General features: G+C 59.9%; 57 protein-coding genes (2 of these 57 cut by a window edge). 24 read left to right on the top strand and 33 right to left on the bottom strand.

Annotation, left to right across the window (positions count from 1 at the left end):
• The 3 genes from BMZ57_RS18205 to BMZ57_RS18195 all read left to right on the top strand — a co-directional run.
• On the top strand, positions 1-469 hold the 3' portion of the coding sequence (locus tag BMZ57_RS18205) for an AzlC family ABC transporter permease (protein ID WP_021493102.1). 227 nt of this gene lie to the left of the window's left edge; only the last 469 of its 696 coding nucleotides appear in the window; the start codon falls outside the window, past its left edge; it ends in the stop codon at positions 467-469.
• On the top strand, positions 466-777 hold the full coding sequence (locus BMZ57_RS18200; protein WP_010210330.1) for an AzlD domain-containing protein: 312 nt from the start codon (positions 466-468) through the stop codon (positions 775-777). Before BMZ57_RS18205 ends, BMZ57_RS18200 begins: the two co-directional genes overlap by 4 nt.
• Before the next feature lie 170 nt (positions 778-947).
• Positions 948-1301, top strand: coding sequence for a hypothetical protein (locus tag BMZ57_RS18195; RefSeq protein ID WP_010210332.1), 354 nt, complete (start codon positions 948-950; stop codon positions 1299-1301).
• A 147-nt stretch (positions 1302-1448) separates the two neighbouring features.
• Here BMZ57_RS18195 and BMZ57_RS18190 read toward each other — a convergent pair whose 3' ends face one another.
• The 11 genes from BMZ57_RS18190 to BMZ57_RS18145 form a co-directional block, all read right to left on the bottom strand.
• Positions 1449-2153 (bottom strand): YoaK family protein, encoded by a 705-nt coding sequence (locus tag BMZ57_RS18190; protein WP_010210333.1) that lies wholly within the window; start codon positions 2151-2153, stop codon positions 1449-1451.
• Between the two features lie 69 nt (positions 2154-2222).
• On the bottom strand, positions 2223-3845 hold the full coding sequence (locus BMZ57_RS18185; protein ID WP_010210334.1) for an ABC-F family ATP-binding cassette domain-containing protein: 1623 nt from the start codon (positions 3843-3845) through the stop codon (positions 2223-2225).
• 124 nt (positions 3846-3969) lie between these two features.
• A complete protein-coding gene (locus BMZ57_RS18180) occupies positions 3970-5007 on the bottom strand; it encodes a DNA topoisomerase IB (RefSeq protein WP_069673030.1) in 1038 nt (345 codons plus the stop codon).
• Between the two features lie 77 nt (positions 5008-5084).
• The gene (gene modC, locus BMZ57_RS18175; RefSeq protein WP_069673107.1) at positions 5085-6164 is read right to left on the bottom strand and encodes a molybdenum ABC transporter ATP-binding protein; all 1080 of its coding nucleotides are present in this window, start codon (positions 6162-6164) and stop codon (positions 5085-5087) included.
• A 5-nt stretch (positions 6165-6169) separates the two neighbouring features.
• Positions 6170-6850 (bottom strand): molybdate ABC transporter permease subunit, encoded by a 681-nt coding sequence (modB, locus tag BMZ57_RS18170; protein WP_021493106.1) that lies wholly within the window; start codon positions 6848-6850, stop codon positions 6170-6172.
• Positions 6851-7609: a molybdate ABC transporter substrate-binding protein gene (modA, locus tag BMZ57_RS18165; protein ID WP_044287228.1), complete on the bottom strand. Its 759-nt coding sequence runs from the start codon at positions 7607-7609 to the stop codon at positions 6851-6853. It lies immediately after the preceding gene.
• A 119-nt stretch (positions 7610-7728) separates the two neighbouring features.
• Complete coding sequence (locus BMZ57_RS18160) at positions 7729-8790, bottom strand: NAD(P)H-dependent flavin oxidoreductase (RefSeq protein ID WP_069673031.1); 1062 nt, start codon at positions 8788-8790, stop codon at positions 7729-7731.
• Between the two features lie 189 nt (positions 8791-8979).
• Entirely contained in the window at positions 8980-10032 is a 1053-nt protein-coding gene (ada, locus tag BMZ57_RS18155; protein WP_010210342.1) for a bifunctional DNA-binding transcriptional regulator/O6-methylguanine-DNA methyltransferase Ada, read from the bottom strand.
• Positions 10033-10109: 77 nt separating this feature from the next.
• A complete protein-coding gene (gene alkB, locus BMZ57_RS18150; protein WP_069673032.1) occupies positions 10110-10775 on the bottom strand; it encodes a DNA oxidative demethylase AlkB in 666 nt (221 codons plus the stop codon).
• A 4-nt stretch (positions 10776-10779) separates the two neighbouring features.
• Positions 10780-10944, bottom strand: coding sequence for a hypothetical protein (locus BMZ57_RS29560; RefSeq protein ID WP_010210344.1), 165 nt, complete (start codon positions 10942-10944; stop codon positions 10780-10782).
• A 25-nt stretch (positions 10945-10969) separates the two neighbouring features.
• Positions 10970-11272 carry a DUF1883 domain-containing protein gene (locus tag BMZ57_RS18145; protein WP_003191319.1) on the bottom strand — a complete coding sequence of 101 codons (303 nt, stop codon included), beginning with the start codon at positions 11270-11272 and terminating at the stop codon, positions 10970-10972.
• 214 nt (positions 11273-11486) lie between these two features.
• Between BMZ57_RS18145 and BMZ57_RS18140 the strand changes: the two genes are divergently transcribed.
• Both BMZ57_RS18140 and BMZ57_RS18135 read left to right on the top strand, forming a co-directional pair.
• On the top strand, positions 11487-11840 hold the full coding sequence (locus BMZ57_RS18140) for a hypothetical protein (RefSeq protein ID WP_010210349.1): 354 nt from the start codon (positions 11487-11489) through the stop codon (positions 11838-11840).
• A 172-nt stretch (positions 11841-12012) separates the two neighbouring features.
• Positions 12013-12294, top strand: coding sequence for a hypothetical protein (locus tag BMZ57_RS18135; RefSeq protein ID WP_044287226.1), 282 nt, complete (start codon positions 12013-12015; stop codon positions 12292-12294).
• 9 nt (positions 12295-12303) lie between these two features.
• On the opposite strand, the gene BMZ57_RS18130 is transcribed toward BMZ57_RS18135, so the two are convergent.
• Positions 12304-12534, bottom strand: coding sequence for a hypothetical protein (locus BMZ57_RS18130; RefSeq protein WP_010210351.1), 231 nt, complete (start codon positions 12532-12534; stop codon positions 12304-12306).
• 1001 nt (positions 12535-13535) lie between these two features.
• A complete protein-coding gene (locus BMZ57_RS18125; RefSeq protein ID WP_010210353.1) occupies positions 13536-13721 on the bottom strand; it encodes a hypothetical protein in 186 nt (61 codons plus the stop codon).
• Between the two features lie 310 nt (positions 13722-14031).
• Here BMZ57_RS18125 and galU point away from each other — a divergent pair, with 310 nt between their 5' ends.
• Positions 14032-14871, top strand: coding sequence for a UTP--glucose-1-phosphate uridylyltransferase GalU (galU, locus tag BMZ57_RS18120; protein WP_003173830.1), 840 nt, complete (start codon positions 14032-14034; stop codon positions 14869-14871).
• Between the two features lie 105 nt (positions 14872-14976).
• Positions 14977-16335, top strand: a complete 1359-nt coding sequence (gene gorA / locus BMZ57_RS18115; protein ID WP_010210355.1) for a glutathione-disulfide reductase — start codon at positions 14977-14979, stop codon at positions 16333-16335.
• Here the strand turns inward: gorA and BMZ57_RS18110 are convergent, their stop codons facing one another.
• Positions 16336-17343 (bottom strand): DNA-binding protein, encoded by a 1008-nt coding sequence (locus BMZ57_RS18110; RefSeq protein ID WP_044287224.1) that lies wholly within the window; start codon positions 17341-17343, stop codon positions 16336-16338.
• A 170-nt stretch (positions 17344-17513) separates the two neighbouring features.
• On the opposite strand from BMZ57_RS18110, the gene BMZ57_RS18105 reads away from it, so the two are divergent.
• From BMZ57_RS18105 to ahpF, 3 genes are all read left to right on the top strand, one after another.
• Positions 17514-18440: a site-specific integrase gene (locus tag BMZ57_RS18105; protein ID WP_021493111.1), complete on the top strand. Its 927-nt coding sequence runs from the start codon at positions 17514-17516 to the stop codon at positions 18438-18440.
• A gap of 143 nt (positions 18441-18583) precedes the next feature.
• The gene (ahpC, locus tag BMZ57_RS18100; RefSeq protein WP_010210361.1) at positions 18584-19147 is read left to right on the top strand and encodes an alkyl hydroperoxide reductase subunit C; all 564 of its coding nucleotides are present in this window, start codon (positions 18584-18586) and stop codon (positions 19145-19147) included.
• Positions 19148-19274: 127 nt separating this feature from the next.
• On the top strand, positions 19275-20840 hold the full coding sequence (gene ahpF / locus BMZ57_RS18095; protein ID WP_069673033.1) for an alkyl hydroperoxide reductase subunit F: 1566 nt from the start codon (positions 19275-19277) through the stop codon (positions 20838-20840).
• 49 nt (positions 20841-20889) lie between these two features.
• On the opposite strand, the gene gloA is transcribed toward ahpF, so the two are convergent.
• The gene (gloA, locus tag BMZ57_RS18090) at positions 20890-21411 is read right to left on the bottom strand and encodes a lactoylglutathione lyase (protein ID WP_010210364.1); all 522 of its coding nucleotides are present in this window, start codon (positions 21409-21411) and stop codon (positions 20890-20892) included.
• Between the two features lie 196 nt (positions 21412-21607).
• On the opposite strand from gloA, the gene BMZ57_RS18085 reads away from it, so the two are divergent.
• Entirely contained in the window at positions 21608-22144 is a 537-nt protein-coding gene (locus BMZ57_RS18085) for a DUF4946 domain-containing protein (RefSeq protein ID WP_029529140.1), read from the top strand.
• 112 nt (positions 22145-22256) lie between these two features.
• Here the strand turns inward: BMZ57_RS18085 and BMZ57_RS18080 are convergent, their stop codons facing one another.
• The 3 genes from BMZ57_RS18080 to BMZ57_RS18070 form a co-directional block, all read right to left on the bottom strand.
• Positions 22257-22622 (bottom strand): histone-like nucleoid-structuring protein, MvaT/MvaU family, encoded by a 366-nt coding sequence (locus BMZ57_RS18080; RefSeq protein ID WP_021493114.1) that lies wholly within the window; start codon positions 22620-22622, stop codon positions 22257-22259.
• Positions 22623-22820: 198 nt separating this feature from the next.
• Entirely contained in the window at positions 22821-24362 is a 1542-nt protein-coding gene (locus BMZ57_RS18075) for an EAL domain-containing protein (protein ID WP_044287222.1), read from the bottom strand.
• Between the two features lie 98 nt (positions 24363-24460).
• Positions 24461-25330 carry a LysR family transcriptional regulator gene (locus BMZ57_RS18070; RefSeq protein WP_010210369.1) on the bottom strand — a complete coding sequence of 290 codons (870 nt, stop codon included), beginning with the start codon at positions 25328-25330 and terminating at the stop codon, positions 24461-24463.
• Positions 25331-25407: 77 nt separating this feature from the next.
• On the opposite strand from BMZ57_RS18070, the gene BMZ57_RS18065 reads away from it, so the two are divergent.
• On the top strand, positions 25408-26331 hold the full coding sequence (locus BMZ57_RS18065) for a DMT family transporter (protein ID WP_031291342.1): 924 nt from the start codon (positions 25408-25410) through the stop codon (positions 26329-26331).
• Between the two features lie 245 nt (positions 26332-26576).
• Positions 26577-27653: a 4-hydroxyphenylpyruvate dioxygenase gene (gene hppD, locus BMZ57_RS18060; protein WP_021493116.1), complete on the top strand. Its 1077-nt coding sequence runs from the start codon at positions 26577-26579 to the stop codon at positions 27651-27653.
• Between the two features lie 55 nt (positions 27654-27708).
• Here the strand turns inward: hppD and rarD are convergent, their stop codons facing one another.
• From rarD to BMZ57_RS18045, 3 genes are all read right to left on the bottom strand, one after another.
• Positions 27709-28590 carry an EamA family transporter RarD gene (rarD, locus tag BMZ57_RS18055; protein WP_010210372.1) on the bottom strand — a complete coding sequence of 294 codons (882 nt, stop codon included), beginning with the start codon at positions 28588-28590 and terminating at the stop codon, positions 27709-27711.
• 223 nt (positions 28591-28813) lie between these two features.
• Positions 28814-29824 (bottom strand): aldo/keto reductase, encoded by a 1011-nt coding sequence (locus BMZ57_RS18050; protein WP_010210373.1) that lies wholly within the window; start codon positions 29822-29824, stop codon positions 28814-28816.
• A gap of 79 nt (positions 29825-29903) precedes the next feature.
• Positions 29904-30806, bottom strand: coding sequence for a LysR family transcriptional regulator (locus BMZ57_RS18045; RefSeq protein WP_021493118.1), 903 nt, complete (start codon positions 30804-30806; stop codon positions 29904-29906).
• Positions 30807-30906: 100 nt separating this feature from the next.
• Here BMZ57_RS18045 and BMZ57_RS18040 point away from each other — a divergent pair, with 100 nt between their 5' ends.
• Complete coding sequence (locus BMZ57_RS18040) at positions 30907-31611, top strand: SDR family oxidoreductase (RefSeq protein WP_044287219.1); 705 nt, start codon at positions 30907-30909, stop codon at positions 31609-31611.
• A 35-nt stretch (positions 31612-31646) separates the two neighbouring features.
• On the opposite strand, the gene BMZ57_RS18035 is transcribed toward BMZ57_RS18040, so the two are convergent.
• A complete protein-coding gene (locus BMZ57_RS18035; RefSeq protein ID WP_010210380.1) occupies positions 31647-32957 on the bottom strand; it encodes an MFS transporter in 1311 nt (436 codons plus the stop codon).
• Positions 32958-33116: 159 nt separating this feature from the next.
• On the opposite strand from BMZ57_RS18035, the gene BMZ57_RS18030 reads away from it, so the two are divergent.
• Positions 33117-34223, top strand: a complete 1107-nt coding sequence (locus BMZ57_RS18030; RefSeq protein WP_010210381.1) for a sugar diacid recognition domain-containing protein — start codon at positions 33117-33119, stop codon at positions 34221-34223.
• A 91-nt stretch (positions 34224-34314) separates the two neighbouring features.
• Positions 34315-35457, top strand: coding sequence for a glycerate kinase (locus BMZ57_RS18025; RefSeq protein WP_010210382.1), 1143 nt, complete (start codon positions 34315-34317; stop codon positions 35455-35457).
• Here BMZ57_RS18025 and BMZ57_RS18020 read toward each other — a convergent pair.
• From BMZ57_RS18020 to BMZ57_RS18005, 4 genes are all read right to left on the bottom strand, one after another.
• A complete protein-coding gene (locus BMZ57_RS18020) occupies positions 35454-36566 on the bottom strand; it encodes a class II histone deacetylase (protein WP_010210383.1) in 1113 nt (370 codons plus the stop codon). The genes BMZ57_RS18025 and BMZ57_RS18020 overlap by 4 nt on opposite strands.
• Positions 36563-37714, bottom strand: coding sequence for an MFS transporter (locus tag BMZ57_RS18015; RefSeq protein ID WP_010210384.1), 1152 nt, complete (start codon positions 37712-37714; stop codon positions 36563-36565). The genes BMZ57_RS18020 and BMZ57_RS18015 overlap by 4 nt, the downstream gene beginning before the upstream one ends.
• 21 nt (positions 37715-37735) lie before the next feature.
• The gene (locus BMZ57_RS18010; protein ID WP_010210385.1) at positions 37736-38611 is read right to left on the bottom strand and encodes a transporter; all 876 of its coding nucleotides are present in this window, start codon (positions 38609-38611) and stop codon (positions 37736-37738) included.
• 111 nt (positions 38612-38722) lie between these two features.
• Positions 38723-39694: a helix-turn-helix transcriptional regulator gene (locus BMZ57_RS18005; protein WP_047541984.1), complete on the bottom strand. Its 972-nt coding sequence runs from the start codon at positions 39692-39694 to the stop codon at positions 38723-38725.
• A 213-nt stretch (positions 39695-39907) separates the two neighbouring features.
• Between BMZ57_RS18005 and BMZ57_RS18000 the strand changes: the two genes are divergently transcribed.
• Entirely contained in the window at positions 39908-40420 is a 513-nt protein-coding gene (locus BMZ57_RS18000) for a GNAT family N-acetyltransferase (RefSeq protein WP_010210387.1), read from the top strand.
• Here the strand turns inward: BMZ57_RS18000 and BMZ57_RS17995 are convergent.
• The 3 genes from BMZ57_RS17995 to ccoN form a co-directional block, all read right to left on the bottom strand.
• Positions 40417-41106 carry an aspartate/glutamate racemase family protein gene (locus BMZ57_RS17995; protein WP_010210388.1) on the bottom strand — a complete coding sequence of 230 codons (690 nt, stop codon included), beginning with the start codon at positions 41104-41106 and terminating at the stop codon, positions 40417-40419. The genes BMZ57_RS18000 and BMZ57_RS17995 overlap by 4 nt on opposite strands.
• A 90-nt stretch (positions 41107-41196) precedes the next feature.
• Positions 41197-41406: a cbb3-type cytochrome c oxidase subunit 3 gene (locus BMZ57_RS17990; protein ID WP_069673034.1), complete on the bottom strand. Its 210-nt coding sequence runs from the start codon at positions 41404-41406 to the stop codon at positions 41197-41199.
• 1 nt (position 41407) lies between these two features.
• Positions 41408-42835 carry a cytochrome-c oxidase, cbb3-type subunit I gene (gene ccoN / locus BMZ57_RS17985; protein ID WP_044287216.1) on the bottom strand — a complete coding sequence of 476 codons (1428 nt, stop codon included), beginning with the start codon at positions 42833-42835 and terminating at the stop codon, positions 41408-41410.
• Positions 42836-43001: 166 nt separating this feature from the next.
• On the opposite strand from ccoN, the gene BMZ57_RS17980 reads away from it, so the two are divergent.
• Positions 43002-43496, top strand: coding sequence for a hypothetical protein (locus BMZ57_RS17980; RefSeq protein ID WP_044287215.1), 495 nt, complete (start codon positions 43002-43004; stop codon positions 43494-43496).
• An 89-nt stretch (positions 43497-43585) separates the two neighbouring features.
• Positions 43586-44257, top strand: coding sequence for a DUF3313 domain-containing protein (locus BMZ57_RS17975; protein WP_010210394.1), 672 nt, complete (start codon positions 43586-43588; stop codon positions 44255-44257).
• A gap of 49 nt (positions 44258-44306) precedes the next feature.
• Here BMZ57_RS17975 and BMZ57_RS17970 read toward each other — a convergent pair whose 3' ends face one another.
• Together BMZ57_RS17970 and BMZ57_RS17965 are read right to left on the bottom strand one after the other, a co-directional pair.
• Positions 44307-45707: a DUF1254 domain-containing protein gene (locus BMZ57_RS17970; RefSeq protein ID WP_069673035.1), complete on the bottom strand. Its 1401-nt coding sequence runs from the start codon at positions 45705-45707 to the stop codon at positions 44307-44309.
• A 162-nt stretch (positions 45708-45869) separates the two neighbouring features.
• Positions 45870-46226, bottom strand: coding sequence for a response regulator (locus tag BMZ57_RS17965; RefSeq protein WP_010210396.1), 357 nt, complete (start codon positions 46224-46226; stop codon positions 45870-45872).
• A 240-nt stretch (positions 46227-46466) separates the two neighbouring features.
• On the opposite strand from BMZ57_RS17965, the gene BMZ57_RS17960 reads away from it, so the two are divergent.
• From BMZ57_RS17960 to BMZ57_RS17940, 5 genes are all read left to right on the top strand, one after another.
• A complete protein-coding gene (locus tag BMZ57_RS17960) occupies positions 46467-49970 on the top strand; it encodes a response regulator (RefSeq protein ID WP_021493129.1) in 3504 nt (1167 codons plus the stop codon).
• A complete protein-coding gene (locus BMZ57_RS17955; protein ID WP_010210399.1) occupies positions 49971-50801 on the top strand; it encodes a CheR family methyltransferase in 831 nt (276 codons plus the stop codon).
• Complete coding sequence (locus BMZ57_RS17950) at positions 50798-51403, top strand: chemotaxis protein CheB (RefSeq protein WP_010210400.1); 606 nt, start codon at positions 50798-50800, stop codon at positions 51401-51403. The genes BMZ57_RS17955 and BMZ57_RS17950 overlap by 4 nt, the downstream gene beginning before the upstream one ends.
• Positions 51397-52590 (top strand): hybrid sensor histidine kinase/response regulator, encoded by a 1194-nt coding sequence (locus tag BMZ57_RS17945; protein WP_069673036.1) that lies wholly within the window; start codon positions 51397-51399, stop codon positions 52588-52590. The genes BMZ57_RS17950 and BMZ57_RS17945 overlap by 7 nt, the downstream gene beginning before the upstream one ends.
• A gap of 78 nt (positions 52591-52668) precedes the next feature.
• Positions 52669-53046 (top strand): response regulator, encoded by a 378-nt coding sequence (locus tag BMZ57_RS17940; protein WP_003217591.1) that lies wholly within the window; start codon positions 52669-52671, stop codon positions 53044-53046.
• A 206-nt stretch (positions 53047-53252) separates the two neighbouring features.
• Here the strand turns inward: BMZ57_RS17940 and BMZ57_RS17935 are convergent, their stop codons facing one another.
• Both BMZ57_RS17935 and BMZ57_RS17930 read right to left on the bottom strand, forming a co-directional pair.
• Complete coding sequence (locus BMZ57_RS17935) at positions 53253-54923, bottom strand: ATP-binding protein (protein ID WP_038453256.1); 1671 nt, start codon at positions 54921-54923, stop codon at positions 53253-53255.
• Positions 54923-55094 carry the final stretch of an ATPase domain-containing protein gene (locus BMZ57_RS17930; RefSeq protein ID WP_021493131.1) on the bottom strand. It continues 1328 nt past the right edge of the window, so 172 of the gene's 1500 nt are visible here — the last part of the coding sequence; its start codon lies beyond the right edge, outside the window; the stop codon is at positions 54923-54925. The genes BMZ57_RS17935 and BMZ57_RS17930 overlap by 1 nt, the downstream gene beginning before the upstream one ends.

Below are 55094 nucleotides of genomic sequence, written 5' to 3'. Positions count from 1 at the left end.
GACGACCTTGCTGCTGACCTCTCAGCATTTGCTCTACGGCATGCACCTGCGCCCGGTCCTGTCACCCCTCAAGACGCGCTGGCGCATGAGCCTGGGCTTTTTGTTGACCGACGAATTCTTTGCACTGGTCAGTCACTATGACCGCGAGACGTTCAACCGCTGGTATGCCCTGGGCGTTGGGCTGACGTTCTATATCATCTGGAACCTGTTCACCCTGGCCGGCATCGTGCTCGGCAAAAGCATTCCCGGCCTTGATCAACTGGGCCTGGAATTTTCCATCGCCGCCACGTTTATCGCGCTGATCACGCCGGTGGTGCGCGACATACCCACGGTGGTCTGCGTGGCCGTGTCGCTGCTGTTTTCGGTGTGGTTGAGTTTCCTGCACTGGGAGTCGGCGGTGGTGGTGTCCGGCTTGCTGGGCATGAGCGCGGGTTATGCCTGCAAGCGACTGGGAGTAGGGCAGCAATGATCTACATCATGATTGTGGCCATGGGCCTGGTGGTATTTTTCAACCGTTACCTGTTTATCGAACCGCGCCTGCCGGTGCGCCTCAACCGTGGCGCGCGGGAGTTTCTCGGGTTTGCAGTGCCGGGCATGCTCACGGCGATTTGCGGGCCGATCATTTTCCTGGCGGACCATCACCTGAACCTGAGCCCGGCCAACCCCTACCTGCTGGCGGGTATCAGCGCCGTGGGGCTGATGTTCTGGACGCGCAATGTGCTGGTCACCGTGCTGCTGAGCATGGCGCTGTTTTACCTGTTCCGCTGGTTGCTCTGAGCCCAGGCGAAAAAAAGCCCGCGGGAGAGCGGGCCGAAGGGAGACTACTAAAAATGAGCGTGGTCAATATAGACCGCGCCTTCTCCCTTTACAGTGAAACAAAGTTCATGCGGCCGTCAGTCCAGCCCGCGGCAATGGTACAGTCGCGTTTTTTCCAACGGAGCAATGGCATGCACAAGGTGGTAATTGGCGCACTGGTACTGGCGGCCCTGGCCGGTTGCGCAGGTTCGAAGATGAAAGAGGCGCGCGCAGGCACGCCCTACAAGACGCTGGCTTCGGACAAGGCCACCCTGGTCGTTGCCGAATGCGTGCAATTCGGCTGGCAGGACGAAGGCGTGTTCGGCGTTGATGCCGGCGGCTTCAAGGAGCCAATCGAGGCGGGCGGTTACACCGTCTACACCACCGCTGGCGATTACTTCGTCGACGTGCAAAGCGCGGGTGCCGGCTCCACGATCAAGTACTATGCCGCAGAAGACAATATGCCGGCCAAGCGCCGTTTGGCCGCACTCGCGACCTGCCTGTAATCCATTGCCTTAGTCGAATTAGGAAATGCCTGGCACGACAGCCGTCGGGCATTCGCTTATGATTCACCCGCTCGCCCGACATGATGGCTCTTTACCAGTACACGGACGTCGAGGCCTAAACGTCGGGCGAGCACCTCTTCCTAGTCTTCAGCGCGGCATGTAACCCAAGTGCCAGCGACGGGGAATCTTCAGCGACACCAACCCCAGCAACCCTGCCAGCACGCCGCTGACCAGCAGCGCTTTCAAGCCCATCTGGTGTTCCAGCAGCGCGCCAATCACCGCCCCAACGAACATGCCAGCCCACGGGATCAACTGCACGCGCCAACCCATGCGGCGCTCCCCGAGCAGCCAGCGTCCCAGCCCGCGGCCAAAGCGTGAGAGCGCTCCGGTGACGTAAGTCAGCCCGACCGGCAATCCGTTGACCTCTTCCACTGCAGCATTGAGCATGCCCATGGCGATGATCGCCGCCAGCAGCGCGGGCAACGTATCGCCGGAAGGCAGCCATGCCGCACCGCACAACAAGGTCGCAATGCACAACAGCAAAGGCAAGGCATGACGGCGGCTCATTCGGCTGACCACCACACCCAGCGCGTTACCGACCACGAATGTTGCGACCAGCAACAGCAGGCGCCCGGTCAGCCCAAGATCCCCCTCGCTGATCGCTACCGCCAGGCGAGTGGTGTTGCCGCTCATGAACGAAACGAAGTCGCCGCTCGCCATGAAACCGATGGCATCGGTCATGCCTGCCAACACTGAAAGGCTGGCCACCAGCATCAGCCCGACCCGACCACGCCAGCGCTGTCGATGGGCGAGTGCAGCATTGACGTAAGGTTTGCGGGGCGAAGGCAGCATAGGGCCGGGTTCCTCGATGAGATTATCCGGCCACTACCGTAGGACGCTTTACGCGCGCATGCAATGACCTCAGGCAGGCGTCAATGACCAACCCGTGTGATGCCAATCCAGGAAATGGGTTGGCTTGATCGATTGGATGAACGCGGCGTCATGGGATACCACCAGCATCGCCCCGTTGAAACCCTGCAGCGCCTGTTCAAAAGCCATCACCGACTCGAGGTCCAAATGGTTGGTCGGTTCGTCCAGCAACAGCAGTTGCGCCGGTTTGTCACCCCATAAGGCAATCGCCATCGCGGCCTTCAAGCGCTCACCGCCGCTGAGTTGCCCGGTGGGTTGGGTGACGCGCGAGGCATCCAGGTGCAGCAACGCCAGGCGGGTGCGCAACTCGGCTTCGGCCAGTGGGGTGTCGAGCAGGTTGAGGTGTTCGACGATGGAGCGTCGATCGTCCAGCAGCGCAAGGTGTTGGTCGATGTAGGCGCAGGGCAGAGGCACACTGCATTCACCCGCGACAGCCTGCCACTCACCGGCCAGTACCTTGAGTAACGTGGACTTGCCGCATCCGTTGGGCCCACGCACGGCGACGCGCACCGGACCTGCGAGATGCACAGTGAGGCCGCTTGACGGTAACCACGGCAATTGTACGTCGATCAAGGACAGCACCTGCCGTCCATTGGGCACCGCTGATGCAGGCAATGCCAACAGCGTCGGCGTTTCCTCTTCGACCCGTTCATAAGCCTGGCGCACCTGGGCATCCAATTCGTGCTTGTGCTGCCAATGCGCACTGCGCACGCTGCTGACGATCTGCGTGGCGGCGCCTTTCCAGCGCGCCTTGGTGAAACGGTCGACGTTGGCGGTTTCCGCATGTTTGCGTGATCGCGCGGCGTTGCGTTGCAGGTTGTCGTGGTCTTTTTGCAGGCGCCGCCGCTCGCGGCTGCGCTCCAGGCGCGCATGGTCCAGTGCGGCGATGGCGGCTTGTTGTTCCGCATCACGCTGCCGACGGTAGGCATCATAGTTGCCGCCATACACGCTGACACCAAGGGGCGACAGTTCAACGATGCGCGCCATGGCGTTGAGCAATGACCGATCATGACTGACCACCACCAGGCCGCCACGCCAATCGCCAAGTGCACGCAGCAGCCAGGCGCGGCCATCGTTGTCGAGGTGGTTGGTGGGTTCATCGAGGACCAGCAACGGCGGCGCGGCGAGCAGCGCGCCGATGATCGCGACCCTGGCCAACTGGCCGCCACTGAGTTGATCGGCTGGGGTATCAAAAGCCAGCTGCGATAACCCCGCAGCATCCAAGGCATTGCGCAAACGTTCGGCCAAGCCCCAGCGGTCGTCGATCAATTCCAGGTCATCGGGCTGTGCGGCGCCTCGGGCCATGCGGTCAAGGGCGGCCAGTATCGCAGCGGTGCCGGTGAGGTCGGCGACGGTTTCCCCCGGCGCAACCACGACATTCTGCGCAACGTAGATAGTACCGGGCGGGCCACTCAGCGTGCCGGAGGAGGGCGACAGCAGCCCGGCGATCAGCTTGGCGAGGACGCTTTTGCCCCGTCCGTTACGGCCGACTATACCGGTAGGGGTGTGATCGATGGACAGGCACAGGTCATCCAGCAGGGTTTCGCCATTGGCGAACTGGACACTCAGGTGTTGCAGGGAAACAAGCGTGGGCAGCCGGTTGACGTCAGTCATCAGCACCTCCAAAAAAATGTCGGACAGGCCAACAAGCGCGCCAGGCGGCTCGTTGCAGATACATTTTGGAAGGCTTAGTTGTTCACGTCGGCGGTCGTCCTGCGGATCAGAAGGGAGGCCAAGCCTAACCCGTCTTGGCTTTTTTCGGCAAGTCCGCCGCCAGTTGCTCAAGGAACATCGCCAAGGCCACTTCTTCAGCCTTGAGCCCTTTGCGCAACCGCGGCTTGGGCAGTTTGGAGAGTTCGCCGAGGCTGAAATGCTCCAGCACCGCAGGGTGGATGTAACACTTGCGGCACACCGCCGGGGTGTTGCCCAGCTGCTTGGCGACATCCTTGACCATCGCCACCACGTGCCTTTTGGCATCGGACTCGGGCTGCCACTCCAATTCCCGCAACACGGCCAGCGCCATGGCGGTGCCGGCCCAGGTGCGGTAGTCCTTGGCGGTAAAGTCGGCGCCAGTGAGGCTGTGCAGGTAGTCATTCACGTCGTGGGAGCTGACGGTGTGGCGCTCGCCATCCTCGTCCAGGTACTGGAACAGGTTCTGCCCTGGCAATTCCAGGCAGCGCTTGACCACCGTGGCCAAGCGGCGGTCCTTGACGCTGATCTGGTGCTCCACGCCACTCTTGCCGCGAAACTGGAACTGGATTTCGCTGCCTTTCACATCCACATGGCGGGTGCGCAGGGTGGTCAGCCCGTAGGATTTGTTGTCCCGCGCATACTGGGTATTGCCGACGCGGATCAGTGTGGCGTCGAGCAGCATCACCACCGTGGCCAAGACTTTTCCACGGGTGAAGCCGGGTTCGGCGATTTTTGCCTCCAACTGCTTGCGCAATTTCGGCAGGGCGTTGCCGAACTCCTGCAACCGGGAGTACTTGTCACTGTCGCGCACCTCGCGCCAGCGTGGGTGATAACGGTATTGCTTACGGCCACGGGCGTCGCGGCCGGTGGCTTGCAGATGCCCGCGCGGGTCGGCGCAGATCCATACGTCGGTGTACGCAGGCGGGACCGCCAGGGCGTTCAGGCGCTTGATCTCCTCGGCATCGGTAATGCGCACGCCCTGGGGGTCGAAGTATTGGAACCTGCCCCGTACTGTCTTACGGCGGATGCCGGGCTGGGTGTCGTCAACGTAATGCAGGTCGCGGGGCAGTGCAGAGTCAGACATGGGGCAGGTTCCTTGGCAAAAATCAGGCCGGTATGTCTGATGGACCGCAGCGGTGTGCGGTCGTGCCAAAAGGTTGCTTACGCCAAGACTGCGACGGCCTTGATCTGTGCCCACAGCCTCTGGCCAGGGTGCAGTTGCAGCTGGTCGCGGGAGAAGCGCGTGATGCGCGCCAGCAACGGCGTGCCACAGGCGTCCAGGCGCACCAGCACGTGCGCGCTGTTGTCCGCGGAGATCTCCTGGGTGACCGTTACCGGCAGGCGGTTGAGGATGCTGCTGTGTTCCTCGGCTTGCAGGCTGAGGCTGACATCACGCGCCTGCACCTTGATACGCAGCGCTTTGCCCACCGCCAACGGCGCATGGGCCACGCGCATGTGCAAGGCGCTGGCGGGCAGTTGCAGGGTGAGCAACTGATAGTGAGGGTCATAGGCACTGACCGCGCCGTCGATCACTACACCCGCGTCGTCGCCCCGCGCCAGGGGCAGGTCAAGCCGCGCCAGGGTTTCGCCGATGGGCCCGCTGGCCAGGGCCTTGCCGTCGCTGAGCAAGACGATGTGATCGGCCAGGCGTGCCACCTCATCCTGGGCATGGCTGACGTACAGCACCGGGATGTCCAGCTCATCGTGCAGGCGTTCGAGGTACGGCAGGATTTCGCCTTTGCGCTGGCTGTCGAGGGCGGCCAGGGGTTCGTCCATCAATAACAAGCTGGGGCTGGTGAGCAACGCGCGGGCGATGCCAATGCGTTGGCGCTCACCGCCGGAAAGGTGCTGGGGATGCCGATCAAGCAGGTGGCCGATGCCGAGTAACTCGGTGGCCTGGGCCATATCGACACGGCGCTGCTGGCGGGGAATACGTTTGAGGCCGAATTCCAGGTTGGCCCGCACCGACAGATGCACAAACAGGCTGGCTTCCTGAAAGACGTAACCCAGCGCGCGTTTATGGGGAGGCACGAACAGCCCGTTACGGCTGTCTTGCCAGACTTCATCATTGATCTGGATAAACCCGTCTTCGGCACGCTCCAGCCCGGCGATGCAACGCAGGCAGGTGGTCTTGCCGGAACCGGAATGCCCGTACAGTGCAGTCACACCGCGACCAGGCAAATGCAGATCCACATCCAGGGCAAAGGCCGAATACTTGAGGTACAGGCGTACATCGATCATCGACATCAACTCCAGCCCATCTTGGTTTTACGGCTGGAATAGAGCGCCAGCAACACCAGGAACGCGAACACCACCATGGAACCGGCCAACCAGTGAGCCTGGGCATATTCCATGGCTTCAACATGGTCATAGATCTGCACGGACACCACCCGGGTCTTGTCCGGAATATTGCCGCCGATCATCAGCACCACGCCGAATTCACCGACGGTGTGCGCGAAACCCAGGATGGAGGCGGTGATAAACCCTGGTCGCGCCAAGGGCAAAATCACCGTGAAAAACGTGTCCCACGGATTGGCGCGCAAGGTCGCGGCCACTTCCAGCGGGCGTGTGCCGATGGCGGAGAACGCGTTCTGCAAGGGTTGCACCACGAACGGCATGGAATAGATCACCGAGCCGACGACCAGCCCGGCGAAGCTGAAGGTGAGGGTGCCCAGGCCCAGCCATTGGGTGAGCTGGCCGACGTAGCCATTCGGGCCCATGGTCAGCAGCAGGTAGAAGCCGATCACCGTCGGTGGCAACACCAACGGCAGGGCAACGACAGCGCCGATGGGACCGCGCCACCAGGAGCGGGTGCGCGACAGCCACAGGGCGATCGGAGTGCCGATGACCAGCAGGATCAGCGTGGTCAGGGAGGCCAGTTGGACAGTCAACCAGATGGCGGAAAAATCGGCACTCGATAACGGCATTTACTTGGCCAGCTCGTAACCATAGGACTGGATGACAGCAGCGGCTTTAGGCCCCTTCAGGTAGTCGACCAACGCCTTGGCAGCGGCGCTGTCCTTGCCCTTGTTGAGGATCACCGCGTCTTGTTTGATCGGGTCGTGCAGGGCGGCGGGAACGATCCACGCCGAACCGCTGCTGACTTTGCCGTCTTTATAGATCTGCGACAAGGCGACAAAGCCCAGCTCGGCGTTGCCGGTGGACACGAATTGGTAGGCCTGGGTGATGTTCTGGCCTTCGACGATCTTGTCTTTGACCTTCTCGGTCAGACCTTCCTTGGCCAGCACTTGGGTGGCAGCGAGGCCGTAGGGCGCGGCTTTGGGGTTGGCAATCGACAGGTGCTTGAACTCGTTTTTCTTCAGCACGTCGCCTTTGGCGTCGACGTAACCTTCCTTGGCCGACCACAGCGCCAGGGTGCCGACGGCGTAGGTAAAGCGTGAGCCTTTGACGGCGTCACCTTCGGCTTCAAGCTTTTGAGGCGTAGTGTCGTCAGCGCTCAGGAATACTTCGAACGGCGCGCCATTCTTGATTTGGGTGTAGAACTGGCCGGTGGCACCGTAGGCGGCGACCAGTGTGTGACCGGTGTCTTTTTCGAAGTCGGCGGCAATCGCTTGGATCGGTGCGGTGAAGTTGGCGGCCACGGCCACCTGCACTTCATCGGCATGCGCCGAACCGAAGGCGAGGGCAGCGACCAGGACCGCCAGGCGTGAGGCGTGAATCTTCATGAAGCAGCTCCTCTGAGGGTGTACGGCGCGTTATGGGTCGAAGGTGTAACCGCTATGTATGGGAATATATAGCGGTTGGCCATTGCCGGTACAGTGCAAAGTTGCCGCGGGAGCAGGTTCTATGAGGTGATTTTGGCCAGCGCCTGCTCCGCCAGTTCGCGCGTCAGCGCGTAGGTGGTGGTGTCTCTGCCCAGGCGCAGCGCCTGGCCGGACCAGAGGTTGCTGAAGCCTGCTTCGTCCTTGGCTTTGAGCGGAATCAGTGCACCACCGGCGGTAGGGAATGCGGGAGCCGCGGGGTTGATTGGACCCAGCTCACGCATGACCCGGTTGACGATGCCTCGTGCCGGGCGACCGGTGAACAGGTTGGTCAGTGCGGTCTCGCTGGCCTGGGCATGGCGCAATGCGTGGTGGTGCGAAGGGGTGACATTGGCTTCAGGGGTAAACAGGTAAGCCGTGCCGATTTGCACCGCCGAAGCACCCAGGGCAAAGGCCGCCACAATCCCGCGCGCATCACCGATACCCCCGGCGGCAATCACCGGCACGCTTACGGCGTCAACGACTTGTGGCAGCAAGGCGAACAGGCCGATCTGGGTGTTGAGATCATCGCTGAGAAACAAGCCACGATGCCCGCCCGCTTCACTGCCCATGGCGATAATTGCATCGCAGCCGTGCTGCTCCAGCCAGATCGCTTCTTCCACGGTGGTGGCCGAGGACAGCACTTTCGCGCCCGTGGCTTTTACCCGGTCGAGCAAAGCTTTTTCCGGTAGGCCGAAGTGAAAACTGACGACCTCGGGTCGCAATTCTTCGATGAACTGGCAAGCCGCTTCGTTGAACGGCTCGCGGTTGGACACGGGTGTTGGCGCCTCAAAATCGGCACCCAGTTCGCGGTAGTAGGGTTCCAGCAGGTCCTTCCAGTGGCGGTCACGCGCGGCGTCGGGTGCTGGCGGTTGGTGGCAGAAGAAATTCACATTGATCGGACGTGGGCTGGCCTCACGGACCGTGACCAACGCTTCGCGCAGTTGCGCGAGACTCAGTGCTGCAGCCGGTAATGAGCCCAGCGCCCCGGCTTTACTGGCCTCGATGACCATGGCGGTGGTAGTGCCCACGGCCATGGGCGCCTGGATGATGGGCAGTTCGATCCCCAGCAGGTCGATAATGCGGGTGTCGGGCCAGGTGCTCATGGGATGTCTCTCCAGCGTTAATGAGGCTTTTGGCTGTTTTAACAGGGCTCACAACACCCGGCCACTCTGTTTTATTCACTGGACGAACGGAACGTTTCGTGGTGTGCCACCCGTTGAGAGCGTCACCCCGCACCGCATGAATCCGCTTATCAATGTGGGTTGCGTGGGTTTCCAAAGAGAAAGCACTCGCTAGGCCTTCGGCAACTGCTCCCGAGCGAGCAACTGCTGCTTGCGTTCCACACCCCAGCGGTATCCCGACAGATCGCCATTACTGCGTACCACGCGGTGGCAAGGAATGGCGACCGCAAGGCTGTTCGCGCCGCATGCCTGAGCGACTGCGCGGAAAGACTTCGGCGCGCCGATTCGTGCGGCGACTTGCGCGTAGCTGGCCGTGCTTCCCGGTGGAATGTCGCGCAAGGCTTGCCACACCCGTTCCTGAAAGGCCGTGCCGCGCAGATCCAGGGGCAGGTCCAGGCCGAGCGCAGGTGCTTCGATAAACCCCACGACCTGTGCCACACACTGTTCGAAGCGCTGGTCGGCGCCTACCAGTTCGGCCTTGGGAAACTGGTCCTGCAGATCGCGTACCAATTGGTCGGGATCGTCCCCCAGCAGAATTGCGCACACACCACGGGCACTTTGCGCCACCAGGATCGCCCCCAGCGTGCATTGACCGACCGCAAACAGAATCGCAGTGTTGGTACCGCCAGCCTTGTAATCACTGGGCTTCATACCGAGAAGCTGGTCAGCCGATTCATAAAAGCGGCTGTTGGAGTTGAAACCCGCGTCATACAAAGCCTCCGTCACCGAGTGCGAGGCTTTGAGCCCATCGCGCACCTTGCGTGAGCGATGGGCGCTGGCGTAGCCCTTGGGCGTCAATCCCGTGACGGCTTTGAACACGCGGTGGAAGTGGAAGGGACTGAGATTGGCTTGCATGGCCAGCGCGTTCAGGCTGGGCGGGGTGTCAGCCTGTTCGATACGTCGGCAAGCGTCGGCTACCAGTTGCGCGTGGTGCGCAACCAACTGCGTCTGGTCCCCGGCTGCGCGTTTGCTGGCGCGATAACCTGCAGCTTCGGCCTGCGCCGCGGTGTCGAAAAATTCGATGTTTTCCGGGCGCGGCAAACGTGAGGCACTGCTGGGGCGACAGTACACACCGGTGGTCTTTACGCCGTAGACAAACAGCGCATCGGCCTTGGGATCGCGGGCCAGGATCGCTGCCCAGCGCGGGTCTTGTTCAGTCATCATGGTCGGCACTCTTGACGGATCGTTGGCCAGATTAATTGCGCCGTGCGCATCTGGACACTCCGAAGCTTGCGGTCAAATCAACCGGCAGTGCGAAACGTGAGGTTGATGCGTTGCGGCCCCATGATCGGATGCACGCCGTCCTTGATCGGCATCACCCCGTGGAAGCGCAGGCGATCCACGCCGCCCCAGACCACCACATCACCATGAAACAGCGAGACTTTCCGGGGTTTGTCACTGCGTTCATGTCCGCCAAACAGGAAGATCGCCGGTAGGCCAAGCGATATTGATACAACCGGCTCGCTATAGCGACGCTCGTTTTTGTCCTGGTGCAGGGACATTTTTGCGCCGGGCACATAGCGGTTGATCAGGCAGGCGTCGGGAGCAAAGTCGAAAAAGCCGGCCTGTGCCGCCGCCTGCACCGCCAATTGACGCAACACCTCTGGCATTTGTGGCCACGGCTGTTGGCTGCGCGGGTCGACTGGCGAGTAGCGGTAACCGGACGTGTCGGTGGTCCAGCCCAGATCGCCGCAACTGCTCAATGCCGCCGACATGGTAAAACCGCCAGGTGTCACCATTTGCCGAAACGGTGACTGAGCCAGCACCCGTCGCAATTCCGGCAGAATGCGTTCAACCCAGGGTAGGGCTAGGCCCCGTAATACGTAGGACTGTTCGCCAATTTGCTCACGCCCTGCGGGTTGCTGCAGGGCGTCGTCGGCGAACAGGTCGGCGGTGGGGCCGGGCATTGGCTTACAGCGCCTTGCTCACATTGATGTCGGTGATTTCATCACTGGCATCGTGAATTTTCTCCAGGGCTTGCTTGGCTTCTTCCACGCTGTTGGTCTGCAGTTGGGCGAACTCAAAGCGGCGTTCGCCGTTGAGCTTGTACTTGATTACGTATTTTGTGGTGGTCACGGCTATTTCCTGTGAAGTGTGCGGATCAGCTCAGCTTGGAGCTGGTGCGCCGCACAATGCGGATCTTGTGGGACAACGCGGGTTTGCGGGTCACGCTGATTGCGCGGCGCGTGACCACGTCCAGGGTGATGTTCCAGAACCCGGTGCTCGGGGCGGTTATTTTGGCCGGGAACTTGTCGAAGGCGCCGCCGTGATAGGTGTGACGGCCGCCATTCTTGAAACTGCGAAAATTCGCATCGCTCATCAGACGGATATTACAAGTTTGCGAGCATTCGATGACGACAATGTCGCCCTCGTTGAGGTGCTCACGCTGATGGATGAATTTCATGGGTAGGGGCTCCAGAAGGGCTTTTTCTGAAAAATCAGAACGATACGTAGGTTAAGATGGAGTTTATCAGCCCCAGCACGTTTATTATCGGCCCGTCTTCAACGACGTCGACAATTTAAAACAGTTATTTACCGAGTTATCACGGATAAATCCTACGTGGGCGGGAGAAAATTACCATTCCCGCTGTCGTAGGATCTTTATCGGAGGTTTTAGTATGAAGTGGAGTGTGTTGGTTCTGGCCCTGGCGATTGGTGGGTGTGCTTCGGTTGCAGATATCAAGCAGACCCCTCCGACCTTGGCGGTTATTTCCGGGAAGAAGCCACAGGAATACGCCGCATGTGTGGTGCAGAAACTGTCGGCAACCCGTCGGCCACCGCAGATCGAACCGCATAAGGAAGGTGGTGTGCAGGTGATTGTGCCGCAAAAGTTTTCGGCCGATCCATCAGCGATTTTCGAAATTGATGAACGCTCCAGTGGTAGCAGTATCAAGCTCTACGAGAGCATGTCTAACGTGCCGATCCGTCCGGGTGACGTGAAGAAGGCTGGCGAGGACTGCATTTCCGGCTGATAACGCCCGTTCACCCTGCGACTTCGAATCCGATAAAAAGCCTGGTCCCATGATTGCGGGGCCGGGCTTTTTTCATGGCTGTGTGTACGTAGATGGCAGTTCGCTATAATCTCGACCAAACGCCCCACGACAGTGTCAGCGCTCTTTCCAATTCCTACGACGATGAACCTATATGAACAAGATTCTTGCACTGATTGCGGTAATGGCACTCGGCGGCTGCACGACCACCTCTGACGTCTACCTGAAAAACGGCGAACAAGGGCTGACTATTGATTGTTCCGGCGAGGCCAATTCCTGGGCCAGTTGCTATGAAAAGGCCGACGCCTCCTGTGCAGGCACCGGTTACCGTATCGTCGGCACCGAAGGCACGCCTGCACTCAAGGAAAGTGAAAAGACCTTGGGCCAAGACGTAGGCAACTACAAAGGTCGCAGTGTAGTCGTGGTCTGCAAGTAAGCATTACGCCTACATTTGAATATCGGCAAACTTGATGCCTAATCCACGAATAGTCTCCACCAGATCATCCAGGCGAGGGAAAGACTCAACCTCGTCCTGATCGTCCACCAGGAAAAAACTGCGGCCACCGCTTTTCTTGAAGAATACGATCCACTCCCCAAGATCGGCCGGGCTCTGGATGATGTGAGTGGCCGTTATCTGGCCTTCGGCCTGGCGAGCCATGACGTGTTCGCGTTTCATGAAAGACTTCCCCAAAAAGACGAATGCCGAGTAAACCTAGGGTTTGCGCGGCATTTTTGCATTGATTCGGTCGAAAGTTTAACGGATGTGAGCGGGCGAGTCGTGTTGGACGGTGTTTTTGTCTCAGCGGCAAATAGAGACTGAGAGTTACGCTGCGTTTGTAGATTCCGAATGGGTCTAAAAAACTAGTATTTCTCACAGTACTCAGTCAATTCCCGGTTAATTCACAATGGCACTCACTGGTCGGAACGTTATTCCTGACGCTTAGCGGTGCAGGTGAGCAACGTCTGACGACCAGCGGACAACGTAACGATGCGGGCAAACGAACCAGGTAGAAAGCGCGGGCATTCAAGGGAAGCGAGTAGAACGTTTACGCGCGTGACGTGCGGTATCGGTCGGATGCTTGAGACGATGGGAATGAGCCGGGAGGCGCTATCATGAGCGAAATGGATACAGTTAAAGTGTCGTACATCCCAGAGGAATTTTGCGAGGGAAATGCTAGTGAAGTGACGCGTGTAGTGAAATATAGCGCCGGAGAAGCGTACGAACTTGTGTCATTAGTAGGTGGAGTGGCAACGTACGAAGCGCCGACAAGCGAAAATAACGTTGATAGCAGAGTTGTTCGCAACTCGATGATCGCGATGTTAGGCGCCTCAAACTATAGATCTAAGTACCCATCCTCTCTAAAGCACTTGTTCGTCGTTGACGTCACTAAATGGCAGCCGCCCGTAGTTGCTCCCGAGCCACCGAGGACCGAATGCCCAGCTCGGCCCGCAGAGTGGCCCCAACAATTGGACTGGCCCCCAGTTCGGCCCCCAGCATGGCCCCCTGGCATACAGTGGCCCCCAGAAGGCATGCCAGTCGAGCAGCTTATAGAGGTATCAATAAAAAATAATTCAATTCGGTGGGAAGAGTTTTACCGAGATCGGTATCAATGAGGTTACGGTTCCGAGCACGAAAAAGCCCCGTTAATCGGGGCTTTTTCGCGCAGCCTGCAAGGTTTACTTGCCTTTCGGCCGTTTGCTCGATGCATGCCCCGCTTCATCCACGAACACTTCAGCTACGGCGATAGCCTGGCTTTCGCTCGGAAATGCGCCGGCGACGCTGTCGCCGTGGAAGTTGATCAAATGCCAACCGTCCGCTCGCTGTGTGATCAGGTAGCCGTTCACGCCTTTTGGTTCTGACATCTATCAAATATCTCGTGGTGTGGTTCAAGGCCCTTATGATAGCGCCAAATACCGCAATCCAGCGCACGTTATTCCAAGTCAGTGTTCCGGTTGCAAAAGCGTGCTAAAAAGGGTGCAGCCCTTTGATACATTGAGGGGCAAGCGTCTTTCGCCGAGGCGGTGAGCATGCGCCTCGTAAGATCAGCGGAACTTACGCTGAGATTTTTTCTCTATGATGACATCGCAACGCCAGCAGGACCCATTGTAAGGTGACTGCGGCCTGATTAGACTGCGCCGAATTCCGTACGCACAGCCCTTTGTAAGGACTTATATGATCAAGAAATGCTTGTTCCCAGCAGCCGGTTACGGCACTCGCTTCCTGCCAGCGACCAAAGCCATGCCCAAAGAGATGCTGCCGGTGGTGAACAAGCCACTGATTCAGTACGGCGTCGAAGAGGCCCTGGATGCCGGTCTGAACGAGATCTCCATCGTCACTGGCCGTGGTAAGCGCGCGCTGGAAGACCACTTCGACATCAGCTACGAGCTGGAAAACCAGATCAAGGGCACCGACAAGGAAAAATACCTGGTCGGCATCCGCAAACTGCTGGACGAGTGCTCGTTCTCCTACACGCGTCAGACCCAGATGAAAGGCCTTGGCCACGCCATCCTGACCGGTCGCCCGCTGATCGGTGACGAGCCGTTCGCCGTGGTACTGGCGGATGACCTGTGTGTGAACCTGGAAGGCGATGGTGTGCTGACCCAGATGGTCAAGCTGTACCAGAAATACCGTTGCACCATCGTTGCGGTGATGGAAGTGAACCCGACTGAAACCAACAAGTACGGCGTTATCGCCGGCGACGACATTGGCGATGGCCTGATCCGCGTACGTGACATGGTTGAAAAACCAGCACCGGAAGATGCACCTTCCAACCTGGCAATCATTGGTCGTTACATCCTGACCCCGGATATCTTCAAGTTGATCGAAGAAACCGAGCCAGGCAAGGGCGGCGAAATCCAAATCACCGACGCCCTGCTCAAGCAAGCCAAAGACGGTTGCGTGATTGCCTACAAGTTCAAGGGCCAGCGTTTCGACTGCGGCGGCGCTGAAGGCTACATCGAGGCGACCAACTTCTGCTACGAACACTTCTACAAGACTGGCAAGGCTTACTGATTAACCCAATAAGCAGCCTGTTCTAAAAAAGCCACCTTAGGGTGGCTTTTTCGTTTTTCAGCCCCATGTAAGTCGGTATGCTGATTGCCTGCCGAGGAGAGTGAAATGGCCTACGATTTTGACCTGTATGTGATTGGCGCCGGTTCCGGCGGTGTTCGTGCGGCCCGTTTTGCCGCGGGCTTTGGAGCCAAGGTGGCTGTGGCGGAAAGCCGTTACCTGGGCGGCACCTGCGTCAACGTCGGCTGCGTACCGAAAAAGCTGCTGGTGTACGGCGCACATTTCGCCGAAGACTTTGAGCAGGCCAGTGGGTTTGGCTGGTCCCTGGGTGAGGCGAATTTTGATTGGGCCACCCTGATCGCCAACAAGGATCGTGAGATCAACCGCCTCAATGGCATCTACCGCAACTTGCTGGTCAACAGCGGCGTGACGTTGCACGAAGGGCATGCGCGGCTGGTCGATGCGCATCAGGTCGAGATCAATGGCGAGCGCTTCACCGCCAAGCATGTTCTGATTGCGACGGGTGGCTGGCCGCAAATTCCGGAGATTCCGGGGCATGAACATGCCATTGGCTCCAATGAGGCGTTCTTCCTCAAGGAATTGCCGAAGCGCGTACTGGTCGTCGGGGGTGGTTACATTGCCGTGGAGTTCGCAGGAATCTTCCATGGCCTGGGCGCGCAAACCACGCTGCTGTATCGCGGTGATCTGTTCCTGCGCGGTTTCGACGGTTCGGTGCGCACGCACCTGAAAGAAGAGCTGACCAAGCGTGGCCTGGATCTGCAATTCAATGCCGATATCGAGCGTATCGACAAGCAGGCCGACGGCAGCCTCAAGGCGACTTTGAAGGACGGCCGCGTGCTGGAGGCCGACTGTGTGTTCTACGCCACCGGGCGGCGTCCGATGCTGGACAACCTGGGGCTGGAGAATACCGGCGTCAAACTCGACAAGCGCGGCTTCATTGAGGTGGATGACCAGTACCAGACCGCCGATGCATCAATCCTGGCCATTGGCGATGTGATCGGTCGCGTGCAACTGACGCCGGTGGCCCTGGCCGAGGGCATGGCCGTGGCGCGCCGGCTGTTCAAGCCTGAGCAGTATCGCCCGGTCGACTATGCGATGATCCCGACCGCGGTGTTTAGCCTGCCGAACATTGGCACCGTAGGCCTCACCGAGGAAGAAGCGAAAGAGAAGGGCCACAAGGTGCAGATCTTTGAAAGCCGTTTCCGGCCGATGAAGCTGACCCTGACCGAGTGCCAGGAAAAGACCCTGATGAAGCTGGTAGTGGACGCCGATACCGATCAAGTGTTGGGTTGCCACATGGTCGGTCCAGACGCGGGTGAAATCGTCCAGGGCCTGGCGATCGCACTCAAAGCGGGTGCGACCAAGCAGCATTTCGATGACACCATCGGCGTACACCCCACGGCGGCGGAAGAGTTTGTCACCATGCGCACGCCTGTGGCCGACTGATCAATCCTCGGGCGTTGCCTCTGGCGCCGTCGCAACGGCGGCCGCCAGGCGCAATGCTTCAAGACTGGCCTGGGCCTTGATCAGGTCCAATTCCAAGGTTTTGTTGGCGTGCTGGTGTTCCGCCAATGCTGCCTGGCGTGACTGGCTCTCCAGCACGGCAACGCGCAGGCGCTCCTGCAGCAGGGTGCGTTCGCTGTCAATCAGGCCCACTTGTTCATTCAGCTTGAGCAGCTGGGCCTGATCTTTGCGGGATTGTTCCTGTAGCGCCGTCAACGCTTTCGATGCCACTCGATGCTCAATCAACAGTCGCTCATTGTCGCGATGCAGCTGGGTGATTTCATCCTGGCGCACCATGGCGCTCTGCTGCGCTTGGCGCAGTTCAGCCTGGACCTGTTGCAGTTGACCTTCGTGGCGACGCTGTTCCTGCTCACGCTGCTCCTTGATTGCATGGCGGTAATGCTCCAAGGCATCCCGGGCGTGTAAATGCTTTTCTTCCAGTGAGCGAATCTGCTCGTCCTTGTCGCTGATCCTTAACTCGTAATCACTGCACGCCTGGCTCAGCCCGGCGTTACGGGTTTGTTCGGTCTGCAGGCTGGTGCTGGCGGTTTGCAGCGCGGCGCTTTCCTCTGCAAGGGCGGCGGCCTGGATATCAAATTGTTGCTTGAGCTGGCTGTGGGCCTCTTCAAGGGCTTCGACCTGGGTGAGCAGGGCGGCTTTCTGTTGCTCGAACTGCGCCATGGCCAGGTCGATGGGCTCCTGGGCTTTTTCCTTTAATCGTTGCGCCAGGCGCGCCACTAACTCGCCAAGCTCGTCGTCGATAGGCGCCTCGGTAATGGTGGCACGGGTCTCGCTCTCGTCGAGCTCCTTCAGATAGCGATGAATCGTGGTTTTCGAGCCCGTGTTGCCCATTTCGATGCGTACGGCGTCGATGCTGGGGTTTTCGCCGCGGGCGAGGATTGCCAAGCGCGCCGTTTGAACTACTGCTTTGTTAATGCCGCCGCGAGCCATGGGGTCTCCATCGATTTCGTATTGTGGTACATAGTATGTATATACGTATCATATCATGAACAAAAAATGGTTTGAATTCATGATTTAACAGATGGGATATTGGCGTATTATCCCGTGTAATATGCGTTTAAACCGCGCAAACACCTGCCAGCCGTACGAATAGGCCTCCCATGAGCGATCTGGACCGTTATCTCGATGCCGCCACCCGCGATAACACGCGACGCAGCTATCGCGCCGCCATCGAACATTTCGAAGTGAGTTGGGGAGGGTTCCTGCCCGCCACCAGCGACAGCGTGGCGCGTTATCTGGTGGCGCATGCCGGGGTATTGGCGGTCAACACGCTGAAGTTGCGGCTTTCGGCTTTAGCGCAGTGGCACACGAGCCAGGGCTTTCCCGATCCGACCAAGGCGCCGGTGGTGCGCAAAGTGCTCAAGGGTATTCGCGCCGTGCACCCGGCGCAGGAGAAACAGGCCGAACCTTTGCAGCTCAAGCACCTGGAGCAGGTGGTGGCGTCCCTTGAGAGCGAGGCAAAGGCCGCGGCCCACGACCTGCCTCGGCTACTGCGCGCCAAGCGCGACACCGCACTGATCCTGCTGGGCTTCTGGCGCGGGTTTCGCAGTGATGAGCTGTGCCGTCTCGAGATCGAGCATGTTCACGCCACGCCCGGCGCGGGCATCAGCGTGTATCTGCCACGCAGCAAAAGCGACCGCGACAACCTCGGCAAGACCTATCACACCCCGGCGCTGTTACGCCTGTGCCCGGTGCAGGCCTACAACGAGTGGCTCAGTGCCTCGGCGTTGGTGCGTGGCCCGGTATTTCGCGGCATCGATCGCTGGGGCAACCTGGGGGAGGAGGGGTTGCACCCCAACAGCGTAATCCCATTGCTGCGCCAGGCGCTGGAGCGTGCGGGGATTCCCGCCGAGCAATACACCAGCCACTCATTGCGTCGTGGGTTTGCCACGTGGGCCCATCGCAGCGGCTGGGATTTGAAGTCGTTGATGAGTTACGTCGGCTGGAGCGACATGAAATCCGCCATGCGCTATGTTGAAGCGACGCCCTTTCTTGGCATGACCCTGGCGACGCAACCGCTACTTTGAGATTTCTTCTATTAATACAGTTTCCTGATAGGGAAAACCAATCGTCAGCATCAGGTTTGCCAATGAGCCATCGGCTCAGAGAGTGGGTAGGATTCACTTCATCAACTTTAAGCCCTTCTACAAAACCTGACGGAGAGTCAACGATGCCTATCATCAACAGCCAAGTAAAACCGTTCAAAGCTACCGCCTACAAAAACGGCAACTTCGTAGATGTGTCCGACGCCGATCTGAAAGGCAAGTGGTCCGTTGTGTTCTTCTACCCAGCCGACTTCACCTTCGTTTGCCCAACCGAACTGGAAGACCTGGCTGACAACTACGCCGAATTCCAGAAGCTGGGCGTCGAAATCTACAGCGTTTCCACCGACACCCACTTTGCCCACGCTGCTTGGCACAACACTTCGCCAGCCATCGGCAAAATCCAGTACACCATGATCGGTGACCCAACCCTGACCATCTCCCGCAACTTCGACGTACTGATCGAAGAAGCTGGCCTGGCAGACCGCGGTACGTTCGTGATCAACCCAGAAGGTCAGATCAAGATTGTTGAGCTGAACGACGGCGGTGTTGGCCGTGACGCTTCCGAGCTGCTGCGCAAAATCAAAGCGGCTCAATACGTCGCTGCCCACCCGGGCGAAGTGTGCCCAGCCAAGTGGAAAGAAGGCGAGGCTACTCTGGCTCCGTCCCTGGACCTGGTCGGCAAGATCTAAGTCTGTGAAGTCTCAAGGGCGGTATTCCGCACTTAAGTAAGCTGCATCCGCCCCCAAAACGCCCGGGCGAGATTCGCTCGGGCGTTTTTTTGTCTGCAATAAACCGAATAAACAGGAAATCGCCCGTATGTTGGACGCCAATCTTAAAGCTCAGTTGAAGTCATACCTGGAACGGGTCACCCAGCCGATCGAGATCGTCGCCTCCCTCGACGACGGCGCGAAATCCCAGGAAATGCTTGCCCTTTTGCAGGATGTTGTCAGCCTCACGACGCTGATTACCCTGAAAACCGATGGTGATGATGCGCGTAAGCCGTCGTTCTCCATCAACCGCCCGGGTGCCGAGATCAGCCTGCGTTTTGCCGGCATCCCCATGGGCCATGAATTCACTTCGTTGGTTCTGGCCCTGCTGCAAGTCGGTGGCCACCCGTCGAAGGCCAGTGTCGAAGTGATTGAACAGATCCGCGCCCTTAAAGGCGAGTTCAGCTTCGAGACCTACTTTTCGCTGTCCTGCCAGAACTGCCCGGACGTGGTCCAGGCGCTCAACCTGATGGCCGTGCTCAACCCGAACATTCGCCACGTCGCCATCGACGGCGCGCTGTTCCAGGCTGAAGTCGACGAACGTCAGATCATGGCGGTGCCCAGCGTTTACTTGAACGGTGTGAACTTCGGCCAGGGCCGCATGGGCCTGGAAGAAATTCTCGCCAAGCTCGACACCAGCGGGATCGAAAAAGCCGCCGAGAAAATCAGCGCCAAAGACGCCTTTGATGTGCTTGTCGTCGGTGGTGGTCCAGCCGGTTCTTCGGCGGCCATCTATGCCGCACGTAAAGGCATTCGTACCGGCGTCGCTGCCGAGCGTTTTGGTGGCCAGGTGCTGGACACCATGTCCATCGAGAACTTCATCTCGGTGCAGGAAACCGAAGGCCCAAAACTGGCCAGCGCCCTGGAAGCCCATGTACGCCAGTACGACGTGGACATCATGAACCTGCAGCGCGCCAGCAGCCTGGTGCCGGCGAAAAACGCCGGTGACCTGCACGAAATTCGTTTCGAAAGCGGTGCGACCCTCAAGTCCAAGACTGTGATCCTGGCCACCGGCGCCCGCTGGCGCGAAATGGGTGTGCCGGGCGAGCAGGAATACAAGGCCAAAGGCGTGTGCTTCTGCCCGCACTGCGACGGCCCGCTGTTCAAGGGCAAGCGTGTAGCGGTGATCGGCGGTGGTAACTCCGGCGTTGAAGCGGCCATCGACCTGGCCGGCATCGTCAGCCATGTCACCTTGCTTGAGTTCGACAGCAAGTTGCGCGCCGACGCCGTGTTGCAACGCAAGCTCTACAGCCTGCCCAACGTTGACGTGATCACCAGCGCGCTGACCAGCGAAGTGAAAGGTGATGGCCAGAAAGTCACCGGCCTGGCGTACAAGGATCGCGACAGCGGCGAGTTCAAGACCATTGACCTGGAAGGTATCTTCGTACAGATCGGTTTGCTGCCCAACACCGACTGGCTCAAAGGCACCGTGGAGCTGACGCCGCGTGGCGAAATCATCGTCGATGCGCGTGGTGAGACTTCACTGCCAGGTGTGTTCGCCGCCGGCGACGTGACGACGGTGCCGTACAAGCAGATCGTGATTGCGGTGGGCGAGGGTGCCAAGGCTTCCCTGAGTGCTTTCGATCACCTGATCCGCACTTCCGTTCCGGCGTAAATCCGAAGCCGCAATGAAAACCCCATGAGCGATCATGGGGTTTTTTTCGTTATAGCGGTGCGGGCTGGATAATCTCGACCCAGTACGCGTCCGGGTCCTTGATGAAGGCCAGGCTTTTCATGCGGCCATCGGTCAGGCGTTTCTGGAAGTCGCAGCCCAGGGCTTCGAAACGTTCGCAGGCAGCGACGATATCCGGCACCGAGATACAGATGTGACCAAAACCACGTGGGTCGGTATTACCATTGTGGTAGGCAAAGTCGGCGTCGTTTTCGGTGCCATGGTTGTGGGTCAGTTCCAGGATACCTGGGATCGACTTCATCCACTGGGTACGCTCGGCGGCGTCGGCCGGAATCTGGGACTTGTCCACCAGGGCCAGGAAGTACAGGCTGAATTCGGCTTCCGGAAAGTCACGCTTTTCAACCAGGGAGAAACCGAGGACGCGGGTGTAGAAGTCCAGCGACTTGGTGATGTCCTTGACCCGCAGCATGGTGTGGTTGAACACGAAGTTCGTGGTGGCGGTGTCCGGCTGGGCAGTGACGCCCGGGAAAGTGTTCAGTTCGTGCAGGCTCATGGGCCCTCCAGAAAAAATGGGGCAAACGCGGCTCTGAAATGTGAGCGGTTCCTTGGCTTGCGGCTGGCGTCCGTGCAGCCGGACCATGATACGCAAGGCTCGCCCCAGGCGCCAAATGAAAAAGCCCAAGCAAGCCTTGCGACACATGGGCGCAGGGGCTCAAACTTTGGCGCTTGAACCTTGGGTGTTTTTCACAATGATTGCATTTCGTAAACCGCTGTTTAGCGTTGTGTGTGTGCTGTTGGGCAGTTCCTTCGTGCTGGCGGCCGACCCCGAAATTCATTGGCCCAGTGGCTGGCAGGTTGAAGAGGTTGTCCCGGATGGTGACGCACCTGCCAAACCCCAGCCGGTGTCGCGACAGCGTGCGATAAAGAATGATGAAAATGGCGCGACCTTGATGGTGATGGAGTTGACGGGTACGCCGATTGAAGCGGGGCATAAGGTTAATCTTCAAGGCGTACTGCTGGAGATGCGCAAGTCCATCCAGAAAGATTTTGCCCAAGGTGGTTATCAAAGTGTGTGCAGCAAGATGCGCCCTACAACATTGAGTCATCTTGACGCGTTGGAAACTACGTGTGTGATAACCGAAAACGGGCGTCACGTGCTGTCGCAAACATTGGTGGGCGCGGTTGATGCCGATAAGGCGTATGTTTTTTCATACGCAGGGCAGGCGGATGCGTACGAAGCCAGCAAGGACGAAGTCAGTTCGGTGCGCGATAGCCTCAAACTTTAAGTGTGTAATGTCCGGCGGTTCTGAACATAATGAAACGTTATTTAAGTTCGATTTCGAACCGTTGAAATAAAAAAGCCCCGCGTAAGCGGGGCTCTTTGTTAGTGCAGTGCGATCAGCCGCGAAGCCAGGAGTCTACAGTGGCAGCGCCGTACTGTTCTTTCCAGGCCTTGAGGCCACGGTGGTTGCCGCCTTTGGTTTCGATCAGCTCACCAGTGTGTGGGTTCTGGTAAACCTTGACCACGCGGGCGCGGCGCTGTTTTGGTGCGCTGACGGCAGCAGCGCTGGACTTGCCCGGGTTTGGATCAAGGATGGAAATGATGTCACGCAGGCTTTTGCCGTAGGTCTTCATCAGGCCCTGGAGCTTTTCTTCGAATTCGATTTCTTTCTTCAGGCCGGCGTCGTTTTTCAGGGACTCCAGCTGGGCAAGCTGCTCTTGAAGGGCTTTTTCGGCTGCGCGAAATTCGGCGAGTCTGGACAAAATAGGTACTCCAATAGTGTGTTTGGCTGATATCAACTGCAGACAAAGCTATAAGCCAAGCGCTTTAAGGCGACTCAAGAAAGAAGCCGTCTCGCGAGTTCTGCACAGGCTGAAAAAATTGTAGTAGTTAATGTGCTACGAGTAAATCATGTCTTTTGGCTAAATAAAATTATTTCAGCGCAGGTAGTGCATGGCTATTCAATGGCTGACCAGTGATTGAATAAATTCGTCGCACGGCAATGGCTTTCCGAACAGGTAGCCCTGCAGGAAGTCCACGCCTTGGGCGGCCAGGTAATCGGACTGTTCAGGCGTTTCCACACCTTCTGCAACGATGCCCAAGTCGAGTTTGCCGGACAGTTCAATGATGCTGTCGAGAATATGCAGCGATAATGCATCCGCACCGATCATGGCGACAAAACTCTGGTCGATCTTCAAGTAGTCGACATTGAAGTTACGTAAATAGCCCAGGCTTGAGTGGCCGGTTCCAAAGTCATCAATAGCGATCATCACCCCCAGTTGATGCAGGGCGTCGAACAGGCGGCGGGTGATATCGGTAGGCACGATCAGCTCGCGCTCGGTCAACTCCAGCACCAGGGTGACCTGGCCGACGGGAAAGGCGGCGAGAAACTCACGGCAGTCATCCACCAAGGCCAAATCCTGGCAGTGGCGTGCGGTGATGTTGACGCCGATATGAAACCCAGGGCTGAAACGCGACGCGTGGGGCGACAGTTGTGCCGCGGTCTGGCGTAACAGGGCACGGGTCATGGGGACTATCAGGCCAGAGTGCTCGGCCAGAGGAATAAACAGGTCGGGCCGCACCAGGCCTTCTTTGGGATGTTGCCAGCGCATCAGTACTTCACATCCCGCCCACTCGCGGGTATCCCCCCTTACCACTGGCTGGAAATACGGAATGAACTCATTGGCACCCAGCGCCCGTTGCAATTCTTGAGTCGGTGCCGAGGAGCGCTTTTGCAGCCAGTGGGCCAAAAAACCCGCCAGCACGCCAAAAAACACGACCAGGCTGAACATTGCCGGGTAACGGGCCTGCATGTAGCGCCATACTTCGCCCGCCGGCATGCCTGCGTTGACGCTGTAGTGATAGCGTTCGGACGCCAAGTGCTCGTTAGCCACGGCAAATACCGGCATCGCCGTGTCACGCACCTTGCCATCAGTCCCCAGCCAATTCGGGCCAACTTGCAGTACCAGATGGGCGTATAGGTTGATCAGGCGCAGGGCGTTGGTCAGGTGATAGCCGTCGATCGAAGCAAAAGCGGCCTTGTCACCGTCAACCAGCCGGTAGACCAGCAGCGCGGTGTCGGGGGTCACCGGGTTGCCATTCATCAGCCATAACTGGCCGGCCACATAGTCATCCGGGTTGACCGGTGACATGTAGTTGCTGCCGAACAATGAGCTGCAATAGATGTTTTTTTGCCAGGACAGGGTGGTCGCACGCACAAAGGGCCTGCGAGTGACCTGTTCGCGCAGCGCCAGCTGTGCGCCGCTATCACAGGGTTGCCCCGCCAATGGCAGCAAGGCCTGGGCGGCGAGGGCGGTGTTGTCGAGCATCAGGTCGAATTGGCGCACCGCCTCCTGCGCGGTCTGGGCCGAACTTTGTTGCAAGGTACGTTCGGCTTGCCAGTGCAGGATGATGACCCCGAGCGCAATCGGCAGCAGCGCACTCAGTGATGTGATCAGGTAACGACTGGCGCGTTTTCGCGGGCCGTTGATGGTCAGTGGCATGGGGTGAACGGCCTGTTGCAGGAATCAGATTCAGTCGATGATAGATGGCCCGACCGAAATAAGCTCGCGGTACCTAACCATTTGGCCAGTATGCGTCGCTACAACGCTAGACCTTGGGCAATACGGATAAAAGCGAGCGTCGCCGGGGAAGACTGACGCCGGTCCAGTACGGCGAGGCCAACCTGGCGCGGCACACGCGGGGATAATACGCGCTGTACGTAGCGAGGATCATGGCCGGCCGGCAACGAGGCCTGCGCCACGACGCTTACCGCATCACCCCGGCTGACGGTTTCCAAGGTGCTCAGCAGTTGCGAGCAGCGATAACGCACATTCGGGGTCAGCCGCGCCTCGTTGAACAAGCGCACCACTAATTCAGTTGACCCAGCCTCGGTCAGCGCGAAAGGGTCGTTGCACAAGTCCTTGAGGCTCACGTGTTCGCGCCCAGCCAGCGTGTGACCGGCCGGCAGCAGCGCCACCATCTGGTCCTCGAACAGTGGGAAAGTGTCGAAGCGTTCCTGGTCCAGCACCACAAAGCCAATATCAACCCGGCGTTCATCGAGCCATTGGATGACTTGTCTGTCCGGCCCTTCATCCACGTGCACCTCAATGCCCGGATACGCCACGCGGAACCGGTTGAGAATCTTCGGCAGCAAGTAAGTCGAGGAGGTGGGGCCGAATGAGCCGATGCGCAGTGTCCCGCGTTTCATGCCCCGGGCGTCCGCGGCCTCCTGTTGCAAGGTGTTTGCCAGGCCTAGCATCGCCCGAGCGCGTCCCAGCAACTGCGCGCCGATATCGCTCAGCTCGACCTGGGCCTGGTGGCGCCTGAACAACGCCACCCCCAGTTCCTGTTCCAGGCCTTTGATCGCGTGGGACACTGCCGACTGGCTGATGCCGAGGCGATGGGCTGCGCTGGTGAAGCCTTGCAGCTCGGCCACCAGCGAGAAGATTTCAAGTTGAGTCAGGGTCATGAGTGATCACTCATTTTACGATGACACTGTATTACCAGAACAATGCAGGCACCTTCAAGCCAGGAGAGCCCTATCCCGTGCATTCGAGCTCAGATCGCATCACTTATATGAAGTTGGCGGCTGTCACCATGATCTGGGGCGGCACCTTCGTGGCCGGTCGCTACCTGAGCGGGACGGTCGACCCTTTGCTGGCGGCCAGCCTGCGGTTCGCGCTGGCCAGCCTGGCCTTACTGGGATTCCTGGGCTTGGCACGCATCCCACTGGCCCGCCCAAGCCCCAGACAGTTACTGCAACTGGGGATGCTGGGTTTCTTCGGGATTTTTTTCTACAACCTGTGTTTCTTCTACGGATTGCAGTCCATCAACGCTTCGCGAGCCTCATTGATCGTGGCGTTGAACCCGGCGGTGATCGGCCTGGCGTCGCGTTGGCTGTTCAAGGAGCGCCTGGGTGCCAGCAACGTCGCTGGGATCCTGCTGTGTCTGACGGGTGCCGCCGTGGTCATTGTCAGTCGCAATCCCCACGTGCTGAATGAAGCAACCAGCAGCTGGCGTGGGGATTTACTCATCTTCGGGTGTGTCGTGGGGTGGGGCATCTATTCACTGTGTTCCCGTGGCTTGAACCAGAGCCTTGGGCCGCTGCAGACGGTCACCTGGTCGATACTGCTGGGAACCCTGATGCTCACCCTCACAACGCTGATCATGGGCCGCTTTACACTTGAAGCAATGGGTCGCCTGCAGACTGCGCAGGGGCTGAGCCTGGCGTACCTCGGCGTGCTTGGCTCGGCGCTGGCCTATATCGGCTATTACGATGGCATCCGCCGTATCGGCGCGACACGTTCCGGCGTATTTATAGCGCTTAACCCCCTCACCGCGGTGATCTGCGGCGCCTTGCTGCTGGATGAACCGTTGAGCCTGCCCATGCTGATCGGCGGGGCGGTGATCCTGCTGGGCATCTACCTCTGCAACAAACCCCTTGCACGCGCCAGGGCAATGGGGATTTGATAAGAGTACGGACAAATACGGTTACGCTGTGTAGAATCGATTTACGCATACAAGAATATGGACTTGCGCTCACGCAAGCCTAAGCCGTCAGAGACTGATGACCCCATGAAGCTACTCGGCTCCCCCCTCATCTTTGGTGACTTCCTCGCCCGCAGCGTGCGAGGCCTTTCCTGTGCGCCACCCTGCAACCTCATCCTTGCTCGCCATTAATACTGTGTCTATTACAAGAATGATGAGGTGCCACCATGGCAGATCTATACGAAAACCCAATGGGCCTGATGGGCTTTGAATTCATCGAATTCGCGTCGCCGACGCCGGGCACCCTGGAGCCGATCTTCGAGATCATGGGCTTCACCAAAGTCGCGACCCACCGTTCCAAGAACGTGCACCTGTATCGCCAGGGCGAGATCAACCTGATCCTCAACAACGAGCCCAACAGCATCGCCTCCTACTTTGCGGCCGAACACGGCCCGTCGGTGTGCGGCATGGCGTTCCGCGTGAAGGACTCGCAAAAGGCCTACAACCGCGCCCTGGAACTCGGCGCCCAGCCGATCCATATTGACACCGGGCCGATGGAATTGAACCTGCCGGCGATCAAGGGCATCGGCGGCGCGCCGTTGTACCTGATCGACCGTTTCGGCGAAGGCAGCTCGATCTACGACATCGACTTCGTGTACCTCGAAGGTGTGGAGCGCAATCCGGTCGGTGCAGGTCTCAAAGTCATCGACCACCTGACCCACAACGTCTATCGCGGCCGCATGGTCTACTGGGCCAACTTCTACGAGAAATTGTTCAACTTCCGTGAAGCGCGTTACTTCGATATCAAGGGCGAGTACACCGGCCTGACTTCCAAGGCCATGAGTGCGCCGGACGGCATGATCCGCATCCCGCTGAACGAAGAGTCGTCCAAGGGCGCGGGGCAGATCGAAGAGTTCCTGATGCAGTTCAACGGCGAAGGCATCCAGCACGTGGCGTTCCTCACCGACGATCTGGTCAAGACCTGGGACGCGTTGAAGAAAATCGGCATGCGCTTCATGACCGCGCCGCCAGACACTTATTACGAAATGCTCGAAGGCCGCCTGCCTGACCACGGCGAGCCGGTGGATCAACTGCAGGCACGCGGTATCCTGCTGGACGGATCTTCCGTGGAAGGCGACAAACGCCTGCTGCTGCAGATCTTCTCGGAAACCCTGATGGGCCCGGTGTTCTTCGAATTCATCCAGCGCAAGGGCGACGATGGGTTTGGCGAGGGCAACTTCAAGGCGCTGTTCGAGTCCATCGAACGTGACCAGGTGCGTCGTGGTGTATTGACCGCCGATTAAGCGTCAAAAAGCCCGGCCGAGGGTGACCCCGGCCGGGCTTTTTATTGCCTGCGCATCAGGTTTTGCGTTGATGCACCAGGTGCTTGAAGCCTTCAAACACCAGCACCATTACCGCCAACCAGATCGGGATGTAGGTGAGCCACTCGCCACCCTTGATGCCTTCACCCAAGATCAGCGCCACGGCTAACAGCAGGACCGGCTCAACATAGCTAAGCAACCCGAACAGGCTGAACGCCAGCAACCGGCTGGCGATGATATAGCTCACCAGCGCCGAGGCGCTGATCAGGCCCAGCATCGGGATCAGCGCATACAGTTTCGGGTGGGCATCCATCACCGCAAAGCCTTGCTCGCCACTCTGCACAAACCACCAGGCCACCGGCAGCATCAGCGCCATATCCAGCCAGAGCCCACCCAGATGGTCGGTCTTGAGGTACTTGCGCACGATGAAATACACCGGGTAGCCGATGATCACCACCAGCGTTGCCCAGGAAAACCCACCGGCCTGATACAGCTCGTTGAGCACCCCGAGGGCCGCAAAAAACACGGCAATCCGTTGCAAGTAGGACAGTTGTTCGCCCCACACCAGGCGCCCGGTCAGCACCATGGTCAGCGGCAGCAGGAAGTACCCCACCGACACATCCAGGCTGCGCCCATTCAGCGGCGCCCACATGAATAGCCACAATTGCACGCCCAACAAGGCAGAGGACAGCAACACACCCGCAATCAAGCGTGGCTTGGCCGCCAACAGCTGCAGCAGCTCCCACACCCGCCGCCATTCGCCGCTGACGATCATGAACACCGTCATGCACGGCACGGTCAGCAACATGCGCCAGCCGAAAATCTCCAGGCCGCTCAAGGGCGTGAGCAATGATGTGAAGTAATACATCACGGCAAACAGCACCGAGGCCAAGACCGATAAAACAACTCCTTTAGACACTCTGTCCTCGCGAAAACCGTTGATACAAAAGATAAGGGGATTATGGAGCTTTTGGCGGGAGAGGGTTGCGCTGTTTTGGGGCGTTTTTCAGGAAATTTTATCGCCGCCTCTTGTAGGAGCGAGCTTGCTCGCGAAGAACGTCAACGATCACGCAGCGCTATCAGGTAGCCTGCGGCGTCCTTGGGTTCTTCGCGAGCAGGCTCGCTCCTACAGAGTGGAGGGGTTATGCGCGTGGTAAGCGACCGGAGACGAAGTGCCCCACATCATTGAACCCCGGCGTCGACGAATGCCCCGGCGTCACCAACGAATCGATAAACGCCTCATCTTCGGCGCTGATCTTCACCTCAAGCGCGCCAATATAGGCATCCCACTGCGCCTCCGTACGCGGCCCGACAATCGCCGAGCTGACCGCCGAGTTGTTCAACACCCAGGCAATCGCAAACTCCACGATCCCCACGCCACGTCCTTGGGTGTACTGCTGGATCTGCTGGGCGATGCGCAGCGATTCGACACGCCATTCGGTTTCCAGGATGCGTTTGTCCTGGCGCGCCGCGCGGCTGCCGGCCTCGGGGGTAACGTCGGGCGCGTATTTACCGCTAAGCACACCGCGAGCCAGCGGGCTATAGGGCACCACACCCAGGCCGTAGGCGGCTGCAGCGGTGATCTGCTCCACCTCGGCCTGGCGGTTGACGATGTTGTACAAAGGCTGGCTGATGACCGGCTTGTCGACGCCCAGGCGCTCGGCAACGCGAATCACCTCGGCAATGCGCCAACCGCGATAGTTGGACAGGCCCCAGTAGCGGATCTTGCCCTGGCGGATCAGGTCGCCAATCGCCGACACCGTCACTTCCAGGGGGGTGTTGTGGTCTTCACGGTGCAGGTAGTAGATGTCCAGGTAATCGGTGTCCAGGCGGGTCAGGCTGGCTTCCAGTGCGTTGAAAATGCGCTTGCGGCTCAAGCCGCTGCGGTTGGGCAAACCGTCCACCGGGCCGATGCCGACCTTGGAGGCCACCACCCAATCCTGGCGATTACGCACAATGGCTTCGCCGACGATTTCCTCGGAGCGCCCCCCGGTGTAGACGTCCGCCGTGTCGATGAAATTGATGCCCTGATCCCAGGCCTTGTCGATGATGCGCAGCGAGTCCTCGGTGTTGGTCTGTTCGCCAAACATCATGGTGCCCAGGGTCAAGGCGCTGACCTTCAAACCGGACTGGCCCAATGTGCGGTAAATCATGGATAACTCCTCAAGGCGGGAAATGTACCCATGCAATACCAGACTCAGAGGCTCTGGGACAAGCCCTGCGCGGGTTTCTTCATGTGCTCAGCAGTGTCTGGCAGCGCTGCTGTAAAAAGCGATGCAGCACCTTCACCCGTTCCGACACCTGCAGGCGGTGAGGGCACATCAGGTTGAAAGGGGCAGGCTCTCCTTGCCAATCCTCTAACAGCGCGACCAGTCGGCCGGCGGCGATATCGCCGATCACGTCGAGCCTGGCCTTGTAGGCGATACCGTGCCCGCCAAGCGCCCAACGCCGGACGATTTCTCCGTCATTGCTGAGGAAATCCCCCGTCACTTCAACCTCCTGTAGCTGATCAGCCTGACGAAACCGCCAAGTCTTGCTCACTTGGCCCTGGCGCATGTACCGCAGCGCGGTATGTCGGGACAGTTCCATCGGTTCGCGCGGCGTCCCATGACGGGCCAGGTAGTCGGGGCTGGCGCAGGCGACGCGGTGGTGATCAGGCGCGATCGGCAATGCAACCAGGCTGGAGTCCTGGGGCACTCCAAAGCGCAGGGCGATGTCGACGGTTTCGCGGAACAGGTCGGCGTTACTGTCGTTCAGCATCAATTGCAGGCGGATATTGGGGTGCTCGGCCTTGAACTCATCCAGCCAGCCCAGCACCACATTGCGCCCGAAATCCGACGGCGCGGCCAATTGAAGCAACCCACTCAACCCCTGGCTTTGTTGCTTGAGCGCTTGCTCACCTTCGGACAACGCCGCCAGTGCCACGCGTACGCTGTCGAGGTAACGCCGGCCTTCCTCGGTCAGGCGCATGCTGCGCGTGGAGCGTGCCAGCAAGCGGATACCCAGGCGGGTTTCCAGGCGCTTGAGGGCGATGCTCGCCGCCGCCGGGGTCAAACCCAGGCCACGGGCAGCGGCAGACAAGCTGCCGGTATCGGCGGTTCGCACGAAGACTTCAAGGTCGAGGATCGAACTCATTTGTAAAAATCCTTTAAAGATCTTGTCCTTTTACCGGGATTTTTCGCGGATTGCCAAGCTGGGAAGATAAACGCTCACTTTCTCAATCAGGAATTTTCCCATGACCTCTTCCCTCAACGGCAAAACCGTCATCGTGATCGGTGGCAGCAGCGGAATCGGTGCAGCCGTGGCCCAGGCCGCCGCCGCACGAGGTGCGCAGGTGGTGCTGGCCGGGCGGCGCCTGGTGTCCGGCGTCGAAAACGGCCTGCGCAGCGAACCCGTTGACGTCACCGACGCGGCCTCGCTGCAACGCCTGTTCGAAGCGGTGGGGCGTTTTGATCACTTGGTCTACACCTCGGGGCCGAGTGTGCGGGCCAAAACCTTGGGCGAAACCGACCTGATCGAAGCCCAGGAAAACTTCAATGTAAAACTCTGGGGCTCACTGCGGGCGATCCAACAGGCGCTGCCTTTTTTGAACGAGCACGGCAGCATCAGCCTCACGTCCGGGCAATTGGGGCGTAAATCGGTTGCAGGGCAATTCATCAAGACCGGCATCAACGCCGCGACCGAAGCATTGGTCAAGCAGTTGGCCAAGGAGCTGGCGCCGCGCCGGGTCAATGCGATCAGCCCAGGGGTGATTGATACACCGGCCTATGCGGGGCTCTCCGAAGATCAGCGCTTGGCGATGTTCGCCAAGGCCGGTGGCGCGCTGCCGGTGGGGCGAGTGGGGCAGGCGGAGGAGGTCGCGGCGGGGTATGTGCTGGCGATGGAAAATGGTTTTATGACCGGCGCCGTGATCGATATCGACGGCGGCGGTCTGCTCTGACGTGCGTGAGAGCCGGCAAGCCGGCTCTCACAGGCTTATGCCTTCAGGGTACGCGTCATCCGCAACGCCAACACGCTGCCGGCCACGATCACCGCCGCCAGCAGGTACAGCGCCATATCCGTTGACCCGGTGGCATCCTTCACGAACCCGACGATATACGGGCTGAGGAAGCCGGCCATCTGGCCCATGGAGTTGATCAACGCCAGGCCGCCTGCCGCCGCGCCTGCACTGAGCATGGCGGTAGGCACCGGCCAGAACATCGGCAGACCGGTGAGGGCGCCCATGGTGGCAATGGTCAGGCCGAGGATTGCGATGGCCGGGGTGGTGGCGAAGTTCACCGCGATCACCAGGCCGATAGCCCCCATCAGCATCGGCACCACCAAGTGCCAGCGACGCTCCTTGCGCAAGTCGGCGGAGCGACCCACCAGCAACATGAACACGGCTGCCAGCAAGTACGGGATCGCACTCAGCCAGCCGATCACCAGGTTATCGCTGAACCCCAGGTTCTTGATGATCGACGGCAACCAGAAGTTGATGGCATACACGCCGCTCTGGATGCAGAAGTAGATCAGGCCGAATGCCCAGATGGCCGGGTTCTTGAACACTTCGGCCAGGGAGTCCGTGGTTGTCTTGGGCTTGTTGGCCAAATCAGTCGCCTGGTCGGCCTCCAGCACGGCGCGTTCGTGGGGCTTAAGCCACTTGGCGTTGGCGAAGCTGTCGCTGAGCAGGAAGTAGGCGAGGGCGCCCAGCACGACGGTGGGGATGCCTTGCAGCAGGAACATCCACTGCCAGCCCGCGAGGCCACCTTGGCCGGCGGCAAAATGGTTGAGGATCCAGCCGGAGAACGGGCTGCCAAGCAAACCCGAGACCGGGATCGCCGACATGAACAGCGCCATGATCCGCCCACGGCGGAAGGTCGGGAACCATTGCGAGAGGTACAGCACCACGCCGGGGAAGAAGCCCGCTTCCGCGGCACCGGTAAACAGACGCAAGGTGTAGAAGTGCGTCGGGGTGGTGACGAACAGCAGGCAGGTGGAGAGTGTGCCCCAGACGATCATCATCAACGCAATCCAGCGCCGTGGACCGAATTTGGTCAACGCCAGGTTGCTCGGTACGCCGCACAGCACGTAGCCGATGAAGAAGATCCCGGCGCCGAGGCCGTACACGGTTTCGCTGAATTTCAACGCATCGAGCATCTGCAATTTGGCAAAGCCAACGTTTACCCGGTCAAGGTAGTTGAACAGATAGCAGATGAAAATGAAGGGGATCAGGCGCAGGGTGATGCGCTTGTAGATGGCGTTTTTATCGTCATCGGTGGCCAGTGGGGTCGTGGCGCTCTGTGACATGGCAGTCTCTCTTTATTATGATTTTTCGCGATGCGAGGGTAACGTTGATCGCCCACTGAGTCTCGGCCACCTGGCAGGCCGCTGTCTTTGTGCTTGCGCACAGCGAACCCTGCTTTGCGCTGTGCCTGTGAACAACCCCGCTTCTAAGGAATTAGCCCCATGTTTGAGCTGGATCATGACCTGGCGCAGGATATTGTCGATCGAACCATGGCGATCCTGCCCTACAACGTCAATGTCATGGACAGCCAAGGCCTGATTCTCGGCAGCGGCGAACCCGAGCGCATCAACACCCGCCATGAAGGCGCCCAACTCGTGCTCGCCAATGGCCGCGTGGTGGAAATCGACGGCCAGACCGCCAAGCACCTCAAGGGCGTGCAGCCAGGCATCAACCTGCCGTTGTTGCATGATGGGCGCCTGATCGGTGTTCTCGGCATCACCGGCGAACCGGAAGGCCTGCGCACCTACGCCGAACTGGTACGCATGACTGCCGAAATGCTGGTCAGCCACCGCCACCAACAGGCCGAGCAACAATGGCGGCGCCAGCGCTGTGATGACCTGCTGGCCTTGCTCCTGGCGGAAACCGGCGACTCGCCGCGCCTGGTGGACGAGGCCCAGCAACTGGGGCTCAAGCCGCAACTGCCGCGCACGCCATACTTGTTCGAACTGGGCGCAGGTCAATCGGCGGAAGCCCTGAGTACCTGGCTGACCTCGCGTTATCCGGACAGCTGGTGTGTCAGCTCGGCGCAATTCTCACTGCTGTGGTGCCGGCCGGCGGCAGTGCAGGTCGACAACCCGCGCTTGCTGGAAAAGCTCGATGCCCTCGGCTGGAACGTCCTGCGCGTGGCCGTTGGCGGGCAGGCGGACGGGCTGGCGGGGTTGCGTCGCTGCTATCGACGCGTCGGGGATCTGCTGGCCTATGGTCGCGATGTGCTACCGCAGTCGCGCCTGCTGACCCTTAACCGCTATCGCCTGCCGGTGATGCTCTGGCGCCATCGCAACGACGATGCGCTCGACGAGCTGCTCAACCCTCTGCGCAAAGTGCTCGCCAAGGACAGCAACGGCCAACTGCTGGCCACGTTGCGCAGTTGGTGCGAACACGACGGGCAAAGCCAGGCGTGTGCCGATGCGCTGGGTATTCACCGCAACAGCCTGCGTTACCGTATGGAGCGCATTGCCGAACTCAGTGGCGTCGACCCATTGACCCTGGACGGCATGCTTGCTCTCTACCTGGGTGTACAGCTGTTGCCCCAGGCTTTGTCGGAATGAACAACAAAGCGCCGCCGTACTTGTGCATCGGACCGGCGTCAGTAGCCCTGCCAACTGGCAGCATGGGCGTTATAAAAACCGGAGAAAGCCCATGAAAATCATCATCGCCCCCGACTCGTTCAAGGACAGCCTGAGTGCCGAAGGCGTCGCCCAGGCCATCGCGGCCGGGTTGTCCGAAGTCTGGCCGCAAGCACAGTTGATCCAGTGCCCGATGGCGGATGGGGGTGAAGGCACGGTGGACGCGGTGCTGGCCGCCTGCAAGGGTGAGCTGCGGCGTCAGCAGGTGAGAGGTCCGTTGGGTGGCACGGTTGAGGCGCGCTGGGGCTGGTTGGCCGACAGCCACACCGCCATCATCGAAATGGCCGAAGCCAGCGGCCTGCAACTGGTACCGCCGGGCCAGCGCGATGCGTGCACCAGCACCACCTACGGCACCGGCGAACTGATCCGCGCGGCCTTGGACCTCGGCGCCGAGCGCATCATCCTGGCCATCGGCGGCAGCGCTACCAATGACGCTGGCGCGGGCGCAATGCAGGCCCTGGGCGCGCAGCTGTTCGACGCGGAGGCGCAAACCCTGCCACCGGGTGGCCTGGCCTTGTCACGTCTGGCGCATATCAGCCTTGAAAACCTCGACCCACGCCTGGCACAGGTGCGCTTTGAAATCGCCGCCGACGTGAACAATCCCCTGTGCGGCCCCCACGGGGCCTCCGCTATTTTTGGCCCGCAAAAAGGCGCCAGCCCCGTGCATGTCCAACAGTTGGATGCGGCCCTCGGTCACTTCGCCGATCACTGTGCCAGGGTGCTGCCCAAGGATGTGCGCGACGAACCCGGCAGCGGTGCGGCCGGTGGCTTGGGTTTCGCTGCCAAGGCCTTTCTGGGCGCGCAGTTCCGTGCGGGTGTGGAAGTGGTGGCCGAGCTGGTAGGTCTGGAGGACGCCGTACGGGGTGCCGACCTCGTCATTACGGGCGAAGGGCGTTTCGATGCCCAGACCCTGCGCGGCAAAACCCCCTTTGGTGTGGCCCGTATCGCCGGCCAGCACAACGTGCCGGTCATTGTGATTGCCGGCACGCTGGGCGAGGGTTATGAACAGATGTATGCCCATGGTGTAGCGGCTGCTTTTGCCTTGCCTGCGGGGCCGATGAGCCTGGAACAAGCGTGCAGCGAGGCGCCGCGCCTGCTTCGTGAGCGGGCCTCGGATATAGCGCGGGTGTGGCGATTGGCATCGTCCAAGGGCTAGTGAGTGACCCCGATTGCGAGGTGGTCGATCCACTGTTTCTGAAACGCCAGCAACGCGGCCTTGGGCTGCTGCAGCTCGACCAGTGCGAGCATCGGATCGTCCACCGCGGTGCGCACACCCGACAACTCTTCCAGCGTCGCCAACCCGCAAAACGGTACGTAGGCTTCGCTGTAGCCGCCTTCGTGCACCAGCACCAGACGCCCCTGGCACAGGCGTTCGGCAGCCTGGCGCACGCAGCGAGTCATCAGGCGGAAGGATTCGCTGTGCAGCAACATGCGCGCGAGCGGGTCGACGGCGTTGGCGTCATAGCCGCAGGCGACAATGATCAGTTCCGGCTGGAAACGCTCCAATGCCGGCACCACGATCCGGTTCATCGCATGCAGGTAGGCGTCGTGACCACTTCCCGGTGGCAAGGGGATATTGATGTTCGCCCCCAGCCCTGCGCCACGGCCACGTTCCTGCTCGCCGCTGTAACCGGGGGGATAACAGCCGTCCTGATGCAGCGAAATCGTCAGCACATCCGCGCGCGCCTCGAAGATCGATTGTGTGCCGTTGCCATGGTGCACATCCCAGTCGATCACCGCGACCTTGCCCAGCCCATTGCGCACCTTGGCGGCTTCGATCGCGATGGCGATGTTGGCCAGGAAGCAGAACCCCATGGCGCTGTCCGCCAGGCAGTGATGCCCCGGCGGTCGTGACAATGAGTAGGCGTTATCTGCCAGGCCCTTGAGCACGGCGTCGACGGCAGCCATCGTCAGGCCGGCCGAAAGTCGGGCGATTTCGTAGCTGCCCGGGCCTATCGGCGCCTGTAATCCCAGGTCGCCGCCACCGGCATCGCTCAACGCCTTGAAACGCTGCAGGTATTCATGGCCGTGGACGCGCAGCAAATCGGCTTCGCTCGCTGGCGCAGCGCTGTGCATGTGCAGGTGATGGCCCAACCCGGAGACATCCAGCAGGCTTTTCATGCGCCGCTTGGTTTCGGGGGATTCGGCATGCCCGCTGCCGGCAGGTGGCTGTACCCAGCCGCCCACGGGCAAGGTCAATGCATGGGAGCTGGCGCTGTGCCAAAGGCTCATTTCATCAAAGAAAAACGCGGTGGTTCGGTTCATACAGGCTCCATTTCAACGACAGGTCCGGGACGGCTGGCAAGGATCATTGCCAACGACAGCAGCGTGATCACGGCGCCGCCCATCAACAGCACGGCAAAGCCGCCGCTGGCCTCGATGAGCCGACCCGCTATCGCCGGGCCGATGGCCAAGCCGCCGCCGATCATCAGGTTCGACGCGTTCATCAGCTTGCCGCTGTGATCGAGGTCGGCCAGGCAAGCAAGGATCAGCGGCAAGATGAAGGTCCAGGCGAACTTGAACAGCAGCGCCGCCAGGGCAAAGCGCACCAGGGTGGGTTGGCCCAGCAGGAGCAGCACCGCTGCCGCCATTAACGCGTAGCCTGCCAGCAGTAACTGCTGACGCGGCAGACGGGAGCCGATCAGTGACGTGCACGCGGCGCCGGCGATTCCCATGACCGTCGCAATGGCCAATATCTCGCCGCTGTGCTGTGGGGAAATCCCGGCAGTGGCGCCCAGGGCGCCGATAAACGTCCAGACTCCACCCAGGCTGATGTAAAAGGCCAGGACCGCACCGACACCCAGTAGGGCTTTGCGTCGTGTGCCAGCAGCGGCCGTCCCGATTGCTTGTGGCGCTGCATGGGCACAAGGAAAGCCGCGTGCCAGCGGCAGCAACAGCGCCATCAACCCTGCCAGGATCAGGTAGCAACTCTGCAGTCCATAACGTTCGAATAAACCCGGTAGTACCGCCAGGCCGACGGCGCCAACGACCAGCTGCCCGACCACCCATAACCCGTAGACACGGCTGGGGTTGGCGGTGGTGGCTGCGCTCGCCAGGCAGATGATCATCAACGAACCGCCCGCCAAGGCACTGACCAAGCGCAGGACCAGCAACTGGGTATAGGTGTCGGCAAGCGTCGACATCAGGTTGGCCGCAATGAACAGCACGGCTGCGGCCAAGGCTGCCACTCGCCAGTTCACGCACCGCAGCCACCAGAAGGCGGGCAGGGTCGCCAGGCTCATCGCGCCCAGTTCGACGGAAAACAAGTCGCCGATCTGTGCCGGGCTCAATTGCCATTGGGCGGCCAACTGCGCCGCCACGGCAGGCGCAGTCATCAAAATGGTCGGGGTGATCGCGGCAAACAGCACGATGGCCGCCAGCCGCTGCCAGGGTGTAGGGGACGAGTTGTGCATGATCAAGCTCCAGGACAGAGGTCAGAACACATGGACCAGGCGCAACAACGCGTCGGTTCCTGCATAACCGTTGGCGGTGGCGACGTTTTGCGAGAGGCTGAACATCACTTGGTTCTGCTTATCGAGCCAATGCCCGACCTCGAACCCGACCTGGGTGTAGCGCTTGCGGGTGTCGTCGATCGATCGATTGTCGATGCGCAGTGCGCCACCCGTGGCCTGGATCAGGCGCAGGGCACCGTAGGTGACGGGCGTGAAATCGTAGGAGGCGAAGGCTTGCAGGCGGTACAACGGGTCTTGCTTGAGCTCGCTGCCCAGGTAGTCGTCATTCTTGCCGTACAGCTGGGCTTCGAGATTGGCTTCCAGTACCCACTTCTCACCGATGCCACGGGTGTAGTTGTAGACCAAGGTTGCGCCCCAGCGATTGGCGCCGGGGGACACATCCGGCTGCGTGCGGTGGTATTCGCCCAGCGGCAGCGTGATCAGGGTTAACAGGCCGCTGTAGGTGCGTGACGTCGGATCGTTGATGAAAAACAGCGTGCCACCCAACTGCGGGTCACCGAACCCGCTTTCATCGGTGCGCCGGCTGGCCCCTGGCAGCCGAGCATCGATATCGGCGAACGGCAGGATAAATTGCGGGGTGCAGAGGGTGCCGCACGCGTCAGTGAAATAGACCTGGCGGTAGGCGATGGCATTGACCTTGAGGTCGGCCTTGCCAGTGCTGTCGGCCGGGCCACGGAAGTCTTGGGCGCGAGTGCCAGGCAGGTACAACACGCCAAGGCTGGTGCCGGATGGTGCGCTGAAAAAATCGCGCGCGTTAAGATCGGCTGCTTGACTGTCCAGGCACAGCAGCGTGCCCCCCAGCAGCAGCGGTAGATGACGCAGATGGGTGTGAGTCATGGCAAGGCATCTCGTGTGATGGCGGCGTGCAGCGATCGGCTGAAAACGGGCAACAGTCGCCCGTGACCGTCAAAGCGACGGTGTGAGAACCCGTAGGAAAAGTGCTGCGGATCAGTCGGGCGGGGCGTGCATCAGGTGTGCGATGTGCGCTTTGTCCTTGACCCCAAGCTTGCTGTAGATGGCGCGGATGTGATGGCGCACCGTATTGGGCGACAAGCCCAGGTCGCGGGCGACTTCCTTGTACGTCTTGCCCTCGCCAAAGCCTTGGGCAACGTCGTTTTCCCGTGGGCTGAGCTGGGGCAGTACCCGGTGGCCCCGTGCGGCCAGCAGCAATTGATCGCCCACCCCCCAGACCTGGAGATGGATGTGCTTGCCTTCATACCCGCGTTCATCCACCGGCACGGGTAGCGTCGGGCCACTCCAGCCTGGCCATTCACTGAGCAACAAATCGACGAAACCGCGCTCGGCGCACTGCAACACCCCCCGCGCGTCGCAGACCGCCAGCGCCAGGTTTCGGGGGTTGCTAAGGGTTTCACGCATGGCCACCAGCGTACGGATCTGGTTCGCTGACACGGCCGCCACCAGATGCAGCATCAGATTATCGAGCAGAAGGCAATCTTGCGCGGTAAACCCCGGGGCCCCGGGCTTGCGGTACAGGGTCAAGTGATCACTGAGGCAGGTGTGGGGGGCGATATGGATCACGCACAACAACTGGCCGATCCCGTAGCGTTCTCCCAGCCAATTCAAGCCTGCACCGCTGCCGGGGTCGCGCATGTCAATGATCACAGCCTGACCGGGCGTAGCATGGGAGCGGCCGAAGGTCACATCCAGATGGCGGATCGACTGCCAGTCGGTCAGGTAACCCGGTGGCAGCTGGTACAGGCAGCTGCTGTGTTCTTCCGGCAGATTATCGATCACCGCAGAGCGCCCCCACCAGGCGCAGTCGAAAGCCAGTAACTGGCTGATCCGCGCCAGGGCTTGTGGCTGGAAATGCTCGATCTCCTGGTGCTGGGCCAGTCGCTGCAGATCCAGGACCAGCGTGCTGAAGGCCTGCAACAGACCTGTGGGTTCAAGACGGCTCATGAGCGTTCCTCTGTGGGGCTTTCTTATTGTTCTGGTCACAGGGTGAGAGGCCGGTAGCAGGGCCCGGCCCAAGTATCGTTGCAGGAAAGGATGGCCGCTATCGTTCAGATGCAGGATGCGGCCGATTGATATGTGGGACGTTTCCGTGGTCGTCAGCGCAGCGCTTTTCCCCCTAAACTGCTCGGCCACGTGTCTTTCAAAGGATGAAACACAATGCACACACCTGAACCTCATATCGTGATCCAGCGCTTCACCGAGGCCCACCTTGAGGGCGTCGCCGCGCTCTATAACGAACCGGCCGTGTGCCGTCAGGTGCTGCAAATGCCTTTCCAGTCGGTCGAGGCGTGGCGTAACAAGCTGGTACAGGACAACGAACGGCGGCTGCAGCTGGTGGCCGTGCACGGTGGTGAAGTGATCGGCCAGCTTGGCTTGGAACAATACCTGCGGGTACGCCGAGCCCATGTCGGTTCATTCGGCATGGGCGTGGCGACGGCGTGGCAGGGCAAAGGGGTCGGCTCGCGCCTGCTGACGGCCGCGCTGGACGTGGCCGACAACTGGATGAACCTGCGCCGAGTGGAACTCACGGTGTACGCCGACAACGACGCGGCCCAGGCGCTGTACCGCAAATTCGGCTTTGAGGTCGAAGGCGTGTTGCGCGATTACGCCCTGCGTGACGGCCAATTTGTCGACACCGTGAGCATGGCGCGCCTGCGCACCTCGGTTTAATCCAGGGCAAACGCCACCGCAGCCTGCGCATGCAGCTCGGTGGTGTCCAGCAGCGGCAGGTCGCTGTGCTCGGGCTTGATCAACAGGCTGATTTCCGTGCAACCGAGGATGATCGCCTGGGCGCCGCGTGCGGCCAGGGACTCGATGACACCTTGGTAAACCTGGCGTGACGCATCGCTGATCACGCCGACACACAACTCTTCATAGATGATCCGGTGCACGGCCTGTCGCTCATCCGCCTCGGGCACCAGCACGGTCAGGCCCTGGGCCGTCAGCCGTGATTTGAGAAAGTCCTGCTCCATGGTAAACGCGGTGCCAAGCAGGCCGACGGTCAGCGTGCCGGCCTTCACGGCCGCCGCACCCGCCGCATCAGCGATGTGCAGGAAGGGGATCGACACCGCTGCTTCAATGCGCGGCGCGACCAAATGCATGGTGTTGGTACACAGCACCACACACTCGGCCCCGCCAGCTTGCAGACGGCGCGCGGCATCTTCGAGGATCAGTGCAGTGTCATCCCAGCGGCCGGCGTGCTGAGCCTGTTCCACCGGGCCGAAATCCACGCTGTACATCAACAGTTGCGCCGAGCGCAGCGGCCCGAGCTGGTCGCGCACGCGCTGGTTGATGATGCGGTAATACTCGGCGCTGGACTCCCAGCTCATGCCGCCGATAAGGCCGATGGTACGCATGCGATGTTCCTCACTCGGAAAGTCGCCTCACCTTACCCATCGGCCGGCAATTAGTCATACGCAGTTGGCCGCGAAATGACCGGTGCAGTTTTACATGTCCAGGTTAACCCAGCCCGGCTTGGCGTCCTCCGGCGCCACCGCGTTGATGGGCTTGCCGGTCGCCAGCTCCACGCGCCGCGCCACCTCAGGATCATCGGCAAAGGGCATCAAGCTGGCATCTTCCAGGCTCTTCTGCGACTGACCGCGCAAGCAGTACTCCACCGCGCCATACAGGCACACCACCATCAGCAGGCCCCACATCTCAGGCGATCCGCGCATCAAGCTGCGCCATGTTCACGTCAGCGACCCGCACGGTACGCCACGTGTTGTAGGCCATCAGCACCATCCCGGTGAGGAAGAACACACCACCGGCAAATCGCACCACAAACCCCGGATGGCTGGCCTGCAAGGCTTCGACAAAGGAGTAGGTGAGGGTGCCGTCATCGTTGACCGCTCGCCACATCAAGCCCTGGGTAATCCCGTTGACCCACATCGAAGCGATGTACAGCACGGTGCCGATGGTCGCGAGCCAGAAGTGCAGGTTGATCAGGGACACACTGTGCATCTGCTCGCGCCCGAACACTTTGGGGATCATGTGGTACAGCGAACCAAAGGTAATCATCGCGACCCACCCCAGGGCCCCGGCGTGTACGTGGCCGATGGTCCAATCGGTGTAGTGGGAGAGGGCATTGACGGTCTTGATCGCCATCATCGGCCCCTCGAACGTCGACATGCCGTAGAACGCCAGGGACAGCACCAGGAAGCGCAGGATCGGGTCGGTGCGCAATTTATGCCAGGCGCCGGACAAGGTCATCATGCCGTTGATCATCCCGCCCCAACTCGGCGCCAGCAAAATCAGTGACATGGCCATGCCCAACGACTGCGCCCAATCCGGCAAGGCGGTGTAGTGCAGGTGATGGGGGCCGGCCCAGATGTACAGGGTGATCAACGCCCAGAAGTGCACGATGGACAGGCGATAGGAATACACCGGACGTCCGACTTGTTTCGGCACGAAGTAATACATCATCCCCAAAAAACCGGTGGTCAAGAAAAAACCTACAGCGTTATGCCCGTACCACCACTGCACCATGGCATCGGTGGCCCCGGAATACACCGGGTACGACTTGAACCAATCCACCGGGATCGCTAAGTGGTTGACCACATGCAACATGGCGATCACCAGGATAAATGCGCCGAAAAACCAGTTACCCACGTAGATATGCCGGGTCTTGCGCCGCACCACGGTGGTAAAGAACACGATGGCATAGGCCACCCACACCACCGCCATCCACACCGCTCCAGAGAACTCGATCTCGGCGTATTCCTTGGTGGTGGTGTAGCCCAGCGGCAAGCTGATCAGCATGATCACGATCACCGACTGCCAGCCCCAGAAGGTGAACGCTGCGAGCCTGTCCGAGAACAATCGCACCTGGCAGGTGCGCTGCACCGCGTAATAGCTGGCAGCAAACTGCGCGCTGCCGGCAAAACCGAAAATCACCAGGCTGGTGTGCAAGGGCCGCAAGCGGCCGAAGGTGGTCCAGGGCAAGTCCAGGTTCATTTCCGGCCACACCAGTTGCGAGGCGATCCACACGCCCATGGCCATGCCCACCACGCCCCAGACGATAGTGGCGATAACGAATTGACGGACGACTTTGTAGTTATAGGCCTGCCCGATTGATGCTGTGCTCATGCTCAGTCCTCCCACGGTTCCAAGTGGCGGCACTGTAGGAAGCGGGGGCAAAACAAAACAGGCTCAGAAAAACCTCATTGTTGCGGATCAGTTTTAAGCCGTACGTTCAGCGGCTGCATCTGCCATGATCGGGCTTCGCAATCCGGCTCACCCAAGGAAATCTGCAATGGACGATGTACAGCAACTGGGCGAGATGCTTCGTCATTACGCCGACAGCGAAGCGCACAAAAAACAGCAATTTGACGTGCAGTCAGCCCGTTGGGCGCAAAAGCTCGATGAGTTGTTCGGCCAGATCGAGCAGTGGCTTGAGCCGGTAAAGACGGTCGGGTTGCTGGAGGTACACCGTGAAGCCTATGTTGCCAGCGGCCCCAGCGTGCCGGTGGATACGTCGACGTTCAAGACCGAGAAACTGACGGTGCAGATCACCGGCAAACCGGTGGAGTTCGTGCCCGATGTGATGGGGGTGGGTGGGTTGATCTCCGTGTCGGTCATGGGCTTGACCGCCGCGCGCCACGGCAGCGTTTCGTTGGTGTTGCCGGCGGACAAAAATGATTGGCTGTGGAAGAAGACCAATGGCCTGAAAGACCCGGACACCTTTGGCTTCGACGCGAATTTCCTCGCGTCGCAGTTGCAGAGCCTGATTCCACGCGAGAGGGCCTGAACATCTGGCGGTCGGCACAGAGTTATTTTCCCAGGATTAGCTATACCTAGAGCTCACCAATCCAGCGCCGACCGCCAGGGAGTTCACCGATGAAACTAACGCTATTGATCAGCACGCTGTGCATCACTTCGCTCGCACTGGCGGGTTGTGCCAGCAAAATCACGCAACCGGATGAATACTCCGGTTTTCTCTCGGACTACAGCCAGCTGAAAGAAGCCAAGTCGCCGTCTGGCGCTGAAGTGATGCGCTGGGTCGATCCGCAATTGGATTTAAACCGCTATAGCGCTGTGTATATCGAGCCAACGCAGTTTTACCCCAAGCCCCAGGCAACGGCAAAAATTCCGGACAGCACCTTGCGCGGTATCAACAATTACTTCAACCAGGCGCTCAAACGTGAGCTGGTCAAGTCGCTGCCCCTGGCCGAGGGCCCCGGTCCGGGTGTGATCGTAGTACGAGCGGCCATTACTGCGGTCAGCAGCAAGACCGAGGGGCTCAAACCTTATGAGTTTGTACCGGTCGCACTGGTCGCTGCCGCGGTCAGTACGGGTACTGGCATCCGTGACCAGGAAACCACCCTGGGCACCGAAGCGCAGTTTCTCGACGGTGCCAGCGGCAAGGTGCTCGCCCAGGTGGTGCGCAAAGGCACCGGCAAGCCGCTGGCTAATGATTCGCAGGTGATGAAAGCCGAGGATGTGAAAGGCGTGATCGATGGCTGGGCGTCGGATCTGCACCAGTCCTACCTCAAGTTGAAAAAACACTGAGCCCCGCGCTGGCCGGCGTGTTGGGGCAACCACCGCCGGCCAGGCAGCCCTACTTGAGCGGCGTCAGAGGCGGTAGCTTCCACTGGCCGTTACCCACTTCCGGCTTGGGCAGGTAAATGCGCAGTACGGCATAGAAGGGCGCAGGCGGCGCTGGCAACCAGTTGCTCTGTTCAGCCTTGGGTGGCTCGTGGTGCTGCAATGCCAGGGTCAGCCCACCGTCGGCGTCGCGCTTGAGGTCAGGCAACATCCGCGAATTGATCAGGTAGCGTTTTTTGTGGTTGGGCACCAGTTGCCCGGTTTTGGCGTCGTAAATGGTCAGTGACCAGAAAGCATCCGCCGGTGGCAGTTGGTCTTTGGCAAAGTGAACGGTGTAGCTGTGACGTGCGCCGTTGGCCGGTTTGCCTTCGCTGTCGACCGAGTAGGTCATGTAGGCCACTTCGTCTGCCGAGTTGCCGAACAGGCGCAGGTTGGCCCCGGCGTATCGATACAGGTAATTGTTTTTCAGGCGGTCACGGCTGCCATGCAGTTCGCCGCTGGTTACTTGATGAGTATCGATCTTGTCTTTTTTGAATGCCGCAAATTCGGCCTTGGCGTCGGCTATGCCTTCTTCCAGGGCTTTGCGTTGTTCCGCGTTCAATTGGCTCAGCTTGAACGGGGCACCCGGCGCGATGCCTATCTTGGCAAAGCGAGCCAACACGTCTTTCTCGCTGTCCTGAGGCTTGGCGTAGGCCAGCATGAAGTTCAGGTAGCGAAACAGCTGTGGGCTGTCTGTCATGGCGGCCGTGGGCTTGGGCCATTCGATTTTAGCCACCTTGTCCGGCGCCGGTTGTTTCACATAGCCGCTCAGCGGCTGCACCTTGTAGCCATTCTGGATCTGCTTGACTTTGGCCACGTCTTTTTCATCAAACAACTGCGTGCGGTAGAGCGCATACACCAGGTTGCTTTCGCTGTAGATCACCCGGTCTACGTCCACTGGCTGCTGGCCCTTCCAGTCAGGCCCCGCGACCATGTAGTGGCCGCCATTGTTGCCGGTACTGCGAGTGCCCAGGTAGGCGATGTTCTGGCTGTAAAGATCGATCAACTGCACTGAGTAATAACGATCGTCCTCGATCCGCGGCAACGTGAGCACCAACGGCTCCCTGCGCAGATCCATCCAGACGAAGGAGTAGGGCGTGTCGGGGTTGGGCTTGAATTGCGAAGTGTCTTTAGGCCCCGGCACCTGAGCGGAATGCCCCATGCGGTTAATCGGCGTCTTGAAGCGCGTGCCGCCTTGGTCAACGGCCTGGGTGTAGAGCGTCTTGTACATCTCAACGACCGGATAGCCATATAGATAGGCTTCCTTGGCGATTGCCCGGGCTTCGCCTGGGGTGGCGGTGAAGTCGGCCCAGACGCCGTTGCTCATGAGTATCGAGAGGCTCGCCAACAGCAGGCGCGTCGGTTTTCCAATCATGTTGTTACGTCCTTCCTGAGTGCATTTTGAAGAATAAGGATGAATGGCGCGGGCAGGCGCTGAGTGTCCGGTTTTACGGGCCGAAGGTCACGTTAATCTATGGACGCCTGACGTAAAAATGCCGCCCATGGGGACGGCACTCACAAACCGGTATTAAAGCGCCTACAGCATCGATTTGACTTTGTCGCGTAACTGATCGATCGAGAACGGTTTGGCGATCACTTGCATGCCGTCCGGCACGTCGATGTTCTCGGCATATCCGCTGGCAAACAGGATGGGCAGAGCAGGGCGCAATTCGCGCACCTTGGCCGCCAGTTGCTTTCCGTCCATGTCCGGCAGGCCCACGTCGGTCATCATCAGGTCAATTACCTGCCCGGTGTTTTGCACCACTGCCAGCGCCTCTTTAGCATCGGCAGCCTCCAAGACACTGAATTCCAACTCCTCCAGAACATCGACGATGAGCATGCGCACGATGGCATCGTCTTCGACGACAAGGATGGTGGAAGGGGGTGTGGACATAATATGGAATTCCCAAAAAAGGCGAGGGTTTACACGCGGCCGTTTTGATAGGCCTCTTCCTTGAGTAAGCGCGCACTTATGACAAGTTCCCGCTGGCCGTAAAAACAATGCGATAGAAAAGACCAGAGAGAATAGCCTGTTCCTTTGTAGGAATCTGTACAAAACCGTTCTAGAAAAATGGTCTTGCTTGCGACTTTGGGGCAAACTCCCGGTTTTTCCGTATTTGGCCAAGGCATGCCCATGACTCCCGCGTCGTCCGTCGATGAACAGAGCTTTCGTACCCTCCTGAGCCGAAACGTGGCACTGCCCTTGGGTGTGGGCGTGCTCAGCGCGGTGTTTTTCGTCGTCTTGATCACCTATCTGTTGTCGGTGATCCAGTGGGTGGAGCACACCGACCGGGTCATCAATAACCTCAATGAGTCGTCCAAGCTGACGGTCGACCTGGAGACCGGCATGCGCGGTTTCCTGATCACCGGCGACGAGCATTTCCTTGACCCTTATGAAGTCGCCAAGCCGCGCATCATTGCGGACCTGCGCAACCTGCAGGAGCTGGTGGCGGACAATCCGCAGCAGGTGGACCGCCTCAAGCGCCTCGAAGCCCTGCAATACGAGTGGAACAAATACGCCCAGTCGATGATTGATATGCAGCGCGAGAGCGGTGACTACCGCAGCGCAGTCAAGGCCGGCCGTGGCAAGCGCCTGACCGACGAGATCCGCAAGGAATACGATGACGCGGTGGCGATGGAGCAGCAGTTCCGCATCTCCCGCAATGAAGAAGTCACTCGCACTACCGTGATCAGCGTCACCCTGTATCTGGTATTTGTGCTGGGCCTAAGTGGTTTCCTGGCGTATATCGGCCGGAAGAATTTAGTTTCATTATCAGACAGTTACAGCGCAAACCTCGCGTCACAACAGAAGATAGCACGCCGCCTTGAGCGACAGGCCTGGCTGCGTAATGGCCAGACTGAACTGGCCGAACAAGTGCTCGGCCAACTCACATTGAACATGCTCGGCCGCAATATCCTGCAATTCTTTGCCCAGTACATGGGCTCGGCTGTCGCGGCGCTGTATGTACGTGAAGAGCATGGCGGCCTCAAGCGTATCGCCACCTATGGCTTCTCCCGAGAGCAGGAGCAAAAGGAACAGTCGATCTATAGCGACGAAGGCATCGTAGGGCAGGCAGCCCAGCTGGACCGACTGATTCGCCTGGACGACGTGCCGGTGGACTACTTCAAAGTCAGCTCCGGCCTGGGCGAAGGTTCGACCCGCAGCGTGCTGGTGATGCCGACCAGCGACGATGACCGCGTTAACGGCGTGGTCGAGTTGGGCTTCCTGCGCCCCCTGGAAGAGCGTGACGTCGAGCTGCTGGAACTGATCGCCGGAAATATCGGCACCTCCATCGAGGCCGCGCGCTATCGCCAGCGCCTGCAGGAAGTGCTGGCCGAGACCCAGCAGCTCAACGAAGAGCTGCAAGTGCAACAGGAAGAGCTCAAGACCGCCAACGAAGAGCTGGAAGAACAGTCCCGCATCCTCAAGGAATCCCAGGCCCACCTGGAAACCCAGCAGGCTGAATTGGAGCAGACCAACGAGCAACTCGCCGAGCAGACCGAAACCCTGGCCGAACAACGCGACGCCATGGACCGCAAGAACGTTGAGCTGAACAAGGCTCAACTTGAGCTGGAAGACCGCGCCGAAGAACTGGAGCGCTCCAGCAAGTACAAGTCCGAATTCCTGGCCAACATGTCCCATGAACTGCGCACGCCGCTGAACAGCTCGCTGATCCTGGCCAAATTGCTGGCGGAGAACCCCCAGGAAAACCTCAGCGCCGAACAGGTCAAGTTCGCCGAGTCGATCTATTCCGCCGGCAATGACCTGCTCAACCTGATCAATGACATCCTCGATATTTCCAAGGTCGAAGCCGGCAAGCTCGAAGTGCTCCCGGAAAACGCCAGCGTGGCACGCTTGGTGGACGGCCTGCGGGGAATGTTTGAACCGTTGGCGGCCGATCGCAAGCTGGGGTTCCAGGTGGACGTGCAGGAAGGTTCGCCGACCATGCTGTTCACCGACCGCCAGCGCCTGGAACAGATCCTCAAGAACCTGCTGTCCAACGCGATCAAGTTCACTGAACAGGGTGAGGTCAGCCTGTCAGTGTCCCGCGCGCCGGGGGAGGGCATTGCCTTCACGGTACGCGACTCCGGCATCGGCATTGCGCCGGACCAGCAGGAAAGCATCTTCGAAGCCTTCCGCCAGGCGGACGGCACCACCAACCGCCGCTATGGCGGCACCGGCCTGGGCCTGTCGATCTCCCGCGACCTGGCGACCCTGCTGGGTGGCTATATCAGCGTGAGCAGCGAACCAGGCAAGGGCAGTGTCTTCACCCTGGTAGTGCCGGAGCAGTACGTAGAACGCGAAGAAGACGCCGCGCCGATCGAGCAGCCCCGCCAAGTGGTGGTGGCGCCCGCTCCGGTTCCGACCCCTGTGAAGGTGTCCGCGTTGCCGGTAGCCGATGTTAGCCAGATCCCGCGTTTCGCCGACGACCGCGACAAGGCCCCGTTCGCCACGCGCTGCATCCTGGTGGTGGAGGATGAGCCAAACTTCGCGCGTATCCTCTTCGACTTGGCCCACGAGCTGGGCTACAACTGCCTGGTGGCGCATGGCGCCGACGAAGGCTACAGCCTGGCCGAAGAGTACATTCCCGACGCGATCCTGCTGGACATGCGCCTGCCTGACCATTCCGGGCTGACTGTGCTGCAACGTCTCAAGGAACACGCCAACACCCGCCATATCCCGGTGCACGTGATTTCCGTGGAAGACCGCGTAGAAGCCGCCATGCACATGGGCGCCATTGGGTATGCCGTCAAACCCACCACCCGCGAAGAGCTCAAGGACGTGTTCGCGCGCCTGGAAGCCAAGCTCACCCAGAAGGTCAAGCGCGTGCTGCTGGTGGAGGATGACGACCTGCAACGCGACAGCATTGCCCGCCTGATCGGCGACGATGACATCGAGATCACTGACGTCGGGTACGCCCAGGCCGCCCTGGACCTGCTGCGCACCCATATCTACGACTGCATGATCATCGACCTCAAGCTGCCGGACATGCTCGGTAACGAGCTGCTCAAGCGTATGGCGACCGAGGACATCTGCTCATTCCCGCCGGTGATCGTCTACACCGGGCGCAACCTGACCCGCGATGAAGAAGCGGAACTGCGCAAGTATTCGCGCTCGATCATCATCAAGGGTGCCCGCTCGCCAGAGCGCCTGCTGGATGAGGTCACACTCTTTCTGCACAAAGTCGAATCCCAGCTGTCTCATGACCGCCAAAAGATGCTCAAGACCGCGCGCAGCCGTGACAAGGTCTTCGAGGGGCGCAAGATCCTGCTGGTGGACGACGATGTGCGCAACATCTTCGCCCTGACCAGCGCCCTGGAGCACAAAGGCGCCGTGGTGGTGATCGGGCGTAACGGCCGTGAAGCCATCGACAAACTCAATGAAGTCGAGGACATCGACCTGGTGCTGATGGACGTGATGATGCCGGAAATGGATGGTTACGAGGCCACAGCCTTGATCCGCCAGGACCCGCGTTGGAAAAAACTGCCGATCATCGCGGTGACGGCCAAGGCCATGAAGGACGATCAGGAGCGCTGCCTGGCAGCAGGTTCCAATGACTACCTGGCCAAGCCGATCGATCTGGACCGTCTGTTCTCACTGATTCGCGTATGGCTACCGAAGATGGAACGCATTTAAGTGGAGCGAACTTTTTTGGAAAAAAGCAGCGATATTGAGCTGCGCCTGTTGATTGAGGCGATTTACCTCAAGTACAGCTACGACTTCCGCGATTACTCCGGGGCGTCGGTGAAGCGCCGCGTGGCTCACGCGCTGCGCCAGTTTGATTGTGCGACCATTTCCGCTTTGCAGGAGCGCGTGCTGCACGACCCGGCGGCGTTCATGCAGTTGTTGCAGTTCCTGACGATTCCGGTAAGCGAAATGTTTCGCGACCCGACGCACTTCCTGGCGATCCGCCAGGAAGTGGTGCCGCTGCTCAAGACCTACCCGTCGATCAAGATCTGGATCGCCGGCTGCAGCACGGGCGAGGAGGTGTACTCGATGGCCATCCTGCTGCGCGAAGAAGGCTTGCTGGAACGCACGATCATTTACGCCACCGACATCAACCCGGCGTCGCTGGATAAAGCCAAGCAGGGCATCTTTTCCCTGGAGAACGTACGCGCCTACACCGCCAACTATCAGCAGGCCGGCGGTCAACGTTCATTTGCCGACTACTACACCGCGGCCTACGATTACGCAATCTTCGATAAGACGCTGCGGGAGAATGTCACGTTTGCCGACCACAGCCTGGCAACCGATAGTGTATTCTCAGAAACCCAATTAATTTCGTGCCGCAACGTACTGATTTATTTCAATAAAAAGTTGCAGGATCGCGCGTTTGGATTGTTCCATGAGTCGCTGTGCCATCGCGGTTTCCTGGTGCTGGGCAGCAAGGAGACGCTGGATTTCTCCGTGTACGGCAAACAGTTCGAACCCTTGGTCAAACAGGAACGGATCTACCGGAAACTATGAATCAAGCGGCTGCCAGCCCGGCATCGGTCCGGGGCATAGAAGCGATCGTCATCGGCGCATCCGCCGGTGGCGTGGAGGCGTTGCTGACGATATTCGCCGAGCTGCCTGCCGATTTCGGCTTGCCGATCATCACCGTATTGCACTTGCCGGACGAGCGTCGCAGTCAATTGGCTGAGGTGTTCGACCGCCGCGTGGCCATGCCCGTGGTCGAAGCCCGCGACAAGGAAGTGATCAAGCCGGGCACCCTGTACTTTGCCGGACCCGGCTATCACCTGTCGGTGGAGCATGACCGCAGTTTGTCCTTGAGCCAGGAAGACCGTGTGCACCATTCACGGCCAGCCATTGATTACCTCTTCGAATCCGCCGCCGATGCCTATGGCAAGGGCCTGCTCGCCATTCTGTTGACCGGCGCCAACCATGACGGCGCCCGCGGCTTGGCCCACGTGAAGCAACACGGTGGAACTACAGTGGTGCAAGACCCCACTGAAGCACGCGTTGCCGTCATGCCTCGCGCAGCCCTGGCGCTGCACACACCCGACCACATTCTGACGCTGAGCCGCATTGGCTCATTGCTGGCTTCCCTGGAATATTCCCCATGTTAAGTACTGTCCAGGCCAAACTGCTGATCGTCGACGATCTGCCGGAAAACCTGCTGGCCCTGGAAGCGCTGATCAAGCGCGAGGACCGCCAGGTATTCAAGGCATTGAGCGCAGACGAGGCCTTGTCCCTGTTGCTGGAGCATGAGTTCGCCATGGCGATTCTCGATGTGCAAATGCCCGGCATGAACGGTTTCGAGCTGGCCGAACTGATGCGCGGAACCGAAAAGACCAAGAACATCCCGATTGTGTTTGTCAGCGCAGCCGGCCGTGAACTCAATTACGCGTTCAAAGGTTATGAAAGCGGTGCCGTGGATTTCCTGCACAAGCCGCTGGATATTCATGCGGTGAAGAGCAAGGTCAATGTATTTGTCGACCTGTACCGCCAAAGCAAGGCGATGAAACTGCAGGTCGAGGCCCTGGAGCGCAGCCGTCGTGAGCAGGAGTTGTTGCTGACACGCCTGCAAGCCACTCAGGCGGAGCTTGAACAAGCCGTGCGCATGCGTGACGACTTCATGTCAATCGTCGCCCACGAAGTACGTACGCCCCTCAACGGCCTGATCCTGGAGACCCAGTTGCGCAAGATGCACCTGGCCCGGGACAACGCCGCCGCGTTCACCCTGGACAAGATGCACGCCATGGTCGACCGCGATGAACGCCAGATCCAGAGCCTGATCCGCCTGATCGAAGACATGCTCGATGTGTCGCGCATCCGCACCGGCAAATTATCGATACGCCCGGCGCGTTTCGACCTGGCCCAGCTTGTCAGCAACCTGGTGGAGAACTTCGCGCCCCAGGTCGCAGCGGCTGGCTCGACCATGGCATTGGTTGCCGACGGCCCGGTAGAGGGCCATTGGGACGAATTCCGCATCGAGCAGGTGGTGACCAACCTACTGACCAACGCGCTGCGTTACGGCGCCAAAAGCCCGGTCGAGGTGCGCGTGTACAGCGAACATGGCGAAGCGCGGGTAGAGGTGCGCGACCATGGGATTGGCATCAGCGCAGAAAACCAGAAGCGTATTTTCCAACAGTTCGAGCGCGTGTCCGCCAGCCAAGTGGCGGCGGGCCTGGGCCTTGGGCTGTTTATTTCCGAGCAGATCGTTGCAGCCCATGGTGGCACCATCGAGGTCGAGAGCCAGATAGGCGAGGGCGCCTTGTTCCGGGTATGCCTGCCGTTGCAGGCCTCGGCATGAATTCAATCGTCACCTCAACGCAACCTCTGCGTGACCCCATGGTCGTAATTGCAGCAACTGACCGGACTAAGGCTTCCCATGAGTGAAGATGCACAAGATGTCGTACTGATCGTCGAGGACGACGAATCCATTATGTTTGTGCTGGGTGAATACCTGGCGGGCCTGGGCTATCGGGTGTTGAAGGCGATCGATGGGGAGCAGGCCTTTGAAATTCTAGCGACCAAGCCGCACTTGGATTTGATGGTGACGGACTACCGTTTGCCGGGCGGGATTTCCGGCGTGCAGATCGCTGAGCCCGCGATCAAGCTGCGACCGGAATTGAAGGTGATTTTCATCAGCGGTTACCCGCAGGAAATCCTCGACTGCAACAGCCCCATCACGCGCAACGCGCCTATCTTGGCCAAGCCGTTTGACCTGGATACGTTGCAGGAACACATACAACGCTTGTTGGCGTGACACGTCCTTGTGGCAATCTGATTAACCGCGTTGAACGCGCCGCCGACGCCATTTACATACGCGTCGAACAGCGGCGCCCGGTGGGTCGATTCCGTTCCAATGCGAACACCCTCTCCGAATTGATCACGTTAAATCGTCGTACGCTGAAAGGTCAGCGTCTGCCTTCGCCCACAGCGGACACTGCTGCTGTCTTTGGCAGCGGGTAATCACGCTCGGATCATTTCCCGCACCTTCGCCGTAAGCAAATCAAAGGTAAACGGCTTGGTGATCAACTGCATTCCCGGGTCCAGGAACCCGCCCCGCACCGCCGCGTGTTCGGCATACCCTGTAATGAATAGCACCTTGAGGTCCGGACGGATCTGCCGGCCGATTTCCGCCAACTGGCGGCCGTTCATACCGGGCAGGCCGACATCGCTGATCATCAGGTCGATACGCTGGTCCGACTCGATGATCGGCACCGCCGTGTCGGCGTCACTGGCCTCAACGAAGGCATAGCCCAGTTCCTTGAGCACCGCACTCACCAGCACACGCACTGCGGGGTCGTCCTCGACAATCAGCACGGTTTCGCCGGCATTGGCAAACGGCGGCAGCGTCGGGTCAGCCGGCAGGTTTGCGGTGATTTCGCCGATAAATCGCGGCAAAAACAGGCTGACGGTGGTGCCTTTGCCCACTTCACTGTGGAGGGTGACGTGTCCGCGCGACTGGCGGGCAAAACCGTAGATCATCGACAACCCCAACCCCGTGCCCTGGCCAATCGGCTTGGTAGTAAAGAACGGATCGAACACCCGGCCCATCACGTTCTCGGGGATACCGCAGCCGGTGTCGCTGACGCTCAGTTCCACGTAGTCGCCCGGCGTCAACGTGCCATAGGCGGCAGTGAATACGTTGTCCAGATGGCGGTTGCTGGTTTCCACCAGCAATTGGCCACCGCCCGGCATGGCGTCTCGCGCATTGATCACCAGGTTGAGCAGGGCACTTTCCAGTTGGTTGGGGTCGGCTTCGGCGGTCCACAACTCACCGGTCAGGCGCATATCCAGCTTGATGCTTTCATTGATGCTGCGTTGCAGCAGTTCGCCCATGGAAACCACCAGTTGGTTGATCTCCACGGGTTTTGAGTCCAACGATTGCCGGCGGGAAAACGCCAGCAAGCGATGGGTGAGCCCTGCTGCACGATTGGCGGAGGTGACACCCAGGTCGATCAGGCTGTCGAGGTCGTCAAGCTTGCCTCGGGACACGCGCCTGCGCAGCAACTCCAGGCTGCCGATGATGCCCGTGAGCATGTTGTTGAAGTCGTGAGCAATGCCGCCGGTCAACTGCCCGACCGCTTCCATCTTTTGAGATTGGCGCAACGCTTCTTCGTTGTGGCGCAGTTGCGCTGTACGTTCCTCTACCTGTTGTTCGAGGGTTTCCAAGGTACGTTGCAGGCGCAACTCGCTTTCGCTCAGGTCGATCAGGCGATCGCGCGCTTCGTATTGTCTTCGCCGACCGCGCAATGCAGTGCTGACCAGGCTGATCAGCGTCACCGGATGGAACGGACGTTCCAGGAATGTCACGTTGCCCAGTAGCCGGCTCAGGTGGCTCGAGCCATTCTGCTCGCTGCCGCCGTGATGGGTCATGAGGACGATGGGCAGGTCCGACCAGGCCGGTTGTCGATGCAGGTAGTCGAGCAACGGTTCCAGGTCAACGCCGCGCAAGGCTTCGGCAGCAATGATCAACAAGCCGCTGCCTTGTGCCAACGCCTCGCACAGGCTGTTCAAGTCGGTGGCGACGATACCGCTGTAGCCGGCCTCGTTGAGCATCATCAGTGCCAACGCGCCGTCGCGCCCCAAGGGCGCGAGGATGATCGCGCGTTCGGAGAGAGGAGAAAGGACCGTCACTAGCCCTCATCCTTGAGCAGGGGAGAACCGGCACCCATGTAAGTTGGAATACCGCGTAACACCCCTTGAAAGTTGTTCAGCGGCTCACCGACCGTCATGCCGCGACTGCCGATGCGGTATTCGCGAATCGTCGACTCATGGGTGCCGGTGCGTTTCTTGATGATCGAAATG

This window comes from Pseudomonas simiae (genome assembly GCF_900111895.1).
In the GTDB taxonomy this organism is placed as follows: domain Bacteria; phylum Pseudomonadota; class Gammaproteobacteria; order Pseudomonadales; family Pseudomonadaceae; genus Aquipseudomonas; species Aquipseudomonas simiae.
Note: the sequence above shows the minus strand (reverse complement) of the source record. Positions and strands in the feature narration are given on the sequence as shown.

What these genes read in the sequence shown, in the direction of transcription:
- BMZ57_RS18035 (WP_010210380.1), bottom strand. Translation starts at nt 32,957, where the DNA reads ATGTCACAGAGCGCCACGACCCCACTGGCCACCGATGACGATAAAAAC.
- BMZ57_RS17965 (WP_010210396.1), bottom strand. Translation starts at nt 46,226, where the DNA reads ATGTCCACACCCCCTTCCACCATCCTTGTCGTCGAAGACGATGCCATC.
- BMZ57_RS18015 (WP_010210384.1), bottom strand. Translation starts at nt 37,714, where the DNA reads ATGCACAACTCGTCCCCTACACCCTGGCAGCGGCTGGCGGCCATCGTG.
- BMZ57_RS18050 (WP_010210373.1), bottom strand. Translation starts at nt 29,824, where the DNA reads ATGATTTACCGCACATTGGGCCAGTCCGGTTTGAAGGTCAGCGCCTTG.
- ahpF (WP_069673033.1), top strand. Translation starts at nt 19,275, where the DNA reads ATGTTGGACGCCAATCTTAAAGCTCAGTTGAAGTCATACCTGGAACGG.
- galU (WP_003173830.1), top strand. Translation starts at nt 14,032, where the DNA reads ATGATCAAGAAATGCTTGTTCCCAGCAGCCGGTTACGGCACTCGCTTC.
- BMZ57_RS18010 (WP_010210385.1), bottom strand. Translation starts at nt 38,611, where the DNA reads ATGACTCACACCCATCTGCGTCATCTACCGCTGCTGCTGGGGGGCACG.
- gorA (WP_010210355.1), top strand. Translation starts at nt 14,977, where the DNA reads ATGGCCTACGATTTTGACCTGTATGTGATTGGCGCCGGTTCCGGCGGT.
- BMZ57_RS18020 (WP_010210383.1), bottom strand. Translation starts at nt 36,566, where the DNA reads ATGAACCGAACCACCGCGTTTTTCTTTGATGAAATGAGCCTTTGGCAC.
- BMZ57_RS17980 (WP_044287215.1), top strand. Translation starts at nt 43,002, where the DNA reads ATGGACGATGTACAGCAACTGGGCGAGATGCTTCGTCATTACGCCGAC.
- BMZ57_RS18130 (WP_010210351.1), bottom strand. Translation starts at nt 12,534, where the DNA reads ATGAAACGCGAACACGTCATGGCTCGCCAGGCCGAAGGCCAGATAACG.
- alkB (WP_069673032.1), bottom strand. Translation starts at nt 10,775, where the DNA reads ATGCCCGGCCCCACCGCCGACCTGTTCGCCGACGACGCCCTGCAGCAA.
- ahpC (WP_010210361.1), top strand. Translation starts at nt 18,584, where the DNA reads ATGCCTATCATCAACAGCCAAGTAAAACCGTTCAAAGCTACCGCCTAC.
- BMZ57_RS18190 (WP_010210333.1), bottom strand. Translation starts at nt 2,153, where the DNA reads ATGCTGCCTTCGCCCCGCAAACCTTACGTCAATGCTGCACTCGCCCAT.
- BMZ57_RS17995 (WP_010210388.1), bottom strand. Translation starts at nt 41,106, where the DNA reads ATGCGTACCATCGGCCTTATCGGCGGCATGAGCTGGGAGTCCAGCGCC.
- BMZ57_RS18070 (WP_010210369.1), bottom strand. Translation starts at nt 25,330, where the DNA reads ATGACCCTGACTCAACTTGAAATCTTCTCGCTGGTGGCCGAGCTGCAA.
- BMZ57_RS18105 (WP_021493111.1), top strand. Translation starts at nt 17,514, where the DNA reads ATGAGCGATCTGGACCGTTATCTCGATGCCGCCACCCGCGATAACACG.
- gloA (WP_010210364.1), bottom strand. Translation starts at nt 21,411, where the DNA reads ATGAGCCTGCACGAACTGAACACTTTCCCGGGCGTCACTGCCCAGCCG.
- BMZ57_RS18075 (WP_044287222.1), bottom strand. Translation starts at nt 24,362, where the DNA reads ATGCCACTGACCATCAACGGCCCGCGAAAACGCGCCAGTCGTTACCTG.
- BMZ57_RS18135 (WP_044287226.1), top strand. Translation starts at nt 12,013, where the DNA reads ATGAACAAGATTCTTGCACTGATTGCGGTAATGGCACTCGGCGGCTGC.
- BMZ57_RS18185 (WP_010210334.1), bottom strand. Translation starts at nt 3,845, where the DNA reads ATGACTGACGTCAACCGGCTGCCCACGCTTGTTTCCCTGCAACACCTG.
- BMZ57_RS17945 (WP_069673036.1), top strand. Translation starts at nt 51,397, where the DNA reads ATGTTAAGTACTGTCCAGGCCAAACTGCTGATCGTCGACGATCTGCCG.
- hppD (WP_021493116.1), top strand. Translation starts at nt 26,577, where the DNA reads ATGGCAGATCTATACGAAAACCCAATGGGCCTGATGGGCTTTGAATTC.
- BMZ57_RS18110 (WP_044287224.1), bottom strand. Translation starts at nt 17,343, where the DNA reads ATGGCTCGCGGCGGCATTAACAAAGCAGTAGTTCAAACGGCGCGCTTG.
- BMZ57_RS17975 (WP_010210394.1), top strand. Translation starts at nt 43,586, where the DNA reads ATGAAACTAACGCTATTGATCAGCACGCTGTGCATCACTTCGCTCGCA.
- BMZ57_RS18085 (WP_029529140.1), top strand. Translation starts at nt 21,608, where the DNA reads ATGATTGCATTTCGTAAACCGCTGTTTAGCGTTGTGTGTGTGCTGTTG.
- BMZ57_RS18040 (WP_044287219.1), top strand. Translation starts at nt 30,907, where the DNA reads ATGACCTCTTCCCTCAACGGCAAAACCGTCATCGTGATCGGTGGCAGC.
- BMZ57_RS18000 (WP_010210387.1), top strand. Translation starts at nt 39,908, where the DNA reads ATGCACACACCTGAACCTCATATCGTGATCCAGCGCTTCACCGAGGCC.
- BMZ57_RS18160 (WP_069673031.1), bottom strand. Translation starts at nt 8,790, where the DNA reads ATGAGCACCTGGCCCGACACCCGCATTATCGACCTGCTGGGGATCGAA.
- ccoN (WP_044287216.1), bottom strand. Translation starts at nt 42,835, where the DNA reads ATGAGCACAGCATCAATCGGGCAGGCCTATAACTACAAAGTCGTCCGT.
- BMZ57_RS17940 (WP_003217591.1), top strand. Translation starts at nt 52,669, where the DNA reads ATGAGTGAAGATGCACAAGATGTCGTACTGATCGTCGAGGACGACGAA.
- BMZ57_RS18030 (WP_010210381.1), top strand. Translation starts at nt 33,117, where the DNA reads ATGTTTGAGCTGGATCATGACCTGGCGCAGGATATTGTCGATCGAACC.
- BMZ57_RS18195 (WP_010210332.1), top strand. Translation starts at nt 948, where the DNA reads ATGCACAAGGTGGTAATTGGCGCACTGGTACTGGCGGCCCTGGCCGGT.
- modA (WP_044287228.1), bottom strand. Translation starts at nt 7,609, where the DNA reads ATGAAGATTCACGCCTCACGCCTGGCGGTCCTGGTCGCTGCCCTCGCC.
- BMZ57_RS18140 (WP_010210349.1), top strand. Translation starts at nt 11,487, where the DNA reads ATGAAGTGGAGTGTGTTGGTTCTGGCCCTGGCGATTGGTGGGTGTGCT.
- BMZ57_RS18180 (WP_069673030.1), bottom strand. Translation starts at nt 5,007, where the DNA reads ATGTCTGACTCTGCACTGCCCCGCGACCTGCATTACGTTGACGACACC.
- BMZ57_RS18005 (WP_047541984.1), bottom strand. Translation starts at nt 39,694, where the DNA reads ATGAGCCGTCTTGAACCCACAGGTCTGTTGCAGGCCTTCAGCACGCTG.
- modC (WP_069673107.1), bottom strand. Translation starts at nt 6,164, where the DNA reads ATGATCGATGTACGCCTGTACCTCAAGTATTCGGCCTTTGCCCTGGAT.
- BMZ57_RS17970 (WP_069673035.1), bottom strand. Translation starts at nt 45,707, where the DNA reads ATGATTGGAAAACCGACGCGCCTGCTGTTGGCGAGCCTCTCGATACTC.
- BMZ57_RS18145 (WP_003191319.1), bottom strand. Translation starts at nt 11,272, where the DNA reads ATGAAATTCATCCATCAGCGTGAGCACCTCAACGAGGGCGACATTGTC.
- BMZ57_RS17960 (WP_021493129.1), top strand. Translation starts at nt 46,467, where the DNA reads ATGACTCCCGCGTCGTCCGTCGATGAACAGAGCTTTCGTACCCTCCTG.
- BMZ57_RS18025 (WP_010210382.1), top strand. Translation starts at nt 34,315, where the DNA reads ATGAAAATCATCATCGCCCCCGACTCGTTCAAGGACAGCCTGAGTGCC.
- BMZ57_RS17950 (WP_010210400.1), top strand. Translation starts at nt 50,798, where the DNA reads ATGAATCAAGCGGCTGCCAGCCCGGCATCGGTCCGGGGCATAGAAGCG.
- ada (WP_010210342.1), bottom strand. Translation starts at nt 10,032, where the DNA reads ATGATGACTGAACAAGACCCGCGCTGGGCAGCGATCCTGGCCCGCGAT.
- BMZ57_RS18125 (WP_010210353.1), bottom strand. Translation starts at nt 13,721, where the DNA reads ATGTCAGAACCAAAAGGCGTGAACGGCTACCTGATCACACAGCGAGCG.
- BMZ57_RS18045 (WP_021493118.1), bottom strand. Translation starts at nt 30,806, where the DNA reads ATGAGTTCGATCCTCGACCTTGAAGTCTTCGTGCGAACCGCCGATACC.
- modB (WP_021493106.1), bottom strand. Translation starts at nt 6,850, where the DNA reads ATGCCGTTATCGAGTGCCGATTTTTCCGCCATCTGGTTGACTGTCCAA.
- BMZ57_RS17990 (WP_069673034.1), bottom strand. Translation starts at nt 41,406, where the DNA reads ATGTGGGGCCTGCTGATGGTGGTGTGCCTGTATGGCGCGGTGGAGTAC.
- BMZ57_RS18200 (WP_010210330.1), top strand. Translation starts at nt 466, where the DNA reads ATGATCTACATCATGATTGTGGCCATGGGCCTGGTGGTATTTTTCAAC.